Source organism: Streptomyces sp. DvalAA-43 (assembly GCF_900091725.1).
In the GTDB taxonomy this organism is placed as follows: Bacteria; Actinomycetota; Actinomycetes; order Streptomycetales; family Streptomycetaceae; genus Streptomyces; species Streptomyces pulveraceus.
Window position 1 is genome coordinate 57,672 of sequence record NZ_FMBW01000006.1, and the last position, 54,955, is coordinate 112,626.

Genomic DNA, 54,955 nt, shown 5'->3' on the forward strand with positions numbered 1-54,955 from the left:
AAGCCCGTCCGCATCCGCCGCCCCGACACCCCGATCACTCGGAGGGGATCGACCTCGGCGAACGCCTCCAGGCCCATGTTCTCCCAGGCCAAGAGGGCGACTGGCCGGCAAGGCCGACCCGGCCGAGTGCCGCCGCACCGATGCTCCCCCAAGGCCGGTCACAGGTCCCCGTGTCGCTTCTCTGTACTGGGCGCTGGCCGAAGCCAAGGAAACCGCGGGGATTTCCCGGCCGACCTCCCCGTCGCCGAGCCGCCCGGCCGGAGAAGATAGCGCGGTGAGTACTGCGCTGGCGGAGGCCCTCTCCGCCGTTCTTCTTGCGGTCGTGCTGGCATGCGCGGTCGTCCGCCCGTTCGGCTGGCCGGAGGCCGCCGTCGCAGTTCCGGCCGCCGGTGTCGTCATTGCCACCGGGGCGATCTCGCTGGCCCACGCGGCCGACGAGGCCGCCCGGCTGGGGCCGGTGATCGGGTTCCTGGCCGCCGTGCTGGTCCTGGCACAGCTGTGCGACGACGAGGGCCTGTTCCACGCATGCGGGGCGTGGATGGCCCGCACTGCGGCAGGCCGGCCGCGCCGCCTGCTGGTACAGGTCTTTGCCCTCGCCTCGGTGATCACCGCGGTGCTCAGCCTGGACGCCACCATCGTGCTGCTGACCCCGGTGGTGTTCGCCACCGCCGCCCGGCTCGGGGCTCGGTCCAGGCCGCACGTGTACGCGTGCACCCATCTGTCGAACACCGCGTCGTTGCTGCTGCCGGTCTCCAACCTGACCAACCTGCTGGCGTTCGCCGCCAGCGGGCTGAGCTTCACCCGGTTCGCCGCCCTGATGACCCTGCCCTGGCTGGTGGCCATCGCCGTCGAGTACGTCGTCTTCCGCCGGTTCTTCGCCACCGACCTGGACGCCGGCGCCACGGCCCCGGCCACCGCGGAACCGCGCGAGGTGCCGGTATTCGCGCTGGCCACCGTGGCATGCACGCTGGCCGGGTTCGTGGTGACGTCCGCAGTCGGGACCAACCCCGCCTGGGCGGCGTTCGCGGGCGCCGCCGTCCTCGCGGTCCGTGCCCTGGCCCAGCGCCGCACCACGCCTGTCGCCATCCTGCGCGCGAGCGCGGTGCCGTTCCTCGTCTTCGTCCTGGCCCTGGGCATCGTGGTCCGCGCCGTCGTCGACAACGGCCTCGACACTGCCCTCGGGTACCTGATCCCGGACGGCACCGGCCTGGCCGCCCTGCTGGGCCTCGCGGTGCTTGCCACCGTCCTGGCCAACGTGATCAACAACCTGCCCGCGGTGCTGGTGCTGCTGCCGCTGACCGCCCCGTCCGGGCCCGGCGCCATTCTCGCTGTGCTGCTCGGGGTGAACATCGGGCCGAACCTCACCTATGCCGGCTCGCTGGCCACCCTGTTGTGGCGGCGCATCGTCCATGCCCACGACGCCGAGGTGGAGCTGAAGGAGTTCACCCGGCTCGGCCTGTATGCCGTACCGGCGAGTCTGGGCGCCGCGGTGCTGGCACTGTGGGTCTCACTGACCGCGATCCAAGGGGGCTGACCCCATGGCCGTGGTGGTCAGGTTCGTCGAGGGCACCCGGCCCGGCTGCGTGGACGCTGCCCGCACCCACGCCCCGAAGGCGCGGACATGGTCCTGCTTCATGCCACCCGGGTACGGCCCACGGCGCGTTTCACCGGTCTGCTCACCCGCGACGGCGACCGCCCCACCTCGGCACCACGGCCTCGGCGCTGTCGGCTACGGTGCTGACCGTCTGGCACGTGGACACCCGGAACCATCGATGAATGGATCAGCGGGATGCAGCCCGGGATGCGGCATTCGACAAGCCGGGCCCTCTGGCTGTCCGAACGAGGCCTGTGGATTCACTCATTCCTTCGCGGCGTACAGGCCCCCAGCCCGCCGCAAGTACGGCTACTACGTCTGCCCGCACCTCGTTGACGGCCACCTGACCGCCCGCGCCGACCTCGCCCGCCGCGAAGCGGCGACGGTGCGGGCAGCGGCTGCGACGATGGCGAGGAACTCGCGGGCGTAGCGCTCCCATTCGCCCCGGAGGGTGGTCGTGTCGGGCCGACGGGGGCGAGCGTCGCTGAGCAGGGCGAGGGCGTGCTGAGCGAATGCTTCGGTGTCGTCGACGGCACGAAGGCGGCCGGAGAGGTGTCGGCGCCGTCGAGGTGGCCGGGGATGTCGGTGAGCACCATCGGGAGGCCGTGTTGACGGCCCTCCAGAATGGAGATCGGTACAAGCGGCTCAACCGACACGAAGGCACGTGCGCCGGCCAGCACGCTGTCCACGAGATCCTTCTGCCATACGGCGCCGAGTCGGATGACGTGCTCGGTGATGCCGAGGCGGTCGGCGAGCAGGCGCAGGGGTCCTGCGTCCCTGCTCGCTCTTGGGCGCGCGGATCATCCTCACCCAGCGTTCTCCCGCACGGCGGCTGAGGGTACGCCCCCTGCCACCCCACATCTCGGGCCCGTGGGCCGCAACGTGGGGTGGCCGCGACGGTATGAGCCCGGCATATCGGTTTCTGCTCGGCCGGATCCCGGGGCGGAGCGAACACCGCCCGGAGCTGCTGCCGGACCGTGTGACCTGTTATGACGGGGAACTCAGGAGAGCGGCTGCGCCCGCGTCGAGGAGCTGCCGGCCCGCGCGCCGTCCGGTGTGGGTCGCGTGGGTGGCGGGGCCCGAGGCGGTCGTGCGGATCCGGGTGCCGCCGGCCGGATCGAGGACGACGGCGTGCACGGTCACGTTCCCGGCTGTCGGGTCGTGGACGGCATGGACGGACGCGGCGGTCAGGCAACTACCGCACAGGGTGGCGAGCGCGGCGCGTTCGGCGTCCAACATGACGCGGGTAGGACCGTGGGTGAGCGGGGCCAGTAGATTCCCGGTGACGGGATCGTCGCTACGGTGCTCGATCGCGACGATCCCCGCTCCCGACGCGGGCAGCCACTGGGCCGGATCGAGGATCTGTGAGGCCCGCTCGGCGAGGTCCAGGCGGCGCAGCCCGGCCAGCGCGGCGATCATGACGTCCACACCGAGGGCCCCTGTGTCGAGGCCGGCCAGCCGGGAGTCGGCGTTGCCCCTGATAGGCACCGCTACCAGCCTGGGGTACAGGGCGCGCAGGAGTGCTGCCCGTCGGGGTGCGCTTGTGCCGACCCGGGTGCCGGGCGGGAGTTCGGCGAGCGTGGTCGGCGGGTGCCCGGCGGGGAGGACGAGGACGTCGCGGGCGTCCTCGCGGGGCAGGACGGCGCCGACGGTGATGCCCGGGGCCCGGTCGTGTGGGCCGGGCAGGTCCTTGGCGCAGGCGATGGCTGCTTCGATCCGGCCGTCGAGAAGGAGGGCGTCGGCGGACCGGGTGAAGGCGCCCTTCCCGCCGATCTGGGAGAGCGGGCCGCGGTGCCGGTCGCCCTCGGACGTGATCGTGACGATGTCCAGACCGGTCTCGGGGTAGCGGTCGCGGAAGAGCTCGGCGAAACGCCCGGTCTGCTCCAGGGCCATGGGGCTGGGCCGGGTGCCCAGTCGAACGGGCCGGGTGGTGACGGTGCTGCTCATGGTGATGGTCGGCTTTCAGAGGTCGGGGTGGTGGGTCAGCTGGTGGTGTACAGGAGGGCGAGGGCCGCCCGCAGGGTCTGGTCGGGGGCGTACCCTGGTGGTGCTGATCACGCGCCCGTCCGCATACAGCCAGACAGCCGCCACCCTGGCGCAGCGGGGTGGACGCCTCAGCCGCGTATGCGGGTTTGAAGACGGTCATCGGCACGATGACGGGGCCGCCGGCATACCGGGCCAGATCGCTGACCAGTTCGGTGGTCAGGGTCCGCCGGAGAGGCTGCTCCTGGCCGCCTCCCGGGCAGCGTGCGTGACCGGCGAGCGCGGTCCGGCAGAACACCACCGACGGCCTCCGGGCCGGCGATGAAGTGCCGGTTGTCGCCCCGCGCGAATTGATGGCGAGGGTGCTCTTGCCGCCGCCGAACAGACCGTTGAGCCAGATGATCACATGCCCTCCACGGCCGCGGTGAGCGTTCCGCCGTGCTCAACGGGGGCGTGGAGGGCCACGTCACGGCCCGGCCACCCGAACACCATGCGTGACAACGGTCTGTCCACCACATCTCCCACGGGCAGCAGACGGTCGGGCGTTCCGGCCGGATAGACACTCAGCGCCGGGTCGCCGCCGCCGTCGCGCACGTCACGGTTCCAGGCCCGTACCGTGGCCGCCAACTGCTCGGCGAGCTGCGGACCTTGCCCTCCGAACGCATGGACAACCCACTCCCATTCCTTGCCGGCCGGACTGTCGCCGTGCCGGGTCCGGACATGGACGAGGTAGGCCAGTGAGGCATCGCCGAGGATCGCCGGGGCGTCGCCGTCCTTCGCGATCAGGGTGACGCCGGTTCCTGTGTTCCGGTGGGCGGACAGACGGCAGAAGTCGGGCAAGGCCGTGGCCATGTAGAGCTGGATCGAGCCGAAATGGAAACCGCTGCTCATCTTCACCCCGGTGGCGACCGCGTGACGCCTCCTCCGGCCCCTGAGTGGGGGCGGGGTCGCTGTCCTCGAACCGGAGCAGCTCACCGCAGAGAAGGCCGACGACCGGGACGGCACGTGCGTGCTCACCCTGGGCGCGGACGAACCCGCAGTGCGTGAACCTCTCCGCATGCAGGACATCCCCGGTACGCCGGAACGTGATGGCCCGGGTATGGCCGCCGATCTCCAGCGGCAGGACGAGGCGCCGCCCTCGGTGAGCTGCCCGCGCCACGCCGGGGCGATGTCCCATACGCTGTAGGTGATCACGCTCCCGTCGAATCCGCCCTGGGGAACGAGGCCGGCCCTTGGCCACCACGGCATCAGCCATCCGGGCGCGCAGCCGCGTGGCCTCGGCCGGCTCGCCGGGCACGGGCAGGGACGGCAATGGCGCACGGGTACGAATGGATGGGCGGCAGCCCTGGCAGCGTCCCTGGCCACACCGCGTTCAGCGCCTGGGCGGAAGGCATGAAGATCCTCCCCAGCGTTGCCAGGGTGTGCGGCGGGTGCCACTCCCAGCGCGAGAACCTCTCCGGCTCCCGTAGTACCGGCTCGCCTTCCCAGTCGGTGACACGGATGACCGGAGAGATGCGGCGCATGTCCAGCCGGTCGTCGTGCAGGATCGTGATGACGTGGGCGTCCTCCTCGTACGCGGTCAGACCAGTCTCCTCCGCCAACTCCCGTACGGCGGCCGCCTGTGCGGACTCGCCCGCCTCGACACGGCCGCCGGGCAGTTCCCACATGCCCCGGATGGAACGGCCCAGAAGGACGTCTCCGGAGGCGTTGGTGACCACGGCCGCAGCGCCCATGACCGCTTGCGGGGCAGGCCGGCCCTTCTCCACCGCGGTGAACGACCCGCCCGCCCCTCGCAGCACCAGCACCGCCAGGCCCTGCGCATCGAACCTCGCGGCCTCCTCGAAACCGTCCGTGATCTGGCTGAGTTCGTCCTCGTCCAGGGCAATATGTCGACGCCCCTGCGGGGTGTGTTCCACGACCGGCGTGATGACGACGACCGCGCCGCCGTCACGCAACTGCGTGCCCAGAGCGCGCAGGACGCGCGAGCGAGCTTGGATGAATGCAGCACTCAGCCGCAGGGTGACGAGGTCGTAGCCGCCCTTTTCCCCCTCGGGCGGGCTGGGCAGCGGGTCATGTTCGATGTCCAGGCACAGCCAGCGCACTCCCTGCGCCTCGGGGTGCTCCGCACGGGCCCGGACGAGGGCGCCTCGGGTGAAGTCGATCGCGTCGACGTGATATCCCATGCGGGCCAGCTCGACGGCGAGTTCACCGGTTCCGGATCCGACGTCGAGGGCCCGTCCGCCCTCGGGTGCCGGAACGTGCTCGGCCAGTAGTGCCCGTTCGGCGTCGCTCAGTGGACGAAACCCCTGCCCCGCGTCGTAGTGCTTCTGCCAGGTGCCCTTCCGGACATGCTTCAACGCTCCGCGCTCCTCTTCGTCTTGCGGTCTTTGACGTCTGATCGGTCCGGACGGCCCCGGCGCCCCGCGGGCGTGCCCGACCGGGAGGACTTGGTCAGATCAACGGCGGCGCCGGCACTGTGCGGGGCGGTCTCCGGGGGAGACGCATAGCGGCTGGCCGCGGTCCGCACCTCCTGCGGCGTCCGGTCCGGATGCAGTGCACGAAGGCTCTGTGCGTACCGCTCGAAGAACTCCTGCTGCAGGGCAGGGGGGGCCGGTATCCCTCGACGACCAGCACACGTTGCCCTTCGGGCAGATGGCGCTGGGCACCCAGCAACCGGTCACGGACGCGTTGACGCAGGTGTGCGAAGGCCCCGTCGGGGTCGCCCCTGCGCCCGTCGACCAGCAGGGCCTCCGGACCCGACCGGAGATCGACGAGCGGCTCGCCGCAGTCGCGGACCGGCGCCGCGGCCACCCGCGGTTCGGCCATCAGGATGATGCTCAAGTGTTCCCCCAGCCCCAGGAATCGATGTACGCGGCCACACCGGTCCGGCGCGCCTCCTCCACGGCGGTCAGGCGGGCGAAGTCGCCAGGCGGCATCAGCTCTTTCCACCCGGCCATCGGCAGGACGCGGACCTCGTCGTGTTCCTCCGCGTTCAAGGAGATCCCACGGATCTGCTCTGCGGTGAGCCGGCCGCCTTCGAAGACGCAGCCGATCGTGCTGCAGGGCCATCCGCCGCCGGGCGGGCTGTACACCGTGGCCAGGAGCCGGGGCGGCCCGGTCGGCGTGATCCCGATCTCTTCCCCGCACTCCCGCACGGCCGTCTGCCAGGGGTGCTCACCAGGGTCCGTCGTGCCGCCCACCAGCTGCCACGGATACGCGGGGGAGTAGACGGAGTGGACCTGGAGCGGCCGGTCGTCCTCGTCAGTGAAGTAGAGACATCCCCACATAGTGGCCTTGGGCACTGTTTCGGCATAGTGCTCCAGCGCCGTCGAGGGACTGACGGCCTCGCTGCTCGGCCGCATGCCCGGAACGGTCAACTGTGCAGCGGCCGCCGTCATCCGCAGCAGCGCCGGGCTGCCCACGAAGCCCGGCTCGCGGTGGAGCGGCGCTGCCGCCTCGCTCGTGTGGGGCTCGAACAGCGCACGGTTGTCCGGCCCGCCCGTCCCCACTGCCGGGAAGGGGCGGCACCGGTCGAGGGCCGGGGTGTAGGCGATCGGGTCCCCGGGCTCCTGGAAGTGCACAGCCATCAGCCGGCCGGACCGGTAGGCGTCCAGCCCGGCCCGGCAGTACGCGACCATAGTCTCCGGCAGGGCGTTGAGCGGGAACCAGCCCATCGCGTCACACACAGCCGGCTCACGGACACCGGGTGTGCCCTGCCAGGTGCGGACCTCGAAGAACATCCCCGTCCTGGACCCGCCTGCAGGACTACGGTGGTGCACGGCGACCGCGAAGCGGACGTCCGCCGGGTCGATGGACACGTCGGCCTCTTCCGCCGCCTCGCGGATCAGAGCGCCGACCACGTCCTCTTCGGGGCCGTTGAGATGTCCGGAAACGAAGTGCCACAGGCCAGCGGCATAGACGGAACCGGCTCGGCGGGACAACAGTACCTCCGGCCCGTCCTGGCCGTCACGGCGCAGGATCAGGTGGACATCCACCGGCTCGGTGTGCCGCCCCGCGTTCACACCGCACCACCGCGGCGGGCGAGCAGCACGGTGAACACGGCGTCCTCGACGAGCCCTTCGCCGTGCGCGTACTCCTCCAGGAGCACGCGCGCTTCCCGTTCGAACCGGGCATGCCGACGGCCGGCCTGTCCGGGCGGAGTGCCGGGTTCATGGAACAGGGCGGGGCGGGCGAAGCTCGTGCTGCGCAGGTAGCCGACGACCTGATCGGGTGTCCATGCGCGGCGGACAGGGAAGCGGTGCTCGGTGACCTTGCCGAAAGCGGACTCGGCGAGGTCGTCCTCGTAGCGGCTGCTGGGTTCGGCGTACGCCCCGCTCGTACCGGCCCGCCGCCCGTCACCGAGGCAGGACTGGAGCAAGGCCTTCAGGGCTTCGGTCCAGCGCGCCTCGTGCGTCCAGAGGCTTCCGTCGCCCATGACCGCCACCGTGGCTGTGGGGCTGGTGACCCGGTCGGCCATTCCCAGAGTGGCGGGGCGGTCCAACCAGTGGAAGGACCGGGCGCAGGTGACGAGATCGGCTCTGTACCCGTCGACCGGTGCGGAGAACGTCTCCGCGGGGACAGCGTGGAAGACCACTGCGGTCTGTCCGCGCGCTGACCGGAGTCGCCCGGCGGCAACGCGGAGCATGCCGCTGTCCTGGTCGACGAGGTCGACGCGGGCGATCCTGGGAACGGCGGGAAGCAGGGCGGCCGGGACCTGGCCGGTGCCCGAACCCAGGTCCAGCAGGGTCGGCCGGTCGCAGCCGTCCAGGGTTTCGCCAAGGAGCCGGACGGCTTCGTCGGGAATCCCCGGGCGGTAGCGGGCGTAGTCGGCCGCCACTGAGGCGAACAGGGTCACAGATCCTCTTTCCGTGGGGGAAGTGCGGGGCGGACGGGCTGTCATGGCGTGGCGGGGAGTGCGGGCAGTTCCCATCCGAGGGCAGTGGTGCCCGTCCCGGAGGTGACGTGCTGCGGGGCGCCGTCGTCCGGAATGTCGACGTGGAAGGACGTAGGGGACCCGGCCCGCACCCAGAGGCCGTGGACGTGTTCGAACTCGGCCCACACATCACGCCGACCATGGACACGGACGGTGCCGTCACCGGGACCGGCCACGGCCCAGGAGTCCTCCTCGGGGGCCACCAACGTGAGTGTGCCGGCCTGGAAGTGCCGCACCACCCCGGGAACGAGGTACGCGGCCGCCACCCAGAGCCCGTAGGCCTCGTCCGCGGGCGGGGCGGAGGCAGTGGTGCGGGGGAGACCGGGGCTGTCCGCGATCCGGGGCAGGTGGTGCTCGGCGGTGAGCCAGGCGTACCCGTGCAGGGGCCGGTGGCCGCGAGGACCGCCCTCCAGGACAGCTTCTCCACGCCCTCCCCTCGTGCGCGTCACCAGGCAGTGTCCGGGCCAGCTCGGCGTCCGCGTCACCAACGTGGTCACCAGCCGTCCGCCGGGAGCGAGCTGGTCCACCCACGCCGACGGCAGGCACGGCACGCCGATTCCGGAATGGATCCGGTCGTACGGCGCCCGCGCAGCGTGCCCGTCGACCACGTCACCGGCCACCACCCTCGCGCCGGCGCCGACCCGGTCGAGCGTCTTCTGCGCGAACGCGGCCATGTGCTCGTCCCGTTCGACACCGACCGCCCGGCCGGGCGCGGTGAGCGCAGCGGCGAGCGCGAGCGAGACGCCCGGCCCGGTTCCGAGGTCCAGGTACTGGTGTCCGGCAGCGATCCGCATCCTCTGGAGGACATCCACGTACGGGGTGAACGTCGACATCGCCGTCATCCGGCCCCCGCTCACCACGCCACGGACCTGACTCTCCAGCCGTTCGCCGTCACGCTGGACCCGGACCGACTCGCCCGAGTACACGAGCTCCAGCCACTCGGCCCGGTCCTTGGGATGTGCTCCGTCCAGCAGCTCCCACACCACCGGCTCGCTGCTCTGTTCACTACGCCGCACGTACGCCCGTGGTATCAGCACGCCGCGGTCCAGGCGCGACAGCACATCCCGCAGGCGCGGATCGGTCGGAACCCCGTCGGCTTGCAGGCGTTCGACCAGCGCCAGGCGCGCCGACGCCATGTCGGCGCGCCGGCCCCCCGCTGCCGAGTCGGCCGCGCCGGATTCGGTAGGCACCACAGTTCACCTGCCACCGGTGTCAGGCACTGCTCGTGCCCAGCCGAGCTCGGTGTACGCGGTGCCGGTGAGGATGCCGTCGATCGCGGCACGGGTGTAGCTGACCATCGGGTCCGGCAGACCGCCCAGCGGCCACCACTGCCAGGCCGTGCACTTGTCGGGCTCGCGGACCTCCGGCTCTCCAGCCCACCGGCTCGCCCGGAAGAACAGCTGAATCCGAGGTTCGGCGTTCTCGTGATCGTCGAGCAGGTGCACGGTGTGCACCAGGGCGAGGTCTGCGGGCTCGATGACGAGCCCGGCCTCCTCATACGCCTCCCTGACCAGGCACGCACGAACGCTCTCCCTTTCCACATGACCGGCCAGGGCATGCCACTCGCCGCCCGCGAACGCCGCACCCGGGTGACGCAGGCCAAGGAGCGTACGGCCGTCGCGTTCCAGGAACAGATGCGCGCCGATCACGTTCTTCACCGCTCCTGCCTCGCCCTGACCGGCATCGCCCCGTGGCCCGGACAGCGGCGGTGCGGGGTGCTCGGTGTGGTGGGCCTTGATCACCTCATGAGCCCACCGGCACATCGACAGCTGCTCCATGGTGGCGACGTCGAACCAGGCGAACATGATCCCTTCGGTGACGGGCAGGTCATGAGCGGCGCCCTCCCAACGGGCCGCGTAGACCCGGATGTTCCCCTCGGAGACGTTCGGGCCGTGGGCCTGTACGGTCGTGTAAGGGGCGACGTCGGAGAGGACAAGCCCCGTCTCTTCGAGGATCTCGCGGGCGATCGCCTCATCCAGGGACTCGCCTGGCTCGGGCCCGCCGCCGACCAGGGACCAGGTACCGGGGTCGCAGATCGGCTTGTGCGCATCCCTCAGATGCAGGAGATACTCGCCGCGGCCGTTGCTGATCAGCACAGCGGTGCTTGTGTACCGAGCGGAAGTGGACGTGTTCAAGGAAACCTCCTGGGCCGGGGGAGTTCTTTGTACGTGTCAGGCTGGCTGCACGACTCTCGCGTTGCGAGTGAGCGATGCAAGGCCCCCGAAGAGTTCGAGGACGTAGATGCGGTCGACGTTCGCCGTCGCGGCCAGTCGGCGCGTGACCAGCACAATGGTGTGATCGTCTTCGGCCAGTGACCACAGACGCTGAAACGCGGCGGTCTCCGCATGGGGATCGAAAGCCGAGGCGGGCTCGTCAACGAGGAGGAACGGCGCGGTCCGGTACCAGACCCGAGCCGTACCCGGTTTCTCCTACTGCCCGCCGGAAAGCTGAACTCTTCGCCCGTACCCTCTGAAGACGATCGCGTCTCAGCCGTGCGGGAGACTCTCGACGAGGTCCAGCACGTCTGCGGTACTCGCGGACTCCTTGCCCCGGTCCATGTCCCGTGGCTGGTCGCCGACACCGATGACCACGTTCGTCGCGGCAGCGGTGTGCCAGTGGACCGGATGACGTGCCTTCCTGCCACCTCGGTGGCGTCCTCGGCGTCGGAGAGGAACAGTATTTCCTCATAGAGCCGGTTGACCTGCTGCACCAGCGACTTCAGCCGCGCGATACACGTACAGATGGCGATGACCGCGGTCCCGCCGACCGCCAGCGGCAGATCACCACTGCTCAACAGCCACCACAACAATCCATGGCCGGCAAGGGAGGCCAGACCGGAGAACCCCCGGGCTACCAGGACGTTGCTCATACCCACGGTCAGCCGCAGCATCGAGCGGGCCGACACCGCCTGCTCCACCTGCGGCTCCAACCGCCCGGACGTTGCAGCCGACCACGCCGACAGCAGGGCCACCACTGCCAGAACCACCAGGAACGGTAGGGACTCGCGAAGCTTGTCCGCGGTTGGGCCGTCGGTGAACAACCGCGTCAGGACACCGTTGACCGCCACCAGACCCCATGCGGCGGTGGACTGTGCTGCCACGACCTCCGTCAGTGTCCGCCGGTCGACCTCCCACCCCGTACGCAGCACCATCGCGGCCATGCGGGGCAAGGCCGCCATCTGACCGAACCCCAGTCGGGTCAGCGCCCCTTCGCAGCGCATGAAGTCCTGCCCCCGCTTTGCCCACGTCCTCACAGCCGACACTCTCGCCCGGGGGACGCCCGGCGGTCCGCCGACAAGCCTTCGGTCGCACGGGCCCGGTGCGGGGCGGACATGCTGCGCGTGGCACCGGCGGACGGAGCCACCAACTTCCTGCACATCAGTGGCGGGAGGAGCCGGGGCAGGCCGAAATCGTTCGAATCCGAGGCATTCACAGACACGGGCGGGGAGAAGGGGCATCGTGTCCTCCATCAGGTCATCGAATGGCACGGGTGCTCTAAGAACGGGCTCCGCCGCTCGCCGTAACGGGTGACGGCGAGGGGAATGGTGGGCATCAGTGCGAATATTGCGGCGTGCGCCAGAGGTGCAGCGTGGCGCATTCGAAACGCCTTCGTTCGATAGCTGGTCGCTCGTTCGCCCGTGCCCCGAGAGTTTCTGGCCAACCTGAGAACCAGGCCGATCCGTCGCGGGAGGCATGGGAGGCCGTGATCCGCGATCGCCGTCGTGTACGGGCCCACGCCGTGGATCTGCTGGAAGGTGAGGACGAGATCGTCCGCAGCTTGGAGGTCTTGTGCGGCGTGGTCGCGGAAGAAGGAGGCGAAGTGGGAGGAGGGCTGTGCCGGGAGTTCGCGCGGCCAGCCTTGCAGGTACTGCTGATAGCGGACCCCGCCGCTAAGGGCTGTCCCGTAATCCCTGGTGGGCGTGCGACGACGGCCACGGCACCTCGCCGCGTTGTCGGAACGCTCGAATACATCCAGTATTCGGGCGTCCCTCCGCCTTGCGATGCACCGCGTCCGACGCCGCACGCTGATCCACCAGGGATTACGGGACAGCCCTTAGTTCAAGTCCGTATAGGATTTCCCGGGCAGCGTTCAGGAGAAAGTTCAGAGATTGACAAGCCGGAGAACATGCGGCCTGAACCGCAGAGAAAGATCCCCGTCGAGGTAATAATCGGCGGGGCTCGCCGCGTAGTTCGTCGGTTGCGGAAGATCGGAGAATGATCTGAAGCGAGATCCGTCGGACGCGGGCCAGCCTTCCAGGTACCAAGGCTGTCGGAATCCACGCTCGTTTGGTGTGAAGGAGGATCTGCCCGAGGCAACTCGGCCGCGCAGTCGACCAAACCGCCGCCCACCTGTGCCGCATTATCCGGACCGGCCTCACCGCGAGCGCCTTGGCCGAGATTCTCAGCGACACGTGTGCGCCGGGCGACGCACGTCGGGCGGGCGTCAGACCGGGGTGGAGACCTTGGGTTGCAGTACCTCGACGATGTTCTCCGCGCGCCAATGGCGCAGGAGGTCGTGGAAGGCGACGGCGCCGTGCGGGTATGCGAGGGGGCCGTTGGGGCGGCCGCGGCCCTCCCGGTTGTAGTAGCCGGGGGTGCACTCGGCGTGGAACCATTCGTGGTCGGGGGCTCCCTGGGCGCAGACGTCGGTCCAGGCGTCCTCGGCCTCACGGGTGGGCTCCACGACGGCGCCGTGTTCTTCCGCGGCGGCGACCAGGGCGGCGGCGTGCACCGCCTGCTCGTCCAGGATGTGCGTGAAGTTCACGCTGCTGGCGTTCTGCAGCGAGCCCATCTGGATCAGGTTCGGGAACCCGTTGCTGGTGAAACCGTGCAGGGTGCGTGGGCCGCGCTGCGTCCGTACGTCGAGGAGCCGGATCCCGTCGCGGCCGGTCACGGGCAGTTTCCCGGAGGTGATGCCGGAGACGCCGACGGAGAATCCGGTGGCGAACACCAGGCAGTCGAGTTCGTACTCCACACCGCCCACGACGACGCCACGTGGGGTCATGCGCTCGATGCCGTGGCTGTCGGCGGTGTCCACGAGCGTGACGTCGTTCCGGTTGAACGTGGGAAGGTACCGGTCGGAGAACGTGGGGCGCTTGCACGCGTACCGGTACCAGGGCTGGAGGGCCGCGGCGGTGGAGGAATCGGTGACCTCGGCGTCCACGCGGTCCCGGATGGCGTTCATCGTGGTGTGGTCGGCTGCCTCGTAGGCGACCTCGAAGTCCGGCTCCCCGTCACGGCGGAAGCTCGGGAGGAGCTTCTCGAGCAGGGCTGACGACTCCGTCCAGCGGTCGGCGACCAGGTCATGCTCGGTGTGCTCCCCGGACACGATCCGTAGGAAGTTCTCCCGGCGCTCGGCCGCCCAGCCCCTGCGGGCCGCCCCGACCTCCTGTGGCGTCATGTGCCGCTGTCCGCGCACGTCCACGGCGGAAGGGGTGCGCTGGAAGACGTACAGATGTCCGGCATCCTCGGCCAGCAAGGGGATGACCTGCACGCCGGTGGCGCCGGTGCCGACGACGCCGACCCGCTTGCCGGCCAGGCCCGTCATCCCGCCCTCGGGGCTGCCGCCGGTGTAGCCGTAGTCCCAGCGGGAGGTGTGGAAGGTGTGGCCTTGGTAGTCCTCGATGCCGGGGATTCCCGGCAGCTTGGGCTCAGTAAGGGTGCCGGTGGCGGTGATGACGTAGGTGGCGCGGAACTCGTCGCCGCGGTCGGTGGCAACCATCCACTGGTGTGCGGTCTCGTCCCAGGTCAGGGAGGAGGCGGAGGTGGAGAAGAGAGCGTCCTCGTACAGGTCGAACTGCTCGGCGATGCGCACCGCATGCCTGCGGATCTCCTCGCCCGGGGCGTACTTCCACCCGGGTATGTGGCCGGTTTCGTCGAGCATCGGCAGGTAGACGTGCGACTCGACGTCGCAGTGGATTCCCGGGTAGCGGTTCCAGTACCAGGTGCCACCGAAGTCACCGCCCTTCTCGATGACGCGCACCCTTGCCACACCCTGTCGGCGTAGGCGCGCGCCTGCCAGGATCCCGCCGAATCCGCCGCCGATGACCGCGACGTCCACGGCGTCGTGCAGAGTCTCGCGCTCCGGCACCACGCCGACGTACGGGTCGGCGGCGAAGTAGCCGAACTCCGCGGATGCCGACCGGTATTGGCTCGGTCCCTCGGGGCGGACGCGGCGCTCCCGCTCGATGCGGTAGCGCTCGCGGAGGTCTGCGGTCTGCTGCGGGGTGGGCGGAGTGTCGCGCTGCGGCAGGGTCATGGGGGGATTCCTCTCTCGGGGGAGGTGCGCCGGCCGGGTCGCGTGAGGTGGGGCAGTGTCCCCGCGGCACCCCGCGCGGTCACAGGTACCGTAACCCAAGTACCGGACAACACTGTCCGGTTGGGGTGGGTCCCGGCGCACACGGCCCTGCCCGAGCGCCACGACACGAAGGGCCCACGATGTCGAACCTCACCCCCGCCTCCCCGCTGCGCGACTGGCTGGCGGATTCTGTCGCCGGGCAGACCCTGCGCGGTCTGCTGGCTTCGGAAGGACAGAGCGAACAGGCCCTTGCCCCGGCTCTCGGTCTGCCGTTGGAGCAGCTGGCGAAGATGTCGGGCGGAAAGTTCCCGCCAAGGCTCGTGGACACACTCGTCAACGCCGTTGAGACCGGCCGGGTCCCGGAGTGGTTGCCCACCGCTCCTCCGGCAGCCACCGTGTCGGCCATTGAGCCCGGCCTCGGCGTCGGGAAAGGCGCCTCCGAGACGTGGACCGAGCAGGTCACGGCCGGTCGCTTCGGTGGCCAGACCGTTGTCGTCACCGGCGCGGCCGCCGGTATCGGCAGGGCCGTGGCCTCGCGCATCGTGCGCGAGGGGGGCTGCGTCGTCGCGGTCGACGTGTCCACCGACGGACTCGAGGCACTGGCCGCCGACCTGGGCGAGGCGGTCGTGCCCGTCACCGCCGACATCACCGCGCCCACGTCCGCAGCCGCCGTCCTGGCCGCTGCGGGCGGCCGTGTGGACGCCCTGGCGAACGTCGCGGGCGTGATGGATGACGACGCCGCCGTGCACGAGGTCGACGACACGATCTGGGAGCGCGTCCTGCGGATCAATGTCGACGGCCCCATGCGTCTGATGCGCGCGGTCGTGCCCGGCATGCTCGCCGCGGGCGGCGGCCGGATCGTCAACGTCGTCTCCGAGGCCGCCCTGCGCGGCTCGGCGGCCGGCGCCGCCTACACGACCTCCAAGCACGCCCTGGTGGGCCTGACCAGATCGTCGGCCTACCAGTACGCGGGCACGGGCGTTCAGGTGAACGCCGTCGCCCCGGGCGCCGTGGCCACCGGCATCCACGTGCCGGCCGGCGCCCCGTACGGCTCGGTCCGCACCGCGAAGATGCGGGTGGCGATCCCCGGCCTGGCCATGGCCGAGGAGCTGGCCGCCTCGATCACGTTCCTGCTCAGCAAGGACGCGGTGAACATCAACGGCGCGATCCTGCCCTCCGACGGCGGCTGGTCGGCCGCCTGATCGCTGCCGGTCGAGCCCCTCCCGCAGCTCGCCCCCTCAGTGAAGGGGCCCCCTACAACCCCGGCACCACAGCCGGGGCACTTCTCCTGCACGACACGGCGTCCGGACGTCCCGGACGCGACAGGAAGGAGCCACACCACCCCATGACCACGTACCGCACACCCCGCGCCCTGGCGGGTCTGGCAGCCATCGGACTCCTGGCAATGACCGGATGCGGCACGGAGACCGGCGCCGCCCAGGCATCGAACTCCGCGCCGTCCGGAGAGGGCAGAGGCATCCGGGCCACCCAGGTCGCGCACGTGACCGACGTGCACGAGGCCACCGGCATGACACTGCTGGAGGGCCCGGTCCTGATGGAGAGCGGCGACCTGTACGTCGTGGATGTCACCGCGCCCCCGGGCGAGTCCAAGGTCATCTCCGTCGACGTGGTCACCGGTGAGCACCAGGGCGTCTACACAGACAGGACGGGTGCCTACACTTCCGCTCAGGTCAGCCCGTACGACGGGCGCCTGTACCTCACCGACTTCGCCACCGGTTCCGTCGTCAGCATCGAGCAGGACGGCGCGGACCCGCGCACGTTCTTCTCCGGCGAGGTCGACGGCTCGCGGATGACCCCGGACGACATCGCCTTCGACGACGAGGGCAACCTGTACGTGAGCGACTCGCACGGCACCAAGCCCGGCGACACCGGGGGGCGCATCGTGCGCATCGAGCGCGAAGGCACGGGGACGATCGTCCTGACCGACGGGCTCGCCCACCCCAACGGGGTCATGTTCGACCCCGAGGTACGCGGCCTGTGGATCAGCGAACTCACCGAGGACACCGTCTCCTACCTGTCGCTCGACGCCGACAGGACCGCTGTGACCTCGCAGCACAAGGCCATTCGTGTCGACGGCGGCCTGGCCCAGACCGACTCCATCGCCGTGGATGCCGCCGGCAACCTCTACCAGGCACTGCACGGCCGACCGGCCATGGCCGTCTACAGCAAGTACGGGGAGCGCCTCGCCACTGTCGAGGTCCCCGCCAAGGACGCCGAAGGTCTGCGGTCGGCGACCAACGTCGCCATCGTCCCGGGAGGCCGGGCGGCCTACATGACCGTCAGCGGCCCCGGCGGCGGGTACATCTACCGGTTCACCGCGCTCGCCGAGGGGATCCGCCAGTCCAACGGCGGCTGACGGTCAGTCGTCGACGGCTGTCTCGAAGGGCCGCAAGGGCCCCACCTCGACGCCGAGCAGCCGCCAGGCCCGCAGGGCCAGGCACTCTCGATCCGCCGGGGTGGGACCGGCGACAGCTCCTGAGACCATGGCGACTGCAAGCATGACGTCATCGGGCGACAGGCGATGACCAGCGGGCAGGCACCCGTTCAGGGCGGTGCGAACGCGCTCGGACAGGGCGCGGGCCTGCTCGCCATGGACCCGCAGGAGGTCGACGAACGCCGTCGAGCGGCTCAGGTGCCAGGTGATCACGCCCAGGACGCTCTCCAGGCTCGCGCCGGGTTCGGCGGCGGCCCGTTCTATCTGTCGGACGTTCTCGTCGAGGACGGCGGAGGCCAGAGCGACCCGGTCGGTGAAGTGCCGGTACAGACTGCCCTGCCCCACCCCGGCACGGCGGGCGACGGCGGACAGAGGTGCGTTCAGGCCCTGCTCGGCGAAGACCTCGCGGGCGGCGGTGATGAGAGCGGTCCGGTTCCGGGCCGCGACCCGGCGCCCCTGGTTGGCCGGGCGGCCCCGGTCGGGCGGCCCTCCATGCGCGGCCGAGCTCCGGGCGGCGGGCGGCGGGTCCTGGGACTCGGCGGGTATCGTCACTTGGGAAGCCTATAAGGGCTGTCCTTCAACCTCGGCCGCTGTCCCGTAACCTCGACCGCCGCCGCCCTGCCCGTCGACGGGGACCGGTCGTCTGGCGGCTTGACGTCGCGGAGGGTCGCTATTGGTCTGTGGACTCGCCATGCGTCGACGCGAGCCCGATGCCACGAATTCCGCCGAGCCGGTCGACGAACAACCGGAGCGCGATCTCGCACCCGGCGCACCACGTCCACCGACAGCACCGCGATATCCGCGATCGACGGGAACAGCAGCTCCTCCAACCGTCACTCACGGTGCACGTTTCGCGGAAAGTGGCTCTGTCGCCAACCTCTACTGCTCGATGAAGTCACACGCGGAGAGTCCGCATGCCCATGGTGGTGGCCGTACTCCAGGGGTACATGCGTCATCGCCACTCGCTGCACCTCGTCGTCTGGGGCCACGGCTGTGCCTCGGGAGACGCATGGATCTGTCCCTGTCTGCCTTGATCCGATGGAATGGGCAGACCGACGCACGTGTTGGAGCAGGCATGACGACTGATCAGCGCGCGATCACCAACCCGGCCGCCCTCCATGACCCGACACCGTTCGGCTACAGCCACGCTGTCTCGGCATCCGGCGAAACCGTCTTCATCGCCGGTCAGTACGCCTCCGACACCACCGGTGCTCCTGTGCCCGGCGATTTCGCGGCCCAGGTGAACCTGGCGTTTGACCGGCTGCGCTCCGCGCTGGAGGGGGTCGGCCTCGGGTACGAGCACGTGGTCCGCCTCGGTACGTTCATCGTCGACCACGACCTCGACAAGCTGGAGATCCTCGGCAAGGTGCTGCACGCCCGCTTTGGCGACAGGCTGCCGGCCCAGACGCTGAGCGGCGTGGCCTCGCTCGCACTGCCGGGGATGCTGTTCGAGGTTGACGCGGTGGCGATACGGCCGTAGCGGATCATCCGCGAGCATCATCGGCCCGATCCCGCGATGGCTGGCCCGGCCGCAGCGACTTGCGGTAGTGGGAGGCACCTTCGACGACGACCGGCCCGGCCTGGCGCGGGCCGGTCGTCGCGCGGGTGGGAGGGCCTGCGAACTGTCTTCTGCGGATGTGGGCAACCCTCGGATCACCGGCGTCCAGCGAACCCGAACCCGGTTGGCTTGGCGAGGAAGCTGAGCGCTGCTCTCGCCGGGTGACCGGTGAGTCATGGGCACTCCCGGAGGAAGACTGAAGGTCTGCCGTCGTGAGGCCATTGTCATGTGCGAGAACAAGATTGTGCCGCTCCTCTGCGTGGCCGTCTTCGACCGCCTCACCTTCGGCGGAAACACCATCGAGACCGGCGTCGGCGCCTGCCGACTCGCCACCACCCGCGCGGACCAGTAACTGTCCCCGTCCTCCGCTCACTGGCCCACGCTCCGGCACCAGGCATGATGCAGGCATGATCACTGTTCATCTGAAGTACGAGATCGACGCCGACAAGCTCGAGGATTTCGAAGAGTACGGCCGCCGCTGGGTCCGGCTCGTCAACCGTTTCGGCGGGACGCACCACGGCTACTTTCTGCCGAGCGAGGGCGACAGCGATATCGCCTACGCACTCTTCTCCTTTCCCAGCTTGGCCGCTTACGAGCAGTACCGCACGGACAGCATGTCCGACGCGGAGTGCCAGGAAGCGTTCCAGCTGGCTCGTGACACCCGCTGCATCAAGCGGTACGAGCGCCGATTCCTCCGGCCGCTCGACGCCCTGTCCTGAGCCGGCGGGAGCGGCGTGGTGCGACCCTGCTGCGCGGCTGTGTGCAGGCGATGACCGTCCGGGAACCGTCCCGAGCTCGTGAGGCTGCCAGCCCTGCCGGGTGGTCAGCGGCCAGGACGGCTCGGCCGAGGCACTGTCGCCGGTGCCGACTGGTGTGCTGCTGAGGTTCGGCGTCGCGGGGTGTGGAGCGTTCACCACTTGTCGGCTTCCTGGTGGGCGTCGTAGAGCCCGAATCTGGCGGCCGAGGCGGGGCTGAAGTCGTCGTCGGGCAGGTCGTCTAGGTCGTCGATGCTGTCGTCTTCGCTGTACTGCGCCGGGTGGCCGGTGTTGTGTTGCGGGTGTCGGGCGGTGGGGATCGGGCGGCGGTGGTGCGAGCAAGAGCGCCTGCGCCAGCGTATGGACGAGACCCGCCAGCAGGCCCAGAAGAGTTTCGACGGCATCCAGGACGACCGCCGTTGAAAGCCCGGTCTCGCGCGTCGGCCGGGACGCGCGCGCCGGTGCCTCGGCGCTCACCGCGACGCGGCGCACGGAGCGTCATAGCCGGCTCAGCACCCCAGGAACGGACGGGCGAGGAGACGCGAGAGGGGTCTGGATTCCCATCGGTCCGGGCCCCTCCCATGTCCTGCGCCCGGCCGTCCACCAGCGCATGCCGAATTGATGGAGGTCGGCACGGCGTTGTTCGGGGAGTTTCGTTGCGCGTTCGCGGATGGGCATCCAGCACCACGCAGTGATCGTGTTCCGGCAAGCCGCGGGCGAGCTCCGCACTGCCCTCCCTCACGAGGAGGCCGCCGAACGCTGCCTTCTCCATCACCTGGCAGGCCAACTGGCGGTCACCATGACGCCCGGTGAGGTCGCAGCCAGGGTCTGGCAGGGCCAGGCAGCAGCGCAAACCGGGCCCGAACGCGTCCTTCTTCAGGCTGTGGGCGACGAGTACCACGTCGACTTCATCTCGGGCGAGCGGCCTGACGCCTTCCACGTCGTCGCGGACGCGGCGCGCCGGCAGAGGATCTGCTCAATGGCAACACTCACCTGACCGCACGCGGCCTCTGCGGACGCAAGGCGCTCCAGCCTGATCCGCCTCGGGCGGGGGAGGGACGAGCCTGCTGATGGTCAAGGCCAAGTCGCAGCACAAGAAGCCGGAGAGCGTCCGACGCTGTTCCCACCCTTCCGCAGAGGCGATCGCCGCGGTCACGAGTTTGCTCGCGCCGAGTGACGGCAGGCGTTGAGTTCGGCGGCACCTGGGCTGTCGGCGCTGTCGCGAGGGCGAGCGGGGCACATCCCTCGGCGCGCGGGGCCGGCAGTGCGCTGGTACCCCGTCAGGAAGCTGCCGACCGGCGGCTCACAGGTGGCGCGAACGCTCATCCCTGGCCGTGGCTCAGCCAATGGGCGATGTGGGCGATGACGCGGGGTCGACATGCTGCGGAGTTCCGTATTCGGCTGGGGTGGATGGTCCTGCGCCGGGGAAGAACAGGTGGTTGTCGGCTTCGTAGACGCGGATATCGGCTTCCGGGGGGCCGGCCAGGCCCGTTCGCCATCGCACCAGGTCGTCGGCGACGGTGACCTGGTAGTCACCTCCTCCTTGGAGGATGAGCATCGGTTTGCCGAGTCCGGCCGCGATCGCGACCGGGTCGTAGTCACGCAGTTCGAGCCAGTACGGCGCGGACAGGCCGAACGGCAGATCCGCTGCGGGGGTCGAGGGCGTCAGCTCCGCGCTGTCGACCAGGGCGGCCTGCCGCTGGAAGGTCTCGATGATCGCTGGTGGGACCTGGTCGGGAAGCACAGTAGCGAGGCTGGTGTGTGGCGCCCGGTGGACGGCGGCGTCGAGGCCACGGCCTTCCACTCCCTGTCACCCGCTGCCTGGGAAGGACTTGCCGCGGAGGCCCAGTCCCTGAGGGCGCTCCTCAGCGACCGCGAGGTGGAGGTCTACGGCCGCTACCACCACTGGTGGGCGAAGCTCCCCGAGACCGAGGTGCGGATGCTGTGACCGGCTGATTCCTCGCGCGGACTCAGCGGTGCCCGCTCAGGATTCGGCGCCACACGACACCCGTCCGCAGTGGGAATCCTCACTTCCTTGTCCGGGGGTGGTTCTCGGTTCGGTGTCCGGCCCTGGGGGCTGCGCGCCGGGCCGATTCGGCGTGTGTGATGGGGTGTTGTGCGTTGATCGACGGGTGCTGGTGTCGGACAAGCCGTGGGGAACAGCTGGTCATTGGGTGAGGGTCGCCTGGTCAGGGCATGACGGCTCCCACTGGTGACCGTACGGCGATGCCTCGGCGGTCCGTGAGGCCGATATGCCCGTGGCAGAACGAAGATGTCGCGGAGGACCGCCTGTCACTCGGTGCGGGATACAAATATCGGCGCCCGGTCGAGCCGACGGCGAACGCCATGTCGCCGCACCACATGGTGTTGAGCATGTCCGCCGTGAAGTCACGCATCACCAGGTCCGGCACAGGCGAGGCCGTCCTGTCCTGAAGGGTCGGCCCCCGGTCACCGCTCACCGTGGACGTCTGTGGGGGCCCGGTTGCCCTGGAGACAACTGTGGTCCGCAACCTTGGTGACGACTACCTCCAGGAGGCAATCGCCCGCCCGGTCGACGGGCATCCGGTCGGCGCGGAGAATGTGTAGGAGCGGAACGGCCACCGGACGACCCGCAGCCAGAGCGTCGGAAAGGCAGTGGCGACCCTGCCGACAAGGTGGCGATGATGCCGACGTGGCGATTGCGGGACTTCCATGACGACGATCTGGACCGTGTGATCCAGATATGGGATCAGGACCGGCAGGCCGACGACATGCCTCCCGTGTTCCCCGTCTCTGAGGCCATGGCCGCAGACCGGACCGGCGGGACCGCAGTGGTTGCGGTGGTCGGCGAGGACCTGGTGGGCATGGCCATGGCACAGGCCCAGGGTGAGCGGGCCTGGATCAAGCTGGTGGCGCTCGCGAGGATGTGGCGCAACCGCGGAATCGGGAGCGCCCTGATCGCGGAAATCGAGAGGCGTCTACGCATACAGGGGGTACGGCGGATCGGTGCGCTGCTCGCCCCAGGGACCACCGGAACCACGGCGCTGGAGAACTCCGGCTACCGCACTCGCGACGGGTTGATCTTCTACGAGAAGGTCGAGCATCTCGGCGCGAGCGATGCGGGCCTGCTCGCCGAGCTCGGCGGGAGGGTGCTGCCACAGGGGCTCTGGGGTGCCCTCGCGGGCATGGAACGAGAGAAAGAAGCCATTGAGCGGCGGATCGTGCTGCCGCTGGCGGAGCCCGTTCTGGCCGACCGGTATGGAGTGACGCCACCGAAAGCCGTCATCCTCTTCGGCCCGCCGGGTACCGGAAAGACCAGTTTCGCCAAGGCCGTCGCTTCCCGGCTGGCCTGGCCGTTCGTGGAACTCTTTCCCTCCCGGCTCACGGAGGGTGCCGCCGGCGGCCTGGCCGCCTCTCTGAGGGACACGTTCGCCGATCTGGCGGTGCCTGAATCCGTTCTGCTGTTCATCGACGAGGTCGAGGAGATCGCCGGCGTCCGGTCCGGTCAGGCCATCGATCCCGGCCACGGAGTCACCAACGAACTGCTCAAGCTGATCCCCGGTTTCCGCGACCAGGGCGACCGCCTGCTGATCTGCGCCACCAACTCCGTCCGTTCCCTCGATCCGGCGTTTCTGCGCCCTGGCCGATTCGACTACGTCATTCCGGTCGGTCCTCCTGATCCGAAAGCCCGGGCGGCAATCTGGCAGCGCTGCCTCGGCCCCGCCGCCGACGACATCAAACTGCATCGACTGGTGCTGGCCAGTGAGCCTTTTCCAATCTCACGTTGATGCGTGATGGAGGACAAGTACGGCTTGGACGATCGCGGTGATGCGGTTGGTGCTGCAGCGGAGTTTCCGTAGGAGGCGCCAGCCCTTGAGGGTAGCCATGGCCTGTTCGTCGAGGCAGCGGATCTTGGCGTGCGTGCTGTTGTGTCGACGCTGCCATCGCTTGAGTCGGCGGCCTCGGAACGGGACGCGTACGGGGTGGCCGGCTCCCTGGTACGCCTTGTCCGCCCAGCACTTCAGTTCGGCTGCGGCGAGCGCGTCGATGATCCCATGGGTCCGTGCGGCGGTCGGGTCGTGGACGGACCCCGGCAGGGCGGGGGACGCCCACAACAGCCGCCCGAACGGATCGGTGAGAACCTGGACGTTCATGCCGTGGCGCTTGTGTTTCCCGGAGTAGTACGGGGTGTCGGTGGCGATCCGGTCGATCGGCAGGAGGGTACCGTCCAGGATCACGAACGCCTTGGTCCGGATGGTCTTCATCGCCTCGGTCAGGGTTGGGGTGAGGGCGGCCAGAATGTCGATAGCCTCGCGTATGCAGCGGTAGACGGTTGCGATGCCGATGCGGAACCCGGCGGCGAGCTGGGCATAGGTATCGCCGCACGGCAGGTGCGCCAAGGCCAACAGGGCCTGTCGGCCTACGGGCAGACGCCGCCAGCGCGTCCCGATCTCCCGCCGCCGGGCATGCAGCCGAGCGCTCAGACAGCGCAGGGTGCGGCTGGACAGGTCAATCGACGACGGGTAGACAAGCACGCGAAGCTCCTGGTGGGGCACGGTGGATCTTGGTCGTGACACCCTCCTACCAGGAGCTTCATCGCGTTGCAGAGCCGCCCAGCTGACGGACGAGGCCAGCAGGTTGGAATCGGCTCACTGGAGCAGTGGCTGGAGTGGCAGCTGCGTCAGGTCCGGGGCCGGATCCGGGAGCTTGAGATCTCGGAAGAACAGGAGCGGCGGCGCCGGGAGCGGGCGTACGCCGCGATGCGATGGAAGATCCAGCCTCAGCGGTCATCGTCGGTGGCCCTGCTGCATCGCGGGGATTGCTCTCTGTACGAAACGGCGATGGGCTTCCTCGATCGTGAGGACGCGTTGATCGCGCTGGCGGAGCCTTCTCTGAACTAACGTGCGTCCGTGCTCCGGGCGGCGATGTCGCTGAAGCTCGGCAGTCCGAGGGGAACCACTGCCGAGGAGCGCGTCTGCTCAGCTTCGAGTTGCGTAAGCTTGCCTTCGGCGGCGGCGAGGCTGACGCTGAGCCCGTCGACTTCACCGAGCCAGCCCTCTCGTTCGGCTTCGGCAATCCGGTCGATCAGGTTGTCCCTGATTTCCTCCAGACGGGGCCGCTCGCGCGGGTCGACCCGAAGCATCGAACACCGGACGCACGCGTGCTCGTGAATGCAATCCGTCCCAAATGCTCGGCCACAAATTCCAAGTGATAGCTTGCGCCGCTCGAAGTGGCCAAGGAACGAATCCCATTCTTCTGAAGGTGGCACCCGGTATTCTTCGCTCGGCCGGAGACCGCGACGTCGTGCCATGAACGCCCGATGGCCTTCGATCACCTTCTCCGGATAGACCGTGTAGTACCCCATTGTGGTGGCGATACTACGGTGACCTGCGATGACCTGGGCGATGTGCGGTGGCAGGCCGTTCAGGATGGCGTCGGTGATAAAGATTCTGCGGAAGTCGTGCGGCTGGATCTTCAGTGGTTGCCCGGTGTTGTCAGTCAAGTCGGACCCTTCCAGGGTCTGGTTGAGTGCCGCGCGAACCAAGGCGGGCGACAGAGATCGGTTCTCCCCGTTCGAACTCCACTGAAAGAGAAGCGGCATCGGCGGATTCCAGATCTTCTCCATCGGGTCGTAACTCGCGACGAGCGGGATCGCACCGCCGTTGCCCCGGACACGGGAGACGATTGCGCTGAGAACGTCAGCCAGTTCGGGAGTCACCAGAAGCATCCGCTCCTCGTCGGTCTTCGACGGGGCGATCTGGAGAAGGGGAACGATCTCTCCGGTCGTCGGCAACTTGTACTGAACGATGCTGTGATGGCTCAGTTCCAATAGCTCCTCGATCCTGATCCCGGTATGGCGGAGGACTTCGATTGCGGCCCAGGCCCAGAACGCCCGATTCTCCGACATCCGCAGGTCAATTCGCTTTCCCTGCTCGGGATAGACAGTGGTCGTGCGGTTTGGGTCGGCCCACGTTGACGACCGCGCCTTGGTGTAGGTCTGTCCGAGGACGGTGAAGCGGGAACCGGCCGGAACGGATGTGACGGCCTTGAGGCGGACTGTGGCCTCCTTCAGCCGTCGGTCCGCAGCCGCGACCAAGGCTGGTAGCACTGGTAGCCGCTCTCGCGTGCGCTGGTCCATCCGGGCTTTTTGTTGCTTTTCCAGCTTCGTGGTGGAAATCTCGGCCGCCGTGATCGGACATCGGACGGCCCATGGCCCCCAACGTTCTGGTTCGTCGACCGCCCACTGCGCGAGGTCGAGGTAGAACGCGCGGACACACATCAGCACGTAAGTGGCGCTCATGCGCTGGCTGGTCACCTCGACGACGGTCCCGTCAGGTTGCCGCGTGCGCCGAGTCTTGGTGGAAAGGCGGGCTTTCCAGGCTGCCACGACCTCCGGAGCCAGTGCCAGGGAGTCGATTCCAGGGTGATGGCGCTCAAGGTCGGCCCAGAATTGGGAAGCGAGCATCCGTGAGAGCCCCTCCAACGAACCTTAATCGAGGGTCGGTTGTCGCTCGCGGCTATGTAGTCCACGATCACGTCGCGGACGGGGCGCCATTTCAACTGGTAGCGGTCGACCAGCCGCTCGACGCTGACCTGCCCGGATCGGATTTCCACGTCCCGTAGCGTCGCCGGCGCTTCGAACGGCACCACGCCAGCCGCTCTCAACCAGGAGTAGGCCAGATTGAGCGACCGCCTCCCGGCGGCCCAGGTGTACTGCCGCATGGCCAGCAGGTCGCCGAAGGTGAGGTCCTGAACGCCACCACCCTTCGCTGCGAGGAGAACAGCGATCATGCCCTGGGCGCCGCGTCCGCCCTTGGACGCCCACAAGTCGGCCGGGACGCCGGCTTCCAGACGGGCGAATCCCTCACAGTCCCGGACCGCCATCATGCTCGTCCGCAGGCTATGGACTCGCCGGGCGAGCAACCATTGAGGAGTCGGACGTATCACGTCTGCGCAGGCCAGGGCGATTACGCCAGCGTGCACCTGGTGGTCTGTTACTCTGCGCCGTCCGGTCTGAGAAGACCAGGCGTGGATGGTGCCGAGCATGTCGTAGGGGCCAGCGAGGGCGGTACCGGCAGCCCATCGCTGCTGCCAACTGTCACCGGCGAAGGTCTCCAGCCACTCTAAGACCCGTCGTGCCCCACGGGCTCGGGTCCATGCGACATCGTCGCTTACGGGGCGAAAAGGAGGGCCTCCGAGGCGAGCCAAGACCTGATCCGGAGTGTCGCGGCTGGCCGCCCACGTGTCGGGCACCAAGCGCTCAGGGTACTTCTCACGGAGAGATTCCGCCGCCGAACCGTAGAGGCCCAGGGTCCCTTTCGACGCGGTCGAGGAGCCGGTGGCCGGCGTCTTGGTAGGTGTGGTCATGAGACGGGCCGTCCGAACAGGTTGGTGAGCGAGGCCGGGTCGTAGCCGGGTGCGACCGGTTGTGGTTGCGGGTTTTCCCGTTTGCGTGCCTGCCGGGCGTGGTGAGCGAGGACGCTGGTGATTACCTCGTCCTCACTGGACGGCAGATAAATCTGTGTGGTCGTGATGAGCCGATGGCCGAGGACCCATTGGACGTCGGTCAGGGGGAGTTCGGGGTCGCGGGCCATGCAGTAGGACGCGGTGTGCCGCAGGTCATGGAGCGACCAGTTGGCCCCCCAAAGGCCATTGGCGCGGTTGAGCATCGCTCTGGCCGCGTGATAATTCAACGGTCGCCAGGGGCGCCGCAGCGTCCACCAGAGCGGCAGATGACGCCCACGAGGTATCCCGTCGCGTCTGGCCTCCTCCTGATAGAGCCGCAGCCAGCCGAAGGCGTCTGGCGAGGCGGGCAGCCGCTGGATCTCTCGGCTTCCCTTGCGGACCACGGCGGCGAGTTGCTCGCCGGGGTTGGCATCCGCCTGTCGGGCCGTGAGGAGTTCCTCGGCGCGGGCGCCGGTGGACACCCAAAACGCCAGCAGCGCACGGTCCCGGTTGTATTTCAGCGCGGCGAAGAGCTCGTTGAACTTTCCTTCCGGGATCCGCCGCAGTATTCGCTTCGGGACGGTGGGCCGGTAGCGGCCCTTCCGCTCTTTCGCGAAGATGTCCAGCGGATTGTGGTGGGCGTTGGCCCTGCCCGCCCGGCGGGAGCGGTCGAGTGGGAACGGGTTGATGATCGGCCCGGTGCCCTGGTCGAGGTGGAAGTCGTAGAACATCCGCAGCACCGTCTCGCTGTGCGCGCGGGTGGAGGCTGCGTACTTCTTCCCAGGCGTCCGTTTACCCGTCACCGGATTCGGCGTCCCCGGCTCTGGTCTGGCCAGCTTCGCGGCCGGGACGACTCCGGCCGTCTCCTTACCGCGTAGGCGCCAGTGGACCCGGGTCGGCTTGTCCGCAATCTGCATCCACCGCATGAAATCCCGTGCCTCTGCCCGGGTCGCACGATTCCACTCCACTTCCAGGACCCAAAGGAATCTGTACCAGCGCAACAGATCCATGCCGAACGACCGGATTGTCGTTGCTGGCGTGCCTGCCGCCTGGAGATCCGCGAAGTACACCGCCACCGGCCGCACCAGCTCGTAAGACGGATCGAGCAACCGGTACGGCTCCCACGGATCGTCTGTCTCAGCCAACCGACCGGCTTCGGGCAGGACAAGATTCTCCAGATCCCTTCCGGGATCCTGTAGATCAACCATGCAAGGAAGCTAACAGGAACATACTCTGACCTGCGAAAACTACCTTGTTAGTTCAGTCAACGTGCCGGATATCGAGCCGTGCCAGATCTGCAGGCCCGAGACGGGGCTGGTCAGCGGGTAGGGCTGTTCGGACCGCCCGGCGCGCTCCAGGGACGCAGGGCTCGCAGGATCGGTCCTGTGGAGTTCCCGATCAAGGTGGCACTGGCCCATGCCAGCCCGGTCCTGCCCAAGGGGCCCGGCTGGTGGTACGAGCCCAAGTTATGGACAGGGTTTGTCGCGGTCCGCTGTCCGCGAGCGCCGGACGCGTCACCGGCGGCCTCGATTGGGAGCGACACCGCCCTCCTACGCCATCTCGATCGGGTGAACCTCGTGGTTCATGAGCCGTGATGATGTGCCGCCGGACGGCCCGTATATTCGGGAGAATGACCCGAGGGGTGCCCTCTACTGCCGGTCGGGGGGCATGCCAGCCACTTCTAGGGTGCCGAGCATGAGCATTCCTACCGAGCCGATCGGCAGCCTTCCCCGTCCGGGCGCACTGGTGCAGGCGTACGACCACCACGCCCAAGGACGAGTGAGCGAGCAGGAGTTGGCGCGCCTCCAAGACGACGCGGTCGCGGACACCCTGTCCCGGCTGGCGGAGCTGGGCAGCCCGGTTCTGGTCGACGGCGACCAGCGCAAGCCGAGTTCGCTCACCTACCCCCTCACCGGCCTGGCGGGCCTGGGGACCGACGGCGTCTTCATTCCGTTTGCCGATGGGCACACCCGGCAGCTGCCGGTTCTGACCGGTGGACCGTTCCGCTACCAGGTGCGGGCCGACACCTACCTCCGTGCCGCCCGCACCCGCACCACCCTCCCGGTCAAGCAGGCCGTGGTCGCACCCTCCGCGCTCAGCCTGCTCTACCCGGCCGGCGGCATCGCCGGATACTCCCGCGAGGCGTTCCTCGCCGACCTCGCCGACGAGGCCGAGGCCGAGATCCGCGGATGCCTCGACGCGGGCGCGCACTGCGTGCAGCTGGACTTCACCGAGGGCCGGCTGTCGTTGAAGCTCGACCCCTCCGGCACTCTCCTCGACGACTTCGTCGCCCTCAACAACAACGTCCTGGGCCGGTTCACCGCCGATGAGCGGGCCCGCATCGGCGTGCACACCGACCCCGGAGCCGACCAGGACTCCACCCACAGCCTCGACGTCGACTACGCCGAACTGCTGCCCAGGCTGTTCCAGCTCACGGTCGGCAACTTCTACCTCGCCCTGTCCGGCGAGCCCGACCGCGAGCGCGTCCTGAAGACCGCCGCCGACCAACTGCCCTCTGGGGCCCGGATGTTCGTCGGCGTCACCGACCCGATCGACCCCCGCATCGAGACCCCCGAGGAGGTACGCGACCGCGTCCTGGAGGCCGCCCGCCACATCCCGCTCGACCAGCTGGGCACCTGCGACGACACCGGCTTCGCCCCCTTCGCCGACGACACCTCCACCTCACGGGACACAGCCTTCGCCAAGATCGAAGCCCGCCTGCGCGGCACCGAACTCGCCGCCCAGGACCTCGGCCTCTAAGCCGCCCCGGAACCTGTGTGAGTCACCCGGCGGCCCGCCGGGTGACACACGCGGTCGCGGTCGGGGGTGCTGTCACGTTGTTGGGTCGCAGTGCTTGACGGTGCGTCGTGGCCTGGTGGGGCCCGCGGTACGGGCCTGTGGTCAGGCGGTGGTGGGCCGGCCGGTAGCGCCGGTGATCTGTTCCCGGATCGCGAAGCGGACGGTCATCTCGGCTCGGTGGTCGAAGGCGGTCATCAGGTGGCGGTGAGGGCGGAAGTGGGGTGAGATGCCGCTGAATGCGGACAGGAACCGCTGGGCCCCGCCGACGGAACGGAATCCCTTCATGGTGCGTTCGCGCTGCCGGGTGGGCTGATGACTGTTCTCGGCCCGGTTGTTCAGGCCCTTGTGGGAACGGTGTTCCACCGAGGGCATGACCTCGCGGTGCGCCGCGCCTCAGGAACGGAGCTTGTCGGTGACGACCACCCGCGGCACTGTACGGGTCTTCTTCATCAGGCAGCGGAAGAAGCGCCTGGCCGCAGCCTTGTCCCGGCGGCTCTGCAGGAGGATGTCGAGCACGCTGCCGTCCTGGTCGACGGCCCGCCACAGGTACTTCCGCTCGCCGTTGATCTTCACGAAGACCTCGTCCAGGTGCCACTTGTCCCCGGGGGCGTGGCCGACGGCGGCGCAGTCCGTCCGCGTAGGCCTGACCGAACTTGGCGGACCAGCGACGGATGGTCTCGTAGGAGACGATGACGCCGCGCTCGAGCATCAGCTCCTGGATCTCGCGGAAGGACAGCGGGAAGCGGAAGTACAGCGATACCGCGTGCGCGATCACCTCCACCGGATACCGGTGGCCCTTGTACGACGGCGACGCGGACGACACGAACGAATCCCTCCCCGGCACGACCAACCAGAAGATCATCCCACCCGGCCAGTCAACGTGACAGTGCCCATCACAAAGCTGTGCGAGGGCAAGGTATGTCACTTCGCGCACAAGGCTGATCCCGACGCCTTGGACTCTCCTTGCCGAAGGAAGAACTCCAAGACTGCTGGTACAGGCAGCGCCGACCACCTCTACATCAAGGCGGCCGTGGCCGATTGGATGGCCGGCCGCAACATTACCGGCGGCGTCCTCATTCCGCAGGATCCAAGCGGAAGGATCCGGCTGGGAGCCCAGGTCACAGCCGAGCCCGCCGGCCACCCGCCGGTCCGGTTCATCCTCGACGAGATCGCACTATCCCCCTCCGACCAGAGCACCACGGGTGTGGTCTACGGGATGAACGTCGAGCCCGATCCCCGGAGCCTGCGCGAGCACGGGTTCGTACACCGGGTCCGCTGTGTCTCCGACGGCGCCTACCGGCGGACGCAGATCGGCACGCAAGGCATCGACGGCACCACGGACTGGTGTGATCTCACGGCTGACCACGTGGAGTTGACGGCGCACGGCCTGAGCACCGAAGCCCCCTCGGAGATCCGCCGTCGGCTCACACAAACGGTACCGATCGGCGCCCGGTCCCGCAGGCAGGCCGCGCAGGACACCACGGCACCACGTCCTGCCGCTACCGAACCGGCGCAGGAGGCCAACCGCGACAACTCGTCGCCGATCTGCGCACCGCTCTCGCAGAGAAAGCCGGCGTCACACTGCTTCAGCGGCACCTGGACCGGCTGGAGAGCGCCGCCCACAGCAGCGCCACTTTCGAGGAAACCGAACTGATGCGGCGCGCACATGAAGTGCTGATACTCCTGCGCCGCGGTGTCGGAGCGGCCCCGCCTGCCCTGCACTCGCGGCGCCGGCGTGTCAGCATCCGCCAGTACGCCGCCGCTCTTGCCGCGCCCTACGTGCTGCCAGGGGATAACGGTTGACCTTCGGGCCGACCGAGGACGGCAAGCACCGTGCGTCAGGACGACCCGGTCAAACGAACGCCCGTCTGGTGAAAGTCGTGTGACGGCCCGCCGCTTCAGGTTTACTCGCGTCATGAACGATCGGACACCCCCAGCGCACAACACCGGCCTGCTGACCGACAGGACCGTGATGATCACCGGAGCGTCGAGCGGCATAGGCGAGGCCGCAGCACGGCTCTTCGCCTCCGAAGGCGCGGCCGTCGTCCTCATGGCCCGCCGCGAAGACCGGCTCAAGGACCTCACCCACGAGATCGAGACATCTGGCGGACAAGCAGCCTGCAGCGTCGGCGACGTGACGCGGGCCGACGACGTCGAGCGCGCCGTCGCGACGGCCATCGAACGCTTCGGCCGCCTCGACTGCGCCTTCAACAACGCTGGCTACGCCGGCTCCACCTTCGGCCGATCGCACGAACTGCCGGAAGAGGATTTCGACCGCATTATGGATGTCAACGTACGCGGGACATGGAACTGCCTGCGCCGTCAGATCCCCGTCATGCTGGACGCCGGCCACGGGACGATCGTCAACACCGCCAGTTCGGCGGGCCTCATCGCCACCGGCGCACCATCCCCCTACGTCGCGGCGAAGCACGCTGTCCTGGGCCTGACGAAGGCCACGGCTGCCGAATACGGGGCGTACGGCATCCGGGTCAACTCCCTGATCGTGGGCACCACCCGGACGGAAATGATCAACGCGGCGGTGACGGCCAACCCGGCTTTGGAGGAGGCATTCGTCGCACGCCAGATCCAAAAGCGGATGGCCGAGCCGCAAGAGGTGGCGGAAGCGGCCCTGTGGCTGCTGAGCGACCGCTCCTCATTCGCCACTGGCAGCCATGTGGCGGTGGACGGCGGCATTCTGGCCATCTGAGCGGCAAGGGGCCCGGGGCAGTCGACGCCGTCGGGCGGACCGTGAGGTCGATACGCCTGTGACGGAACGAAGACGTCGCGGAGGACTGCCTATGACTCGGTGCGGGATACAAATACTTCCGACCGCATACACCTGTGCTTCCTGCTGCGCTCGTCGGCCGACCCCGGCAGCTTCTCGCCGCCCGTGTCCTCGACCAGGCCCGAAGCCGTCCGCGCCCCCTGGCCACGGGGCCGCGGCGCAGCGAGTCCGAGGGGCGCTCGATCGTCAGTATCGCGCCTTCCCGGCCACGGACGGCGAGCACTGTGCGTCCGGACGACCCGGTCAAACGTGCGCTGATGCATCTCGACCGCGCCATGCGTGACCGGCCGGACCGTTTGTTCAGTGCGGTGAGAACCATCCAGTAGCTCCTGGAAGAAGAGAAGGTCCCGGAGATCTTGCGGCCGTGTGGCGGTCGCTCTCCGGGGCGGCCGAGGATCGCGTCGGTTCCACGGCCTCGCGCTGCTTCTTCGGCAGCCGGTGTGGCGGTCGGCCTTCGGGCCAGCCGAGGGTCGCAACCGGAAGAACTGGCCTTTCAGGAACCGCGCGGCGGATCTGGGCGCTGCCCCCGCAGTGATGGGTCACCGACCTCGGGTACACCATGCAGGCCGCGTACATCACCGTCGGCGGCCTCGCCCTGCTGTTCCCCGGGCCCCGGCTGACCGGCGCTCTGGTGCGGCTGGAGACCCGGGCGGCCGAGGTCCTGCTCGGCCCCAGCCGCACGGAGAAGCTCGCCCGCCGGGTCGCCGACCTCGCCGAGAGCCGGGCCGACGTGCTCGACGCCGCCGACGCCGAGCGGCGGCGGATCGAGCGCGACCTGCACGACGGCGCACAGCAGCGCCTCGGTCTCACTCGCCGTCAACCTGGGCCTGGCCAGGTCGACCCTCGGCGACCTGCCGGAGGACGCCCGCAAGGTGATCGACGAGGCGCACCGCGAGGCGAAGGAGGCGATCGCCGAGCTGAACAACCTGGTGCGCGGCCTGCATCCGGCCGTCCTTGAGGACCGCGGCCTCGACGCCGCGCTGTCCGGGGTCGCCGCCCGCCTCCCGATCGCGGTGCGCGTGGCGGTGGACCTGCCGCAGCGCCCCTCACCCACGGTCGAGGCCGTTGCGTACTTCGTGGTCTCCGAAGCCCTGACGAACATGGTCAAACACGCCCAGGCGACCCGGGCGGACGTGACCGTGGAGCGGATCGGGGAGACACTGCTGGTGGTCGTCGCGGACGACGGAGCGGGCGGCGCGGATCTCGCGGCGGCCGGCGGCACCGGGCTCGCCGGGCTCGCCAAGCGCGTCGCGTCCGTCGAGGCACGTTTTCCTGCCGCAGCCCCGCCGGGGCCCGACCGTCATCACCGTGGAGCTGCCGTGCGCGCCGTGATCGCCGAGGATTCCCTCTTGCTGCGCATCGGCGTGGTCAAGGTGCTGGAGGCGGCCGGCTTCGAGATGTGCGCGCAAGTCGCCGACGCAGAAGGGCTGCTGGCGGCCATTGAGGAGCACCGGCCCGACATCGCCGTGGTCGACGTGCGCATGCCGCCCGGCTTCACCGATGAGGGAGTGCGCGCCGCGCTGGTGATCCGCCGCCAGTACCCGCGTACCGCCGTGCTCCTGCTGTCGCAGTACGTGGAGGAGCGATACGCGGCCGATCTGCTCGCCGCCAACACTTCGGGCGTCGGCTATCTGCTCAAGCAACGCGTCGCCGACGTCGAGGAGTTCGCAGAGGCGGTACGCCGGGTGGCGGCCGGCGGCACCGCGCTCGACCCGCAGGCCATCGCGCAGCTGCTGGTGCGCCGGCACAGCGATCCGCTCGACCGGCTGACGCCGCGCGAGCGGGAGGTGCTGGAGCTGATGGCGGGCGGCCGGTCCAACTCCGGCATCGCCGCCGAGCTGGTGGTGAGCGAGAGCGCGGTCGCCAAGCACATCAACAGCATCTTCACCAAGCTCGACCTGCCCAAGGCCGACGCCGACCAGCGCCGCGTCCTGGCGGTGCTGCGCTTCCCGGGCGTTGTGACCGCATAGTGCGCGATCACGCCCGCATGCCCAGTCGACAACGGTGCTGATCGCCCCTTGCGTTCATGACCGACCCCAGTCCAGCCCCCGGAGATCCGTGCAACTCCAAGGCTTAGAGGGCATCTGAGAGGGCGGTTGCGGCCGGTGCCGGGGCGCGTAGCCACGCCCCGGCAGCTTCCTGTCGGGATCAGGTCGTCGTCGACGGCTCCTCGCGGAGGGTGTCGACCACCGCGCGCTCCAAGACCGCCGACACGTGGATCAGGGTGCCCTTCTTGCCCATGGAGGTGTCCCTGATGAGGTAGCTCCGTTCGCCCAGGTACTCCAGGGTGGTCGAGTCGAAGATCCAGGCGGTGCGTTCACCGGTCCGGGTGTTGTCGCGGGCCACGCCGATCCCGTGCCGGCCGGCCGCGTCCGCCGCGTCGGAGTCCACGGTCACGCCGGGGATCTTCGCTGCGGCCTTGTAGAGGGCGGCCGCGGTCCTCGGTGGCATCACCGTCTCCCGCAAGAGTTCACCGATGGTGTCGAAGGTGTCCTGGGCCTGGTCCCGGTCCTTGGCCGGGGTGTCACGCGAGTCCTGGTCCCGGGTGATCTCTGTGGCGAGCCGCCGGAGCAAGGCGTCGGGGTCGGTGGGCAGCGAGGCCAGCCACGTGTATGTCGGCCGGTTGAGGCCCGCCGGGTAGCCGACGGCGGGCTGGCCGTCCGGGACCCCGACCTTGATCGGGAAGTACGAGCCGTCCTCGTGGATCAGGCCGACATCGATTACCGGTCCCGCCTTCTGTGACATCCAGACCTCACGCTCGCGGGGTTTGGTCAGTTTCGCCGGGCCACCGAAATGGCCGTCGTTCTCAGTCTGCAGTGTCTTGACGTAAACGAACTGGTGTCCGGTGACCGTCTGTTCACCGCTCTTCTCGGCGACCGCGGCGATCCGGTCGAGCAGCACGGCCGCGCCACGAGGGGCCGTGGCGTGGGAACCCGTGCCTGCGGCGGACGGTGCCGGAGCGCGGTCCTGGCCGGTCACTGCGAGCGTGGTCAGCAGCATTCCTCCCAAGGCCAGCCCGGCGGCGGGCAGCAGGACGGCAGGGCGCAGGAGGCGGGGGCGGGGGCGGGGGTCGGCGGTGACGCGGTCGCCGTCCTGGTCGATCAGACGCATCAGGGTGTCCTTGTGGTGGAGATGACGGCCAGGGGGCAGGTCCCGTTCGGCCGGGGCCGGTAGCAGCCGGGCCAGTTCCTCGCGTTCGGCCCGCTCGGAGCCGGAGGTACGGTCATTCATCGGGCTTCCTCCTGGATGGGCAGGGCCACGAACGCGGCCCTGCTCTCTACCTCTCCGCGGTCGGGGCGGGGTTCCCGGCCGGATCGGACCGCTTCTCCGAGTCGTGCTTCCCGCGCGGACCCGTCCGGTGTGCGGTCGAGTTCCCCATCGGTGAGCCGGCGCAGCCGGGTACGGGCACGGGACAGCCGCGACCGCACGGTGCCCACCGGGATGCCCAGGGCCTCGGCGGCCTCGGCGTAGTCCAGCCCGGACCAGACGCAGAGGACCAGCACCTCGCGTTCCTGGCGGCGGAGTCCGCCCAGTGCCCGCCGGACCGCGGCGAGCCGCCGTGTGTCGTCGACGCGTCCGACCGTGGCATCCGCGATGTCCGCCACTGGTTCCGGGGCGGGGTGGCGGGCCAGGAAGGCCAGGCGCCGCCCTGTACCGCGGTTGGCGTTGCGTGCTTTGTTAGTTGCGATCCCGAGCAGCCACGGACGCAGTGAGTCGCCTTCCGGCTCGACGGCGTGACGAGTACGCCAGGCCGCCAGGAAGGTCTCGGACAACACCTCCTCGGCCGTCGACCAGTCGCCCGACAGCCGGTAGGCGTGGTTGTAGACCGCCCGCGCGTATTCCTCGTAGAGCGCGGCGAACGCCTCGCGGTCGCCCGCCCTGATCCGTGCGCGCATGCGCTCCCGATCTCCCTGTTCATCACATCTCACATCACCTACCTCTCCGGCCGGGCCGAAGGGTTCCGGTGACCCGCGCCACACCGCGGAGCCAACCGCGGGGCCGCGTATGCCGGACAGCCTGCCCCGGCAACGGCCGGTGCTTTCACCAGGCCCGATCAGGCCTGGCCTGCCTGCGCGACATCCTGGCCGAGCAGGGTGCTCCCCGCCGCCGCCCGCCACCGGGGGCTACGGGCGGAGACGGCCGCGCTTCCCGGGAAGCGGCTGCCCGGTGTGACCGGGCCATGTCGTGCCCGGCTTCCCGGCGCGACCGGCGCCAGGCCGTGGCAGTGCCGCCGGGGCCGGTCACTGGCCTGCGGCTGCGGCGCCCCACGCCGTGGCAGTGTCGCCGGGGCCGGTCACTGGCCTGCGGCTGCGGCGCCCCACGCCGTGGCCAGCCAGGAGCGGTAGCGGCGCAGGGCCCGCCGCTCCTTCCGCTGCTCGGAGACCAGGGTGAAGGCCGGATGGATGCCTGGCCTGGGGCCTGCGCCCCTGGCGAGGCGGCGCATCTGGTAGCGGACCCGCGCCATGCCGGCCGCCGAGGCGAGTGTCTTGTCGGACCAGGTCACCGGTTCCATCCGCCGGTCGGCCTCGCGGTGGTCCCGCCACCGGTCGGGCAGGTCCGGGGTGACGGCGAGTGCGGTGCCGATGCCGACGACCGCCACGCCGCTGTCGAGGACGCGTTCCGCCGTGGCACGCCGGGTGATGCCGCCGGTGAGCATCAGCGGCAGTGGGCTCGTGCCGACCAGTTCCTGGGCCAGGTCGAGGAAATAGGCTTCCCTGGCCCGGGTCCGGGTGTCTGCGGAGCCGCCGGTCATCGCCGGGCTCTCGTAGCTGCCGCCCGACAGTTCGACCAGGTCGACGCCGAGTGGCGCGAGCATCCCGATGACCTGCCGGGCGTCGTCGGCGTCGAAGCCGCCGCGCTGGAAGTCGGCGGAGTTCAGCTTGACCGCGACGGCGAAGGGCGGGGAGACGGCGGCGCGTACGGCCCGGACGACGTCCAGCAGCATCCGGGCCCGGTTCTCCAGCGACCCGCCCCACCGGTCGGTACGCGTGTTGACCAGCGGGGAAAGGAACTGCGAGAGCAGGTACCCGTGGGCGGCGTGGATCTCCACCCCGTCGAAGCCCGCCTCCTCGGCGCGGCGGGCCGTGACGGCGAACCGGCCCACGGTCTCGTCGATCTGCCGCGCGGTCATGGCGGTGGGCCGCCCGAACCTACTGCTGTGCCTGCCCAGGGAGACACCGGCATCGGACGGTCCCCACACCACACCGGGCATGCCGGATGCCACCTGGCGACCGGGGTGGTTGATCTGCATCCAGATCGTGCCGCCGCCCGACTTGCCGGCCGCGGCCCAGTCGGCGAACGGTCCGATCGGAGCGTGCTCGTCGAGTACGACGCCGCCGGGCCCGGTCAACGCCTCGGCGTGGACCATGACGTTGCCGGTGATCAGGAGCCCGGCACCGCCCGCGGCCCAGCGCCGGTAGAGCGTCAGCAGCCGCTGGTCGGGAAGCTGCCCCTCCCCGGCCATGTTCTCCTCCATGGCCGCTTTCGCGATTCGGTTTCCCATTACCTGCCCGGAGCGCAGGTGCAGTGGCGAGAACATCTCGCTGGTCATCCCGTTGTCTCTCTTCCGTGTCGGCCACCTACAATGTGTGCACTACTTACATTAGGGCGCGATGTAAGCGCCGTAAACATTGGAGGGTGTGAGCTGTGCCGCAGAACAACGGGTACCACCACGGCGATCTGCGCGCGGCCTGCCTGCGTGCCGCGCGGGAACTGCTGGAGGAGGACGGCAGCGCCGGGCTGTCGCTGCGCGCCGTCGCCCGCCGCGCCGGCGTGTCGGCCACGGCTCCCTACCGCCACTTCGCCGACCGCGACGCGCTCGTCTCCGGGGTCGCCGCGCAGGGATACCGTGAACTCGCCGGGGAGCTGGCCGAGGCCCACCCGCCCCCCTCGACGCCGGACGGCTTGGCCGCGCTCGCCCTCGTCTACGTGCGGTTCGCGCTCGAACACCCCGCGCTGTTCCGGGTGATGTTCGCCGAGCCCTGCGACCTCACCAGTGAGGAACGGGTCGCCGCGACCGCCGTCCTCTCGGAGTACCTCCAGGGCGTCGTCCGCACCGCGTTCCCCGGATCCGACGACCCGGAGGCGCTGGCGACCACCGTCTGGGCCCTCGTCCACGGTCTGGCGTTCCTGCACCTCGACGGCAAGCTCGACACCTCCACCCCTCAGGCGGTCGCAGACCGGGTCGGCGCCGCCGTGCACGCGCTGTTCGCCCTGCCTCCGGCGGCGCGGCGGACCGCGACGGCACAGACCCGGACGGCGACCACCTGAGGGCTGCACCACCCCGCACGCACGGACCGGGGCACTCCGCCGGGCAGACCCGCACCGGACCGACGCCCCGGGGCCGTCCGCGCAACCCGTACGCAGGGCCAGAACCCTCCATGGCGGAATGATGACCGAGCGCGGCATGGTCGCCGGCCGTCGGCGGAAATGTCTTCGCCGCCTTCGACGCCATCCTCACCGCGGCCGTACCTGACCTCGCCGACCGCGTCCAGGCCATGGGCTTCGACGCGGATACCGGCCGCCTGGACGTCGTCCCCGACGCCCCGGCCTGCGGGACGAAGCTGCGCTGGAGCGCGCCGCAGCTGCCAGAAGGACCGGCGGGGCTGCGAAGAGCAGGCTGGGACGCCTACGCGGGTTGGTCGATCGTCATGGTGAAGTTGAGGACCATGATCTGCTCGTACCTCGGGGGGAACCGCTGGGTCAGCTTGAGGAGGGACTTGGCGTCGACGTCCACGTCGTTCTGCTCGATGGTGATCGTGCCGCCTCTGCCGTCCTTGTGGCCATCGCCGACCTTGACGATTGCCTCCTTCTCCGGGCTGGAGACGGTCAGAGAGGACGTGATGTTGTTGAAGTCGTCGCCGACGTCGCCCGTCTCGGTGAGGGTCTTGCTTCGGCCGGCGAACTTGGAGTCCTCATACAGCGTCACCGTCCACCCCTTCGGGATGGTCACCGAGCTGATGAAGTCGTTGTCATCCAGCGCGCTCGTGTCGTAGGCGCCGGGCTTCAAGGTCTGCGCCTTGCCCTTGCAGCCGCGCTCTCCGTGAACGATGACGTGATCGTTAGCCATGATCCCCTCGATTGCCTTCAGTTGGAACAAGACGAGGGTGACGCTAGGGGCAAGGATCCCACCGACGGCGAACACTCCTGATCATTCACTCATTCGGGTGGCGGGCGAGGAGCCGCACGGGGGCAGAGAGCCGCCCCGGTCATAGCACCACGACGGGCTCCGAGTTGCTCGGTTCGCCTCGAAGGCTGATCGTTCCGGAAGACCAGCTCTCGGCGTGGTCCGCAAGGCAGCCCGGCACGTCTGCACCTGCCAGCCTGCGGAGATGCCGATCAAGTTCGAGCCCCGTTCGATGCCGGACCATAAATGACTTCCCAATGAGGATGTCAAGCCGCGAGTGTGACTGATGGTGCTGGTTGATGGAACGCTCCGTCACGGATCATTGCCCAGAGGACGTTGGCCCCGGCGGCGTGAGAGGGCGAGCACAGCTTGCTTGTGGCTCTTCCCCTCGTCGCGCTTGCGCTGGTAATAGGCCCTCGACGCAGGACACGATCTGATGCTGGCCATGGAGGAGAGGTGGAAGGCCCGGAGGAGGCCACGGTGGTAGCGGCGTGGACGGCGCATGTTGCCGCTGACCCGTCCGGAGTCCCGTGGGACCGGGGCCAGGCCGGCGAACCCGGCGAGGCGGTCCGGAGTGCCGAACGCTGTCGATGTCGGTGTGCAGGCTGCGTTTGAGGTCGGCGTTGACGAGCTCGTCGGGGTTCAGTTCGGGTGAGTACGAAGGCAGGAAGTGCAGCTCGATCTGGTCCTTGTGGCCGGCGAGCCAGGCCCGGACGGTCTTCGAGCGGTGGGCCGAATGCCGGTCGACGATCAGGTGGACCTTCCGGTCGAAGTGCCCGACGAGCCGGGCGAGGAAGCGGCACATGACCTTCGCGTCGAACGACTCGGTGAAGACCAATCCGGCCGCGGGTGCTGATCGCGGACATTGCGTTCAGGGAGAACCGGTTCCCAGTCCGGCGGACGATGGGAGTCCTGCTCTTGGCGCCTCAGGTGCGGCCGGTGACCTCGTCCGAGCGGATCGCGACCTGGTCGCCGAAGAGAACCCGACGAGCTGACGTCGACCGAGCGTGTCGGGGTGCCCGACTGGGCTGGGCGCTCATGGGCTTCTCCGGAGGCCGTCGTCATCGCGACGTCGCGGGGCGTGTTACGAAACCTTTCTCTGGGTACCGCAGGTCAAATGGCCTGGAGGTTCAAGAGATTTGACACCGGAAGCCACATGCCCGAGAGTGCTCCCACTGCGGCACGAGTCTGCCCGCAGACAACGAAGCTCTCGACTTCCCTCAGGGAAGCGGGGGCTTTTCTTGTGCCCGCACCCATGAGTGAGCCCCGGTCCCCGCCGGGGCTTCTTTCGTTTCCGGAGGTTCTTCGTGTTCGACCCGTGGTGGTTTGTGAGCGCAGCCTGTGTCGTCATTACGGTGCTCGCGATCCTGGTGATAGCGGTCCTGGCGATCGCGCGACGCGTGGTCGACAAGTCGCGTCCAGAAGACCTTCCCGCCGTTCTGGCTGGGCTCGGCGATGTGGTCGCCAGCCTGGCCTGCTTCTTTCCCTGGGGGAAGACGCGGGAGAATCCGCCGTCCGAGCCGGCGCTCCCGCAAGGTAGCGAGGTACTGCCCCCGCCGGTCACCATCGTGGCCGGCCGGCTGGCAGCCACCCATGCACTCAACCCGCCCGCAGCCCCCGGGGAGGTGAACCGATGAGGCGTCAGCGTCCGTACCGTGACACCACAGCGGAGCGGGCGGACATCAGCAGCATCGGGCTTGCGCTGAACTCGATCCAGAACCGGCGTGAGATCGGCATCGTGATCCTGCTCGTGATCTGGGGACTCTCGATGCAGGAGGCAGCCCGGCGCCTGGGCATTACTGAGAAGCAGGCCGAGGAGTTGCTGAATAAGGCCCTGAGCCGACTGCGGCATCCCAGCAGATCGACGAGCCTCCGCGATGAGATCGATGGCGATTTCGTAGCGCGGTCGCGGGAACTGCGCAGATGGGCCGATGCAGCGGCGCAGGCCATCGCTGTGACCTGCGCCTGCGGCCGTAAGTTCCTGCCGGAAAACATCTTCCTGATCACGGGCGGTCGTCCCAAACGCTACTGCTCCAATGCCTGCAAGCAGGCTGTTTACCGCGCTCGCAAGAAACAAACGCGATCCCGTGAGTCATGACAGTGCAGTGCAGCCGGATCGGGGCTGAGCGGTCACGGCCGGGCGACGGCGGCCTTGGACATGCTCTTCCGACCGTCTCTGACGGACACCGAGCCGCCCACGACTGCCGCCGCCGCTACGGCTGTACCCCGGGCCAGAGCACTGATCCGGGGTACAGAGGGCTGGGTTGAAAAGCTGATCACCGATGGTGATGCAGGCCCAGCCGGTGGACACCGTACCGGGCGGCCGCGGTCAGCCGGCGTCGGGGAGGGCCCAGCCGGCGGGAAGGTTGAACAGGCGCTGCCCCCGGCGTTCGTTCTCCTGCCGGAGCGCGGTGGTCCAAGGCCAGGGGTCATCGCGCGGGAGGTAGGGGCAGACCATGCGGTGCGCGATGCGGCACCGGGTTTCGGGGAGCGGTTCGGCGTCCCACAGGGTCATCGCGGCCCCGTCGGAGGTGAAGACCCACCGTCGGTGCGGAGGAACAGTGTGCGCGGGGACGAGGATCCTCGGTTCGAGGAGTACCCAGTGACCGTCGTAGAGGGTGCGGTAGCGCTCTTGCGGGAGGCCGCAGTGCGGACAACTGGGCGGCGCGGGTGGTGGCGGGGCGGTTGCGCCTTCGAGGGCGGCCTGCACCAGGCGCGCGAGGCCGCCAAGGCCCGCGGCGAGGGCGGCACCCGCAAGGCGAAGCGCCGGACCGGAACGACAGTGCGGCGTGACGGCCGGGAGCCGACTGGGTTCGCCGCGGTGCTCCAGGGCTCCTGATGGCCGACCGGGCCTGGGACGTCCCGGCCGCTGGCGGAAGCATCCTGGACCAGTGGCCGGACGTTTGCGGCCGCGCTCTCGCCGAAGCTGGCCGCGCACGTTGTGGCGGTCACCTTCCACGCGGAGACCGGACAGCTGGACCTGCGCCCGGACTCGCCCGCGTACGCCAAGCAGCTGCGCCTGATCAGCTCCCGGATCGTCGCCGCGGCAAGCGACGCGGTCGGCACCCAGGCGGTCCGCACCGTCCGCGTCCTGGCCGTGGGCGCCAGACTGTTTCATGAGGGTGTTGCAGATGTCCAGTCATTTGCAACAACTCATGAAACATGATTGCCGCAGGTGGACCGCCGGGCGGCCGGGTGTTTCATGAGCGACCACCTATGAAACAGGCACAATAGGAAGTCAGCGTTCCCGTGCCGCTGCGGCCGCCCGGCGAGCTGGGCCGAACAGCGTTCAGGAAGGGTGTGCGTGGTCAGCCGCCGCCGTATCGTCGGGTAAACCCCAGCTCTCACCCTCATTCAGGGCAGTCTTTAGCGTGGCGCTTCTTCTCAGCCGTGCAGTGGAGACGGGTTGAGCTGTCGCTCTTGCATCGGCCCCTTCGCCGCGGCTGATGCAGGTGAACACCGACTGAGTTCCGCATCACGTTCTTCACGCCCTGGCTGGCATCTTGGAACCGCCGGAGGGGCTGCCGCGCGGAGCGGGCCCCTCCGGCTCGCTGCTGGATGCCAGCGCTCAGGTTCAGGCGGTCGGGATGATGCCGAGCTGCTGGAGGACCTTCACGCCGTCGTCGAGTCCGAGCTCCTCGACGATGAGACCGCCCTCGACCTTGAGCACCGTCGTGCCGGTGAAGCGGAGCGTCTTGCCGGATGCCGCCGGGACGGAGCCGATGGGAAGGTCGTCGAAGACGATCGGCCCCGTGTGCGTGCCGCCGCCCTCCCACTGCCCGACGACGTAGTCGCCCTCGGCGATGAGGTCCGCGGTGCCCCAGAAATTGAGGTCCGGGAACGCGGTGCGGAAGTTGGTCGCGAACGCGCGCACCTCGTCTCGGCCACGCATGGGCTTGTGCAGCGAGTACTCGAACCGGATGTCGGGAGCGGCGAGCTCATCGATGATGTCGGGGTTGAAGGGGTTGCCCCAGAACTCGGTGAACCACCGGCCGACGATGGCCTTGTTCTTTTCGAGCGACATGGGTTTGTCCTTTCTGTTGTTGTCACCGATCCGCCAGTGGGCGTGGTGACATTCCGAAGACGTTGACAGGATTAGATATGTGAGATCGGCGGTGAGTATTTATGGAATCGAACTGAAGAACGTGCGGTACTGGTGGGTGGTGCCGTTCAGGGAGTTCAGCGAGAATTGGCGTCGGCTCTGCGGATGCCATGAAATGAATCGGTCCTCAGGGCGGTCGCGAGGTAGCCGTGCGGCTCTCACGGCCGGCTGCGGCAAGGCCGGGTGGCGAGAGGGGTACGGGAAAAGGCTGTGCAGCGTGCGCCTTCGGTCAGGCGGCTGCTTCGATGGGGTGCAAGCCGAGGGCCTCGTAGATGGCTGCTGTTGCTGTGCCGCCTTGGACGATCACGTGGTCGATGCCGGCCGCACGGGCGTTGCGCAGGAGTTCAATCTTGAGCGCGTGTGCCACCCATGTTTCCTGAGTGGGCTCCATCCACGTCACGACATCGCGAGCTGTGTCGCCGGTGGGGTCGATGACCGAGATGCCGACCGTTTCGTTGCCCTGGCACGCTACAACGACGAGGCTTTCGCCGCGGATTGTGAAGGGCATCACGTCGATTCTACCGAACAGCATGGCGGACTGGAGAAGATCTCCGACTGCACTGCCGAGCTGGGTCGCCCGGGGCCCTTTCTCTGAGAGGTTCGGGAAGGAGTACGTAGCAGCGGTTGCGCGCTGTCTCTCCGTCCAGTAGTTGGCGGCGTTGAAATCGGTCAGGTCGTACTTCATGCCTTGCCGACCGGCCATTCTTTTCCTCCTGCACGCCTCATATAACGGCGATGCCCGTGGCCGTCGGGCGCGTGACGGCCACGGGCACGCTGAGCTGACCGGGGTCAGCGGCGCCGGGCGATTGCCGCCCGGCACGGAGAAGACGTCGGCTCGCGCAGAAGTGTGAGATCCGGATCTGCCTTCAGGCGCGCGTCCGTCCCTGCTCGGGCGCTGCGTAGGCGGCGTCCGCCCATAGGTGCATGAGCGCGTAGGAGCGCCATGGCGCCCATCTCTCGGCGATGGTCCGGGCCTGGTCGGCACTGACGGATCCGAGTGCCCTGCGGGCGACGAGGTCGCCGGGGGCGAAGGTGTCGGGGTGCTGCAGTGCGCGCACGGTGAGGTAGTCCGCGGTCCAGGGGCCGATGCCGGGGAGCGCGAGCAGAGCTCGGCGGGCCTCGGCGGCGGTGAGGTGTGCGAGCGTGAATCCGTCCGCCCATTCCTGGGCGACGGCCCGGAGGGTGCGGGTCCGCGCGCCGGTGAGGCCGACGGCCGCCTGGAGTTCCGCGTCGGGGATCGCGGCGAGTTCCCGTGGGGCGGGAAGAGTCCTCAGCCCGGCCGCCGGTGTCCCGTAGGCGGCGGCGAGCCTGCCCATGAAGGTGCGGGCGGCGGCGAGCGAGACCTGCTGGCCGACGACCGTGGCGGTCACCGCTTCGAACTCGTCGGGGTAGCCGATGAGCCGGAGGCCGGGCCGGCGCTGGACCAGGGGGCGGATCAGCGGGTCCGCGGCGAGGGCGCCGGCGATACGCGTGGTGCCGGAGTCGAGGTCCAGCCAGCGGCGGATCGGCGCCGCCAGGCCGCCGGGGTCGGGGATCTCGTCGGGCACGTCGGCGATGACCTCGTCCTCGGTGAAGGTCACCGTCACCCGCACGTGCGTTTCCCCATGGGACAGGAGCCGGGTGTGGGTGCGGCCCGGGATGTCCGTCTGTTCGGCTCCCGGGACCGCGTGGGCGGCCAGCATCCGCAGCGCGATCCCGGGGTCGGTGGGGCCTTGGGGGAAGAGGCGGAGCAGGGTCACGGTGCCCAGATTCCGGAGCTGCCGCGCCGGTGCGAGTCCAGCAGGTGGGTGTCGATGATGCCGATCGCCTCCATGAGCGCGTACATGGTGGTCGGGCCGACGAAGGCGAAGCCGCGCCGTCGCAGTTCCTTCGACAGCGCGGTGGACTCGGCGGACTTCGTGGGGATCTCCGCGAAGGTCCGGGGGCGGGGGGTGGTCTCGGGCTGGAAGGACCAGACCAGATCGGCCAGGCCCATGTCCTCGCGCAGTCTGACGGTGGCGCGGGCGTTGGTGACGGCCGCCTCGATCTTCTGCCGGTTGCGCACGATGCCGGCGTCGGCCATCAGCCGTTCGATGTCGGTCTCGGTGTACGCGCCGACCGAGTCCGGATCGAAGTCGTCGAACGCCTGGCGGAACGCGGGTCGTTTGCGCAGGATCGTCGCCCAGGACAGGCCCGCCTGGAAGCCTTCGAGGCTGACGCGTTCGTAGACGCCGTGTTCGTCGGTGACCGGCATGCCCCATTCGGAGTCGTAGTAGTCGCGCAGCAGGGGATCGACGGCCGCCCACGCGGGGCGGGCGAGTCCGTCGTCTCCGACGACGACGCCGGGGTCGGCGGTGGTAGTGGCTTGCTGTGTCACGCGATCACCCGTCGAGCCCTGTCACACGCATCGTGATGTTGATCCGGCCGCCGCTGATGCCGCATCCCGCGGGGGCGGTGTCCTGGTGCACTTTGGTGACACCGTGGTAGGCGAGGCGGGCGGGCCCGCCGAAGACGAAGAGGTCGCCGGAGGCCAGCAGCAGGTCCGTGTACGGTTTTCCGCGGCTTTCGGTGTTGCCGAAGCGGAAGGTGCAGGTGTCGCCGATGGACAGCGACACGACCGGGGCTCGGGACTCCTCGTCCTTGTCCTGGTGCATTCCCAGGCGGGCCTGGGCGTCGTAATGGTTCACCAGCGCGGTGTCGGGCGTGTACGAGGCGGTCGTGGCCGTGTCGTACCCGGCGGCCCGAAGGGCGCTGCGTCCCAGACGGACCATCCAGTCGGGGAACGCAAGGACACGGGCGCCGTTCACGTCGGTGGCCCGCCGCGTGTACCGGTACGGCTGCCAGTGCCAGCCCAGGCATACGGTGCGCACGGACATCTGGTGGCCGCTGACCGTCGCGGCGCGCGGGGGGACTGGGCCTCGCACCCACTCGTGGAACCGGTCCGTGATCCACTTCTGCTGTCCCACGGGCAGCCAGTCGGGGATGTGGGTGGCGCCCGGGGAGATGTCTCCCGCGTCGCGGTCGGGCAGCTGTGGGGTGAACAGCGCGGTCATGGCCTGTCCTGTGTGAGGGTGGGGTGCTGGAGGGAGTCGTCCTCGACGAGCCAGGTGGTGCCGTGGGCGGTCGCGCCGACCAGGCCGTTGAGGTTGATCAGGCCGACGAGTGCGAGCGTGCGCGGATCGCCGACCGCAGCGGTCGCCAGGGTGCGTTCGGGGCGCCACGGGGTCGACCACAGCAGGCGCCGGGTCATCTGCGCCCAGCCGGTCGCCGGGCCGGCCATCACCCACAGGTCAGGATCGGCGGCGGCGAACCGTGACGCGTGGCGCAGCCAGGAGGCGCCGGTCTCGGGCCAGGTGATCGTGCCGAGGGCCACGCCTCCCGCGCGGTCCCAGGCCGATTCGACCAGGCGGGCGGTCTCACGTGCGCGGGGGGTGCGGCCGGATCCGATCATGATGGTGTGGGCCTGGCGGCCGTGCGCCAGCCGCACGAGGGCTGCGACCTCGGCGTCCGTCGCCGTCAGGTCCGCTTCGTAGCTCGTCGGCCTCTTCAGCAGGGGGCTGGTCAGGGGGTCCATGGTCGGCCGTTCTCTCGGGTGGTCTTCCACCGCTGATAGCGGTCCTTGCAGCATGTTCCGCAGGGGCGGAACCCGGCGGCGACGGCCGTGGCCTCGTCGGCGAAGAAGACCCGGTGCCTCACGTAGCCGCCGCGAGCGATGGCCCGCAGCGCGGCAGGGCAGTCGAGCCGTCCGTAGATCTTCGAGCCACGGTGGCCGGCCCATTCTCCTTTCACTGGCGACCGGTAGGGCCGGCCGTCGGCCCCGAGAAGGGTGTAGGTGTTCATCGCGTCGCTCACGCGGCGTCATGGAAGACGAGGGCAAGGGTGTGGCGCTCGCCGGACCGGATGGCGGACACACCGTGGCGAACGGGCGCGGCGGACCATCCGCGGGCGGACCTGACCGGCCGGTCACGGGTGGTGAACAGGTACCCGTGACCGTGCGGCAGCAGCGTGGAGGTGCCCCGGGACTGGGCGCGGGGGCGCTGTTCGAGGAGCAGGAACTCGCCGCCCGTGTGATCCACACCGGGCTCGTTGAGGTTGATCACGACCTGCAGCGGGAACACGAGGTCGCCGTACAGGTCGCGGTGCAGAGCGTTCCAGTCCTTCTCCCGGTAGCGGAGCAGGATCGCCGTGGACTTCGTCTGCCCGGCGTCGTGGCACATCTGCAGCCACTCGTCGAGCGAGTCCGGCCACGGCGCGGGCCGGCCGAGTTTGGCCCACCAGTCCCGGGCGATGGGCAGCAGCCTGGGGTACAACGCCTGCTTGAGCCGCTTGACCGGTTCGGGGTAGGGGGTGTCGAGATACCGGTACTGGCCCTCGCCGAAACGGTGCCGGCCCATGTCGACGGTGCTGCGGAACAGGCCGTCCTGCCCGTACAGCTCCCTGATCTCCGCGCTCTCCTCGGGAGTCAGCAGCTGCGGCAGCAGCGCGCCCCCGTACTCGTCGATCTCCGCGGTGATCGCCTGCCAGTCGCCGGACTCGACACGACGGCCCCATCGGTCCGTCCTCTCGGCGGTCGCCTCGGTGATGCTCATGCCGCGGCCTCCAGGTCCAGCAGCGCGGTCTTCGCCTCAAGTCCGCCGATGTAGCCGCCGAGGGTGCCGTCGGTGCGCAGCACACGGTGGCAGGGGACGACGATCGGCAGCGGGTTGGTCGCACAGGCCGTGCCCACCGCCCGGACGGCCTTGGGGTTGCCGACGAGTTCAGCCATGTCGCGGTAACTGCGGGTCTGCCCGTATCCGATCTCGGGCAGATGCGTCTGCACCAGGCGCCGGAATCCGCGCGACAGGGACAGGTCCAGCGGCACGTCGAAGACCCGGCGGCGCCTGGCGAAGTACTCGTCGATCTCGCGAGCCGCCTCCTCCAGCCGCCTGGGCGCGCGCAGGATCCGCGGGCTGATCTTGTGGCCGAGGGCTTCCAGAACCTGGTCGTGGTCCTCGCCGTCGAACGCCACGCGGACCAGCCCCTTCGGGGTGGCGGCGAGCAGCAGCTTGCCGACGGGCGAGTCGATGGTCGTGTAGGCGACATCGATCAGGTCGGCTTGCTCGGCGGCCTGCTCCAGACGGCGGTGGAGGCGGCGGAGAGCGCCGGCGTCCACGGGTGTCGTCAGCAGGACGGCCATGTCGTCATCGTTGCGCATGTCGCTCACGACGATGCTCCTTTCGTGATCGCGCCCGGATAGTGTTTCCTGAGATTCTTCAGCCCGTCCGAGGCGGCCCTGCGGGCCGCCTCGACGGTGCCGCCGAGGATCTCCGCGATCTCGGCGTACGCCAGCCCCGCCACATACCGGTAGGCGATGGCCTGACGCTGCTTGCTGGGCAGTTCCCTCACCGCGGCCCACAGGCCGACGTCCTCGGCATCCGGGACGCCCTGTCCTCCCGGCGCTTCCGGTACCTCGTCGACCGGCAGGGGGTTCCGCTTCGCGGCGCGCAGCACGTCGATCGCCTTGCGGTGCGCGATCGTCACGAGCCACGCCTCCACGTTCGCCGTCTCCGGCAGATCGGGATAGGCACGCATGGCGGCCAGGAAGGTCTCCGACCATGCGTCGTCCGCATCGTGCGGGCCGAGGACGACCCGGCAGACGCGCAGCACGGTCGCACCATGCTGCACAACCACGCTCTCGAACGGTTGTTTCATGTCCATCCCAGTGAAGACGTACGTGCGGTGATAAACGTGAGATTCCGCATCAGAACAATCGTCCGGCGTCGCTCGCGGGCGGCTCCTCGAGCTCCAGCAGCGCCTGCTTGCGCTTCAGCCCGCCGGCGTACCCGGTCAGAGCCCCGGTGGAGCCGACGACGCGGTGGCACGGGACGAAGATGCACAGCGGGTTCGCGCCCACGGCCTGTCCGACCTGCTGCGCGAGACCACGGCCCCCGACCTGCTCGGCGATACGACCGTAGGTGGTCGTGTCGCCGCACTGAATGCTCTTCACGATGTCCCAGACGGCGTGCTGGAACGAGTCGCCCTCGGCCGCGAGCGGAAGGTCGAACTGCCTGCGGCGCCCCGCCAGGTAGTCGCACAGCTGACGGACCGCTTCGTTCAGCAACGGGTCCGTCGCGTCACCGACCTCGGGGCCGAACGCCTCCTGCGGGGGCCGGCGCATGTGCTGTCCGAAATACAGGCCGGTGACCGCCTCGTCCCTGGCGACGATCGTGATCGGCCCAAGGTACGTCTCGATCTCGACATGCCGAGTGTTCATCTGCCTCTCCCCTCTCCTGACCAGTAGACGCACGGCACCCGCAGAACGTGAGATTGCATTTGGAGCCGTCGCCGATCACCATGCCAGGGCGTCTCGCCGGGGACCTGGCCGTCGGCTTCGGCGCGACGATTCCGCTGAACACCGAGACCGAGTGGGACGAGGTGAAGCACACCTGGGCCGTCGACAGGCACGGCCGCCCGGCGAAGGACCGGTACGGCGTGGGTGCCGACCACGTCAACGACAACAACGAGGACCAGCTCCGGATCATCCGGACCCTGCTGCTGATCCGCCAGCCCGCCGACGCGCGCCGCGCACTGTGGCAGGCCGAACAGGTACGGCCCGACGCCGCTGCCCGCAAACGCCTGCGCCGGCCGGTGCCGAGCACCCCGATGCCCCGGTCCGCTACATCACGCTCCGCCAGCCCATCCACCCCGCACCCGACGACGACCGCGGTGCCCGCGACACCGCCGGCCGCATCTACCGCCACCAGTGGTTCGTACGGCCGCACTTACCCCGACCATGACGACCCGACGGGCTACTCCCGCAAGTGGGTCGGCCCTTGCCTCGTCACTCCCGAAGGATGCGAGGACGCCCCGATCCTTGGCAGGGAGCGCGTAGTGAGCGTCCTACGCCGCTGAAGGCGCTTCGCCAGATTCAGCACCTGCTGATTCAGGCGGCCTGGCCGAGGCCAGCGGCGGTCAGGTCCTGCTCTCCAGCGGGGTGAAGTCGACGTCGAGCTTCGGGTCGTATGCGTCGGGCTGGATGCCGAGCTCGTGGGCGGAGTACGCGCCGAACCGGTCGATGTGCTCGGTCAGGTAGGGCGAGATGTGGGCCAGGTCCTCGGGCGATCTCCCAGCCCTCTTCCAGCAGTTGCCGCACGGTCTCGGCGATGTCCAGGGCGTTGTGGAAGATCACCGCGTTCGTGAGCAGCGCGTTGAACTTCATCGAGTTCCTTCATGCCGCGCGACCGTCGTCGTCGGCGATGTGGGCGCCGGGACCCCGGAGACACGGGGCCGCGACCTCACGGCTGCGCTTGCTTCGGCAAGGTGAGGATTTCGGCTCCGTCGTTGGTGATAGCGATCGTGTGCTCGCTGTGTGCTGTCCGGCAGCCTGTCGCACTTCGGAGCGTCCACCCGTCGGTGTCAGTGACGAGTTGAGCGGTGTCTGCCATGACCCATGGCTCCAGTGCCAGCAGTAGCCCGGGGCGCAGTTTGTATCCACGGCCAGGCCGTCCGGTGTTCGCAACGTGCGGGTCCTGGTGCATCGTTGATCCGATGCTATGACCTCCGAACTCGGTGTTGATCGGGTACCCCGCCTCGCTGAGGACCGTGCCGATGGCATGGGAGATGTCGCCGATACGAGCCCCGGGCCCGGCAGCGGCGATCCCTGCGGCCAGCGCGCGTTCGGTCGCGCTGATCATCGCGACGCTCTCCGAGGGCTTTGTGTTGCCCACGATGAAGCTGATGGCAGCGTCTGCAGCGACTCCGCCTTTGGAGACGGCGAGGTCGAGGGTCAGTAGATCGCCGTCGGTGAGCGTGTAGTCGTACGGCCGCCCGTGGAGCACGGCGTCGTTGACGGCCGTGCAGATGTAGTGGCCGAACGGGCCGCGTCCGAAGGACGGCGCGTAGTCGACGTAACAGGACGACGCTCTCGCCTCGGCGATCATTCTCTCGGCCCACCGGTCGATGTCCAGAAGGTTCGTGCCGATCGTGCTACGGCTCTTCAGCCTCTGCAGGATGTCACCGACCAGGGCGCCGGTGGTTCTTGCCCGGGCCAGCAGAGTGGGGTTGAGGATCTCGATCATGCGGCGCCCTTCTCACGCAACCAATAACTATACCGTCATTACTATACCGGTACTTGAATTGCGGCCATGGGCGGGGTGTCGCATACTCCCGCAGAGGTCGGACGCGGAAAGCGTTGGTGCCCTCCTGTCTCGGGCCAGGGAAAAGCGCTCGATGCTCGAAACTGTTCTCGGCGCACGTGTCCCACCGGAGACCCTCCGGAAGATCGAGTCGGGCCGCGTGGCGCCCCTGCCCTCCTGGTCATCGCGGCGATCGCCGATGTCCTCGGCTCTCAAGGATGACGCCCTGGTGAGTGTCGGTGTTCTCGACTTCCTCGACCCAGTTGGTGGTGGCCGGTGGCGGCCGTCGCCGCGGGTGAGGACGACGTCGCCCACAGGGGCACGCCCGGGACTTCCGCGCCAACCTCGACGCGAACCTGGTGAGTGCCGCACTGCCCCCGGGCACTGGACGACCGGCTCGCCCCCGGCGGCACGGTCGTCCACATCGGCTCGATCGCCGCCGACCAGGGCGCTGGCTCCTACGGGGCCGCCAAGGCGGGACTCGCCACCTTGGAACCTGGACCTGGCCCGCGAGCTCGGCCCACGCGGCATCACCGCGAACGTCGTCTCGCCCGGCTACATCGCCGACACGGAGTTCTTCCGCGACTGCCTCCCGGAAGCCCGCCGCACCACCCTCGTCGCCGCCACGGCGACAGGCCGCGCCGGTACCCCCGCAGACCTCGCCACCACGGTCGCCTTCCTTACCTCCCCCGGGGCCCGTCGGCATGGTCTCCCTCCCGTACTCCGCTCGACGGACATCCGCACCGGCCGGCGTCAACGCGCGGACCGCCGTGAGCCGTGAGCCGGAGGGATAGGCTCGTTCACGACCGCTGTTGGCGGCGCGCTCCGGCCGACGCCTGCCCGAGTCGGAGACAACTGCCGCCTTCTGGTATGGAGAGCCGGCAGAACTTCGGGGTGGCCGGTGGGCCGCAAAATGATCCTCTGTCGGGGCCGTGACCGGCGTGGACTGCTCGACGAAATCACTGGCACGGGCCGCGTGGAGGTCACCGTGAAGTCCGTCGCGCACCGCGTCCGACGGGCGGCCGGCGAGGCCGTTCAGTCCGTTGAACGGGGACGCGCCGGGAAGGAGATTCCGGGGGCGTCGAGGACGGCCAGCGGGTCGAGGTAGTCCCGCCAGTGCGTGATCTTGCGGTCCCGGATGGTGATCACGGAGACGAAGTGGTTCTCGTACGCCCGTCCCGTGCCGACCGCGCGACCGTGCACCACGTACTCGAGGACGATGACCGAGGTCTCACGGTCATGGTGGACGGCAAGGCCGTCGGCGCTCTCCGCGACCATCGTGTCCCCGTACCCGCGGTACAGCTCGGCCAGTGCGTCCCGGCCCTCGATCCTTCTCGGGTAGTCGGGCACGGTGACCACGTACTCGGTGACGGCGTCCTCGGTGAACCAGTCGAAGAAATGGTCCCCATCGATCAGACCGTCGAGCCCCTCCCCGACGATGCGGAAGAACGGCTCCAGCGCTGTGAAGTCGTCCAGGTCCTGCACGGTCATGACGTTCCTCGATTCCTGAGGGGTGGGTGGGGGCACGTGAAAGCCCGAACCGAATCCGGACCCGGTGTCTCCCTCGTGGATCTGACGCTACGACGGGACCAGGACAGCTTCGGTCCTGGTCGTGCCCTACGCTCCGGCATGTGATCAGCACTTCCGCACGGCTGCTGCGGCTGGTCTCGCTGCTCTCCACCCGCTCGTCGTGGACCAACAGCGAACTCGCCGAACGGCTGTACGTCACCGAACGCACTGTCCGGCGGGACATCGCCAACCTGCGCGAACTCGGCTACGCCATTGACTCCGACCCCGGCCCCTGGGGCGGGTACCGGCTCAGCGGCGGCAGCAGCAGGTTGCCACCGCTGAGCCTGGACGACGAGGAAGCGCTCGCCGTGGCCGTGGCCCTGCGCGAGGCGGCGCTCAGCGGTGTCCTCGGTACCGACCAGGCAGCGCTCTCGGCCCTCCTGAAACTCCAGAGTCTGCTGCCCGCGCACATCGCGGACCGGTTGCCCGAACTGGACGCCGCGTTCGTTCACACCCCCCGGTCCGATGAACGCCTGGTCTCCCCGGGTGTGCTGCTGGAACTGGCCACCGCCTGCCGGCAGGGTGAGCATGTCCGGCTCTCCTACCGCGATCGGCAGGACCGGGCCACGGTCCGGGACATCGACCCCCACCGCCTGGTACGCACGGGCCACCGCTGGTACCTGGTCGCCCTGGACGTCGCGCGGGGCCAGTGGCATACCTTTCGCGCCGACCGCGTCACCGACGCCCAGCCGACCGGCCAGTCGGCCGACCTCGTCGACCCGCCGGACGCCGTGCTCCTGGTCTCCCACATGCTCACCAGCGGCTACCCGCTTTACGCCACGGTTCGTGTCCCCGTCCCCCTGAACCAGGCCCTGCTCCTCATCCCCCGTAACCTCGGTACCCACGCCACCCTCGTCACCGTCGGCGGCTCCACCCCCGACGAACTGGCCACGTACCTACTCGGCCTGGCGACCCCGCTCCACGTCCTGACCCCTGTCTCGGTCCGGACTGCCCTGCACACCCGGATCCAGACCCTGCTCAACGCCAACGATCCCGATGCCCCGGGGAACTGAAGCCGGACCGGCTGCCAGGGCACCTGCCGGGCGACTGTCCTCAGCTCGGCAGCGAAAGGCCGTTCAGCAGTACTTTGGCCACGTTCTCGGCGCAGAGCCTCACGCGTGCCTCGTCCTGGGACGCGATCTCCGGGCTCATGAGAGAGGCGAGTCCGGTCTGGCCGTAAGGCGCGGTCAACCTGAGCCCGACTCTGTCGGGGATCGGCAGTCTCCCGCGTCCCCGTCGGCTACGCGACCGTCCACGCCGACCCGGCATGGGACGCCACCGCGATCCTCACGGCAGAGACCGGAGTCCTCGTCCTGCTGACCATGATGCTCTCCGTGCTCCTGGCACACCCCGCCGGCCGCAGACTGCTCCCCTGCGAGGTGGGGCTTGCCACCGCGGTCATCATCGCGACGTTCGGACCCCTCAGCGGCGGATCGGCCAACCCGGCACGACAGTTCGGTCCGGCGCTCCTGGCCCAGGAC

The 54,955-nt window shown here is 69.2% G+C and carries 57 protein-coding genes and 7 pseudogenes (1 of these 64 running past the window's edge); 25 read left to right on the top strand and 39 right to left on the bottom strand.

The window, feature by feature from the left end; all coding sequences use genetic code 11:
* Positions 1 to 274 precede the first annotated feature (274 nt).
* Positions 275 to 1,534 (top strand): SLC13 family permease, encoded by a 1,260-nt coding sequence (locus tag GA0115234_RS01555; protein ID WP_093538994.1) that lies wholly within the window; start codon positions 275 to 277, stop codon positions 1,532 to 1,534.
* A gap of 1,047 nt (positions 1,535 to 2,581) precedes the next feature.
* On the opposite strand, the gene hemC is transcribed toward GA0115234_RS01555, so the two are convergent.
* From hemC to GA0115234_RS01605, 9 genes and pseudogenes are all read right to left on the bottom strand, one after another.
* Positions 2,582 to 3,541, bottom strand: coding sequence for a hydroxymethylbilane synthase (gene hemC / locus GA0115234_RS01560; RefSeq protein WP_093538995.1), 960 nt, complete (start codon positions 3,539 to 3,541; stop codon positions 2,582 to 2,584).
* Positions 3,542 to 3,979: 438 nt separating this feature from the next.
* Positions 3,980 to 4,468, bottom strand: a complete 489-nt coding sequence (locus GA0115234_RS44220; protein WP_141718363.1) for a hypothetical protein — start codon at positions 4,466 to 4,468, stop codon at positions 3,980 to 3,982.
* 356 nt (positions 4,469 to 4,824) lie between these two features.
* A complete protein-coding gene (locus GA0115234_RS44225) occupies positions 4,825 to 5,934 on the bottom strand; it encodes a bifunctional class I SAM-dependent methyltransferase/NUDIX hydrolase (protein ID WP_093538997.1) in 1,110 nt (369 codons plus the stop codon).
* Between the two features lie 74 nt (positions 5,935 to 6,008).
* Positions 6,009 to 6,403: pseudogene (locus tag GA0115234_RS43065) on the bottom strand (D-alanyl-D-alanine carboxypeptidase family protein); the annotation flags it as partial.
* An 11-nt stretch (positions 6,404 to 6,414) separates the two neighbouring features.
* Complete coding sequence (locus GA0115234_RS43070; protein ID WP_256088533.1) at positions 6,415 to 7,572, bottom strand: NUDIX domain-containing protein; 1,158 nt, start codon at positions 7,570 to 7,572, stop codon at positions 6,415 to 6,417.
* 23 nt (positions 7,573 to 7,595) lie between these two features.
* Positions 7,596 to 8,432, bottom strand: a complete 837-nt coding sequence (locus tag GA0115234_RS01585) for a class I SAM-dependent methyltransferase (protein ID WP_093538998.1) — start codon at positions 8,430 to 8,432, stop codon at positions 7,596 to 7,598.
* Between the two features lie 41 nt (positions 8,433 to 8,473).
* Positions 8,474 to 9,700: a methyltransferase gene (locus GA0115234_RS01590; RefSeq protein WP_256088535.1), complete on the bottom strand. Its 1,227-nt coding sequence runs from the start codon at positions 9,698 to 9,700 to the stop codon at positions 8,474 to 8,476.
* Positions 9,701 to 9,706: 6 nt separating this feature from the next.
* Positions 9,707 to 10,645 (bottom strand): NUDIX hydrolase, encoded by a 939-nt coding sequence (locus tag GA0115234_RS01595; RefSeq protein ID WP_093538999.1) that lies wholly within the window; start codon positions 10,643 to 10,645, stop codon positions 9,707 to 9,709.
* 2,308 nt (positions 10,646 to 12,953) lie between these two features.
* Positions 12,954 to 14,768 (bottom strand): flavin-containing monooxygenase, encoded by a 1,815-nt coding sequence (locus tag GA0115234_RS01605; protein ID WP_093539000.1) that lies wholly within the window; start codon positions 14,766 to 14,768, stop codon positions 12,954 to 12,956.
* A gap of 179 nt (positions 14,769 to 14,947) precedes the next feature.
* Here GA0115234_RS01605 and GA0115234_RS01610 point away from each other — a divergent pair, with 179 nt between their 5' ends.
* Entirely contained in the window at positions 14,948 to 16,009 is a 1,062-nt protein-coding gene (locus GA0115234_RS01610; RefSeq protein WP_093539001.1) for an SDR family NAD(P)-dependent oxidoreductase, read from the top strand.
* A gap of 143 nt (positions 16,010 to 16,152) precedes the next feature.
* The gene (locus GA0115234_RS01615; protein WP_093539002.1) at positions 16,153 to 17,184 is read left to right on the top strand and encodes an SMP-30/gluconolactonase/LRE family protein; all 1,032 of its coding nucleotides are present in this window, start codon (positions 16,153 to 16,155) and stop codon (positions 17,182 to 17,184) included.
* Positions 17,185 to 17,187: 3 nt separating this feature from the next.
* On the opposite strand, the gene GA0115234_RS01620 is transcribed toward GA0115234_RS01615, so the two are convergent.
* The gene (locus tag GA0115234_RS01620) at positions 17,188 to 17,808 is read right to left on the bottom strand and encodes a TetR/AcrR family transcriptional regulator (protein ID WP_093539044.1); all 621 of its coding nucleotides are present in this window, start codon (positions 17,806 to 17,808) and stop codon (positions 17,188 to 17,190) included.
* A gap of 529 nt (positions 17,809 to 18,337) precedes the next feature.
* Between GA0115234_RS01620 and GA0115234_RS01625 the strand changes: the two genes are divergently transcribed.
* The 3 genes from GA0115234_RS01625 to GA0115234_RS01630 all read left to right on the top strand — a co-directional run bounded on the left by GA0115234_RS01625 (position 18,338) and on the right by GA0115234_RS01630 (position 19,539).
* Complete coding sequence (locus GA0115234_RS01625) at positions 18,338 to 18,742, top strand: RidA family protein (protein WP_093539003.1); 405 nt, start codon at positions 18,338 to 18,340, stop codon at positions 18,740 to 18,742.
* Between the two features lie 304 nt (positions 18,743 to 19,046).
* Positions 19,047 to 19,172, top strand: a complete 126-nt coding sequence (locus GA0115234_RS43075) for a hypothetical protein (protein ID WP_343335921.1) — start codon at positions 19,047 to 19,049, stop codon at positions 19,170 to 19,172.
* A 55-nt stretch (positions 19,173 to 19,227) separates the two neighbouring features.
* The gene (locus tag GA0115234_RS01630; RefSeq protein WP_093539004.1) at positions 19,228 to 19,539 is read left to right on the top strand and encodes an NIPSNAP family protein; all 312 of its coding nucleotides are present in this window, start codon (positions 19,228 to 19,230) and stop codon (positions 19,537 to 19,539) included.
* 191 nt (positions 19,540 to 19,730) lie between these two features.
* Here GA0115234_RS01630 and GA0115234_RS01635 read toward each other — a convergent pair whose 3' ends face one another.
* Positions 19,731 to 19,979, bottom strand: coding sequence for a hypothetical protein (locus GA0115234_RS01635; RefSeq protein WP_093539005.1), 249 nt, complete (start codon positions 19,977 to 19,979; stop codon positions 19,731 to 19,733).
* A 266-nt stretch (positions 19,980 to 20,245) separates the two neighbouring features.
* Here GA0115234_RS01635 and GA0115234_RS01640 point away from each other — a divergent pair, with 266 nt between their 5' ends.
* Positions 20,246 to 20,572 carry a hypothetical protein gene (locus GA0115234_RS01640; protein WP_093539006.1) on the top strand — a complete coding sequence of 109 codons (327 nt, stop codon included), beginning with the start codon at positions 20,246 to 20,248 and terminating at the stop codon, positions 20,570 to 20,572.
* Positions 20,573 to 20,914: 342 nt separating this feature from the next.
* On the opposite strand, the gene GA0115234_RS01645 is transcribed toward GA0115234_RS01640, so the two are convergent.
* Positions 20,915 to 21,319 carry a hypothetical protein gene (locus tag GA0115234_RS01645; RefSeq protein ID WP_176729040.1) on the bottom strand — a complete coding sequence of 135 codons (405 nt, stop codon included), beginning with the start codon at positions 21,317 to 21,319 and terminating at the stop codon, positions 20,915 to 20,917.
* Between the two features lie 9 nt (positions 21,320 to 21,328).
* Here GA0115234_RS01645 and GA0115234_RS01650 point away from each other — a divergent pair.
* Positions 21,329 to 21,523 (top strand): annotated as a pseudogene (locus GA0115234_RS01650) (winged helix DNA-binding domain-containing protein); the annotation flags it as partial.
* A gap of 712 nt (positions 21,524 to 22,235) precedes the next feature.
* Positions 22,236 to 23,342, top strand: coding sequence for an ATP-binding protein (locus tag GA0115234_RS01660; protein ID WP_202553255.1), 1,107 nt, complete (start codon positions 22,236 to 22,238; stop codon positions 23,340 to 23,342).
* Here the strand turns inward: GA0115234_RS01660 and GA0115234_RS01665 are convergent.
* A complete protein-coding gene (locus tag GA0115234_RS01665; protein ID WP_093539008.1) occupies positions 23,334 to 24,089 on the bottom strand; it encodes a transposase family protein in 756 nt (251 codons plus the stop codon). The two genes, GA0115234_RS01660 and GA0115234_RS01665, sit on opposite strands and share 9 nt — an antisense overlap.
* Positions 24,090 to 24,155: 66 nt before the next feature.
* Between GA0115234_RS01665 and GA0115234_RS01670 the strand changes: the two genes are divergently transcribed.
* The gene (locus GA0115234_RS01670; protein WP_237541005.1) at positions 24,156 to 24,455 is read left to right on the top strand and encodes a DUF6233 domain-containing protein; all 300 of its coding nucleotides are present in this window, start codon (positions 24,156 to 24,158) and stop codon (positions 24,453 to 24,455) included.
* Here GA0115234_RS01670 and GA0115234_RS43085 read toward each other — a convergent pair.
* The 3 genes from GA0115234_RS43085 to GA0115234_RS01680 form a co-directional block, all read right to left on the bottom strand.
* Positions 24,452 to 25,870: a site-specific integrase gene (locus GA0115234_RS43085; protein WP_256088538.1), complete on the bottom strand. Its 1,419-nt coding sequence runs from the start codon at positions 25,868 to 25,870 to the stop codon at positions 24,452 to 24,454. The genes GA0115234_RS01670 and GA0115234_RS43085 overlap by 4 nt on opposite strands.
* Positions 25,867 to 26,442, bottom strand: a complete 576-nt coding sequence (locus GA0115234_RS43090; protein ID WP_237541006.1) for a hypothetical protein — start codon at positions 26,440 to 26,442, stop codon at positions 25,867 to 25,869. Before GA0115234_RS43090 ends, GA0115234_RS43085 begins: the two co-directional genes overlap by 4 nt.
* A gap of 476 nt (positions 26,443 to 26,918) precedes the next feature.
* On the bottom strand, positions 26,919 to 28,208 hold the full coding sequence (locus GA0115234_RS01680) for a tyrosine-type recombinase/integrase (protein WP_093539009.1): 1,290 nt from the start codon (positions 28,206 to 28,208) through the stop codon (positions 26,919 to 26,921).
* Positions 28,209 to 28,695: 487 nt separating this feature from the next.
* Between GA0115234_RS01680 and GA0115234_RS01685 the strand changes: the two genes are divergently transcribed.
* On the top strand, positions 28,696 to 29,760 hold the full coding sequence (locus GA0115234_RS01685) for a cobalamin-independent methionine synthase II family protein (protein ID WP_093539010.1): 1,065 nt from the start codon (positions 28,696 to 28,698) through the stop codon (positions 29,758 to 29,760).
* 141 nt (positions 29,761 to 29,901) lie between these two features.
* Here the strand turns inward: GA0115234_RS01685 and GA0115234_RS01690 are convergent.
* Positions 29,902 to 30,580 (bottom strand): annotated as a pseudogene (locus GA0115234_RS01690) (IS6 family transposase).
* Between GA0115234_RS01690 and GA0115234_RS43095 the strand changes: the two are divergent.
* From GA0115234_RS43095 to GA0115234_RS01700, 3 genes are all read left to right on the top strand, one after another.
* Positions 30,489 to 30,683 carry a hypothetical protein gene (locus GA0115234_RS43095; RefSeq protein ID WP_237541018.1) on the top strand — a complete coding sequence of 65 codons (195 nt, stop codon included), beginning with the start codon at positions 30,489 to 30,491 and terminating at the stop codon, positions 30,681 to 30,683. The pseudogene GA0115234_RS01690 and the gene GA0115234_RS43095 overlap by 92 nt on opposite strands.
* On the top strand, positions 30,680 to 31,453 hold the full coding sequence (locus GA0115234_RS01695) for a hypothetical protein (RefSeq protein ID WP_141718364.1): 774 nt from the start codon (positions 30,680 to 30,682) through the stop codon (positions 31,451 to 31,453). The genes GA0115234_RS43095 and GA0115234_RS01695 overlap by 4 nt, the downstream gene beginning before the upstream one ends.
* Before the next feature lie 261 nt (positions 31,454 to 31,714).
* The gene (locus tag GA0115234_RS01700) at positions 31,715 to 32,506 is read left to right on the top strand and encodes an SDR family NAD(P)-dependent oxidoreductase (protein ID WP_093539012.1); all 792 of its coding nucleotides are present in this window, start codon (positions 31,715 to 31,717) and stop codon (positions 32,504 to 32,506) included.
* 571 nt (positions 32,507 to 33,077) lie between these two features.
* On the opposite strand, the gene GA0115234_RS44230 is transcribed toward GA0115234_RS01700, so the two are convergent.
* A complete protein-coding gene (locus GA0115234_RS44230; protein WP_343335922.1) occupies positions 33,078 to 33,404 on the bottom strand; it encodes a hypothetical protein in 327 nt (108 codons plus the stop codon).
* A 31-nt stretch (positions 33,405 to 33,435) separates the two neighbouring features.
* Here GA0115234_RS44230 and GA0115234_RS44235 point away from each other — a divergent pair.
* Positions 33,436 to 33,480 (top strand): annotated as a pseudogene (locus GA0115234_RS44235) (hypothetical protein); the annotation flags it as partial.
* Positions 33,481 to 33,903: 423 nt separating this feature from the next.
* Positions 33,904 to 34,554, top strand: a complete 651-nt coding sequence (locus GA0115234_RS01710; protein ID WP_093539013.1) for a response regulator transcription factor — start codon at positions 33,904 to 33,906, stop codon at positions 34,552 to 34,554.
* Between the two features lie 178 nt (positions 34,555 to 34,732).
* On the opposite strand, the gene GA0115234_RS01715 is transcribed toward GA0115234_RS01710, so the two are convergent.
* The 3 genes from GA0115234_RS01715 to GA0115234_RS01725 form a co-directional block, all read right to left on the bottom strand.
* Positions 34,733 to 35,815, bottom strand: a complete 1,083-nt coding sequence (locus GA0115234_RS01715) for a CU044_5270 family protein (protein WP_093539014.1) — start codon at positions 35,813 to 35,815, stop codon at positions 34,733 to 34,735.
* Positions 35,812 to 36,480: an RNA polymerase sigma factor gene (locus GA0115234_RS01720; protein WP_093539015.1), complete on the bottom strand. Its 669-nt coding sequence runs from the start codon at positions 36,478 to 36,480 to the stop codon at positions 35,812 to 35,814. The genes GA0115234_RS01715 and GA0115234_RS01720 overlap by 4 nt, the downstream gene beginning before the upstream one ends.
* A 398-nt stretch (positions 36,481 to 36,878) precedes the next feature.
* Entirely contained in the window at positions 36,879 to 38,135 is a 1,257-nt protein-coding gene (locus GA0115234_RS01725) for an NADH:flavin oxidoreductase/NADH oxidase family protein (RefSeq protein WP_093539016.1), read from the bottom strand.
* 95 nt (positions 38,136 to 38,230) lie between these two features.
* Between GA0115234_RS01725 and GA0115234_RS01730 the strand changes: the two genes are divergently transcribed.
* On the top strand, positions 38,231 to 38,854 hold the full coding sequence (locus GA0115234_RS01730) for a TetR/AcrR family transcriptional regulator (protein WP_093539017.1): 624 nt from the start codon (positions 38,231 to 38,233) through the stop codon (positions 38,852 to 38,854).
* Positions 38,855 to 39,212: 358 nt separating this feature from the next.
* On the opposite strand, the gene GA0115234_RS41280 is transcribed toward GA0115234_RS01730, so the two are convergent.
* From GA0115234_RS41280 to GA0115234_RS01745, 3 genes and pseudogenes are all read right to left on the bottom strand, one after another.
* Positions 39,213 to 39,653 (bottom strand): hypothetical protein, encoded by a 441-nt coding sequence (locus GA0115234_RS41280; protein ID WP_141718365.1) that lies wholly within the window; start codon positions 39,651 to 39,653, stop codon positions 39,213 to 39,215.
* A 323-nt stretch (positions 39,654 to 39,976) separates the two neighbouring features.
* Positions 39,977 to 40,295 (bottom strand): annotated as a pseudogene (locus tag GA0115234_RS01740) (transposase); the annotation flags it as partial.
* A pseudogene (locus GA0115234_RS01745) lies at positions 40,271 to 40,693 on the bottom strand (IS630 family transposase); the annotation flags it as partial. The pseudogenes GA0115234_RS01740 and GA0115234_RS01745, both read right to left, overlap by 25 nt.
* Positions 40,694 to 41,017: 324 nt before the next feature.
* Here GA0115234_RS01745 and GA0115234_RS01750 point away from each other — a divergent pair.
* Together GA0115234_RS01750 and GA0115234_RS01755 are read left to right on the top strand one after the other, a co-directional pair.
* Positions 41,018 to 41,347 (top strand): hypothetical protein, encoded by a 330-nt coding sequence (locus tag GA0115234_RS01750; RefSeq protein WP_141718366.1) that lies wholly within the window; start codon positions 41,018 to 41,020, stop codon positions 41,345 to 41,347.
* Positions 41,344 to 41,808, top strand: a complete 465-nt coding sequence (locus GA0115234_RS01755; RefSeq protein ID WP_093539019.1) for a hypothetical protein — start codon at positions 41,344 to 41,346, stop codon at positions 41,806 to 41,808. Before GA0115234_RS01750 ends, GA0115234_RS01755 begins: the two co-directional genes overlap by 4 nt.
* A 231-nt stretch (positions 41,809 to 42,039) precedes the next feature.
* Here the strand turns inward: GA0115234_RS01755 and GA0115234_RS01760 are convergent, their stop codons facing one another.
* Positions 42,040 to 42,420, bottom strand: a complete 381-nt coding sequence (locus GA0115234_RS01760) for a DUF6083 domain-containing protein (RefSeq protein ID WP_256088542.1) — start codon at positions 42,418 to 42,420, stop codon at positions 42,040 to 42,042.
* On the opposite strand from GA0115234_RS01760, the gene GA0115234_RS43100 reads away from it, so the two are divergent.
* Complete coding sequence (locus GA0115234_RS43100) at positions 42,313 to 42,549, top strand: hypothetical protein (protein ID WP_256088550.1); 237 nt, start codon at positions 42,313 to 42,315, stop codon at positions 42,547 to 42,549. The genes GA0115234_RS01760 and GA0115234_RS43100 overlap by 108 nt on opposite strands.
* A 30-nt stretch (positions 42,550 to 42,579) precedes the next feature.
* A complete protein-coding gene (locus tag GA0115234_RS43105) occupies positions 42,580 to 42,876 on the top strand; it encodes a DciA family protein (RefSeq protein WP_256088547.1) in 297 nt (98 codons plus the stop codon).
* A gap of 408 nt (positions 42,877 to 43,284) precedes the next feature.
* On the opposite strand, the gene GA0115234_RS01770 is transcribed toward GA0115234_RS43105, so the two are convergent.
* From GA0115234_RS01770 to GA0115234_RS01820, 11 genes are all read right to left on the bottom strand, one after another.
* Complete coding sequence (locus GA0115234_RS01770; RefSeq protein WP_093539020.1) at positions 43,285 to 43,734, bottom strand: ester cyclase; 450 nt, start codon at positions 43,732 to 43,734, stop codon at positions 43,285 to 43,287.
* 307 nt (positions 43,735 to 44,041) lie between these two features.
* Positions 44,042 to 44,515 (bottom strand): hypothetical protein, encoded by a 474-nt coding sequence (locus GA0115234_RS01775; protein WP_093539021.1) that lies wholly within the window; start codon positions 44,513 to 44,515, stop codon positions 44,042 to 44,044.
* A gap of 163 nt (positions 44,516 to 44,678) precedes the next feature.
* Positions 44,679 to 45,551: a DNA-3-methyladenine glycosylase family protein gene (locus GA0115234_RS01780; protein ID WP_202553256.1), complete on the bottom strand. Its 873-nt coding sequence runs from the start codon at positions 45,549 to 45,551 to the stop codon at positions 44,679 to 44,681.
* Complete coding sequence (locus GA0115234_RS01785; RefSeq protein WP_093539022.1) at positions 45,548 to 46,168, bottom strand: DNA-3-methyladenine glycosylase I; 621 nt, start codon at positions 46,166 to 46,168, stop codon at positions 45,548 to 45,550. The genes GA0115234_RS01780 and GA0115234_RS01785 overlap by 4 nt, the downstream gene beginning before the upstream one ends.
* Positions 46,169 to 46,172: 4 nt before the next feature.
* Positions 46,173 to 46,844, bottom strand: coding sequence for an alpha-ketoglutarate-dependent dioxygenase AlkB family protein (locus tag GA0115234_RS01790; RefSeq protein WP_093539023.1), 672 nt, complete (start codon positions 46,842 to 46,844; stop codon positions 46,173 to 46,175).
* Positions 46,841 to 47,365 carry a hypothetical protein gene (locus GA0115234_RS01795; protein ID WP_202553257.1) on the bottom strand — a complete coding sequence of 175 codons (525 nt, stop codon included), beginning with the start codon at positions 47,363 to 47,365 and terminating at the stop codon, positions 46,841 to 46,843. The genes GA0115234_RS01790 and GA0115234_RS01795 overlap by 4 nt, the downstream gene beginning before the upstream one ends.
* Positions 47,353 to 47,643: an Ada metal-binding domain-containing protein gene (locus tag GA0115234_RS01800; protein WP_256088543.1), complete on the bottom strand. Its 291-nt coding sequence runs from the start codon at positions 47,641 to 47,643 to the stop codon at positions 47,353 to 47,355. The genes GA0115234_RS01795 and GA0115234_RS01800 overlap by 13 nt, the downstream gene beginning before the upstream one ends.
* Positions 47,640 to 48,380, bottom strand: coding sequence for a 2OG-Fe(II) oxygenase (locus GA0115234_RS01805; RefSeq protein WP_093539024.1), 741 nt, complete (start codon positions 48,378 to 48,380; stop codon positions 47,640 to 47,642). The genes GA0115234_RS01800 and GA0115234_RS01805 overlap by 4 nt, the downstream gene beginning before the upstream one ends.
* On the bottom strand, positions 48,377 to 48,985 hold the full coding sequence (locus GA0115234_RS01810; protein WP_093539051.1) for a methylated-DNA--[protein]-cysteine S-methyltransferase: 609 nt from the start codon (positions 48,983 to 48,985) through the stop codon (positions 48,377 to 48,379). Before GA0115234_RS01810 ends, GA0115234_RS01805 begins: the two co-directional genes overlap by 4 nt.
* Before the next feature lie 5 nt (positions 48,986 to 48,990).
* Positions 48,991 to 49,461, bottom strand: coding sequence for an RNA polymerase sigma factor (locus GA0115234_RS01815; protein ID WP_256088544.1), 471 nt, complete (start codon positions 49,459 to 49,461; stop codon positions 48,991 to 48,993).
* A gap of 70 nt (positions 49,462 to 49,531) precedes the next feature.
* On the bottom strand, positions 49,532 to 50,044 hold the full coding sequence (locus tag GA0115234_RS01820) for a methylated-DNA--[protein]-cysteine S-methyltransferase (RefSeq protein WP_093539025.1): 513 nt from the start codon (positions 50,042 to 50,044) through the stop codon (positions 49,532 to 49,534).
* 80 nt (positions 50,045 to 50,124) lie between these two features.
* Between GA0115234_RS01820 and GA0115234_RS01825 the strand changes: the two genes are divergently transcribed.
* The gene (locus tag GA0115234_RS01825) at positions 50,125 to 50,682 is read left to right on the top strand and encodes a hypothetical protein (RefSeq protein ID WP_141718367.1); all 558 of its coding nucleotides are present in this window, start codon (positions 50,125 to 50,127) and stop codon (positions 50,680 to 50,682) included.
* 383 nt (positions 50,683 to 51,065) lie between these two features.
* On the opposite strand, the gene map is transcribed toward GA0115234_RS01825, so the two are convergent.
* A complete protein-coding gene (gene map / locus GA0115234_RS01830) occupies positions 51,066 to 51,848 on the bottom strand; it encodes a type I methionyl aminopeptidase (RefSeq protein WP_093539027.1) in 783 nt (260 codons plus the stop codon).
* A gap of 377 nt (positions 51,849 to 52,225) precedes the next feature.
* On the opposite strand from map, the pseudogene GA0115234_RS01835 reads away from it, so the two are divergent.
* Positions 52,226 to 52,686, top strand: a pseudogene (locus tag GA0115234_RS01835) (SDR family NAD(P)-dependent oxidoreductase); the annotation flags it as partial.
* A 254-nt stretch (positions 52,687 to 52,940) separates the two neighbouring features.
* On the opposite strand, the gene GA0115234_RS01840 reads toward GA0115234_RS01835, so the two are convergent.
* Entirely contained in the window at positions 52,941 to 53,396 is a 456-nt protein-coding gene (locus GA0115234_RS01840) for a nuclear transport factor 2 family protein (protein WP_093539028.1), read from the bottom strand.
* A 140-nt stretch (positions 53,397 to 53,536) separates the two neighbouring features.
* On the opposite strand from GA0115234_RS01840, the gene GA0115234_RS01845 reads away from it, so the two are divergent.
* Positions 53,537 to 54,487 (top strand): helix-turn-helix transcriptional regulator, encoded by a 951-nt coding sequence (locus GA0115234_RS01845; RefSeq protein WP_093539029.1) that lies wholly within the window; start codon positions 53,537 to 53,539, stop codon positions 54,485 to 54,487.
* A gap of 40 nt (positions 54,488 to 54,527) precedes the next feature.
* Here GA0115234_RS01845 and GA0115234_RS42130 read toward each other — a convergent pair whose 3' ends face one another.
* Positions 54,528 to 54,665 (bottom strand): hypothetical protein, encoded by a 138-nt coding sequence (locus GA0115234_RS42130; protein ID WP_176729042.1) that lies wholly within the window; start codon positions 54,663 to 54,665, stop codon positions 54,528 to 54,530.
* Between the two features lie 125 nt (positions 54,666 to 54,790).
* Between GA0115234_RS42130 and GA0115234_RS01850 the strand changes: the two genes are divergently transcribed.
* A protein-coding gene (locus GA0115234_RS01850) for an aquaporin (protein ID WP_256088549.1) crosses the window boundary here: on the top strand, positions 54,791 to 54,955 show its 5' portion. The gene runs 108 nt beyond the window's last position; 165 of the gene's 273 nt are visible here — the first part of the coding sequence; its start codon is at positions 54,791 to 54,793; its stop codon lies off the right edge, out of view.

Bases quoted from the DNA above. Each gene is read 5' to 3' on its own strand.
- GA0115234_RS43090 (WP_237541006.1), bottom strand. From the start codon at position 26,442: ATGATGGCGGTCCGGGACTGTGAGGGATTCGCCCGTCTGGAAGCCGGC.
- GA0115234_RS43075 (WP_343335921.1), top strand. From the start codon at position 19,047: ATGTGCGAGAACAAGATTGTGCCGCTCCTCTGCGTGGCCGTCTTCGAC.
- GA0115234_RS44220 (WP_141718363.1), bottom strand. From the start codon at position 4,468: ATGAGCAGCGGTTTCCATTTCGGCTCGATCCAGCTCTACATGGCCACG.
- GA0115234_RS01770 (WP_093539020.1), bottom strand. From the start codon at position 43,734: ATGTCGCTCGAAAAGAACAAGGCCATCGTCGGCCGGTGGTTCACCGAG.
- GA0115234_RS01805 (WP_093539024.1), bottom strand. From the start codon at position 48,380: ATGAGCATCACCGAGGCGACCGCCGAGAGGACGGACCGATGGGGCCGT.
- GA0115234_RS01755 (WP_093539019.1), top strand. From the start codon at position 41,344: ATGAGGCGTCAGCGTCCGTACCGTGACACCACAGCGGAGCGGGCGGAC.
- GA0115234_RS01790 (WP_093539023.1), bottom strand. From the start codon at position 46,844: ATGACCGCGCTGTTCACCCCACAGCTGCCCGACCGCGACGCGGGAGAC.
- hemC (WP_093538995.1), bottom strand. From the start codon at position 3,541: ATGAGCAGCACCGTCACCACCCGGCCCGTTCGACTGGGCACCCGGCCC.
- GA0115234_RS01635 (WP_093539005.1), bottom strand. From the start codon at position 19,979: ATGCCGTCGAAACTCTTCTGGGCCTGCTGGCGGGTCTCGTCCATACGC.
- GA0115234_RS01640 (WP_093539006.1), top strand. From the start codon at position 20,246: ATGGGCATCCAGCACCACGCAGTGATCGTGTTCCGGCAAGCCGCGGGC.
- GA0115234_RS01715 (WP_093539014.1), bottom strand. From the start codon at position 35,815: ATGAATGACCGTACCTCCGGCTCCGAGCGGGCCGAACGCGAGGAACTG.
- GA0115234_RS01685 (WP_093539010.1), top strand. From the start codon at position 28,696: ATGAGCATTCCTACCGAGCCGATCGGCAGCCTTCCCCGTCCGGGCGCA.
- GA0115234_RS01630 (WP_093539004.1), top strand. From the start codon at position 19,228: ATGATCACTGTTCATCTGAAGTACGAGATCGACGCCGACAAGCTCGAG.
- GA0115234_RS01775 (WP_093539021.1), bottom strand. From the start codon at position 44,515: ATGGCCGGTCGGCAAGGCATGAAGTACGACCTGACCGATTTCAACGCC.
- GA0115234_RS01795 (WP_202553257.1), bottom strand. From the start codon at position 47,365: ATGGACCCCCTGACCAGCCCCCTGCTGAAGAGGCCGACGAGCTACGAA.
- GA0115234_RS01820 (WP_093539025.1), bottom strand. From the start codon at position 50,044: ATGAACACTCGGCATGTCGAGATCGAGACGTACCTTGGGCCGATCACG.
- GA0115234_RS01840 (WP_093539028.1), bottom strand. From the start codon at position 53,396: ATGACCGTGCAGGACCTGGACGACTTCACAGCGCTGGAGCCGTTCTTC.
- GA0115234_RS01810 (WP_093539051.1), bottom strand. From the start codon at position 48,985: ATGCGCAACGATGACGACATGGCCGTCCTGCTGACGACACCCGTGGAC.
- GA0115234_RS01615 (WP_093539002.1), top strand. From the start codon at position 16,153: ATGACCACGTACCGCACACCCCGCGCCCTGGCGGGTCTGGCAGCCATC.
- GA0115234_RS01720 (WP_093539015.1), bottom strand. From the start codon at position 36,480: ATGCGCGCACGGATCAGGGCGGGCGACCGCGAGGCGTTCGCCGCGCTC.
- GA0115234_RS01825 (WP_141718367.1), top strand. From the start codon at position 50,125: ATGCCAGGGCGTCTCGCCGGGGACCTGGCCGTCGGCTTCGGCGCGACG.
- GA0115234_RS01725 (WP_093539016.1), bottom strand. From the start codon at position 38,135: ATGACCAGCGAGATGTTCTCGCCACTGCACCTGCGCTCCGGGCAGGTA.
- GA0115234_RS01680 (WP_093539009.1), bottom strand. From the start codon at position 28,208: ATGGTTGATCTACAGGATCCCGGAAGGGATCTGGAGAATCTTGTCCTG.
- GA0115234_RS43095 (WP_237541018.1), top strand. From the start codon at position 30,489: ATGACGCCGCGCTCGAGCATCAGCTCCTGGATCTCGCGGAAGGACAGC.
- GA0115234_RS01625 (WP_093539003.1), top strand. From the start codon at position 18,338: ATGACGACTGATCAGCGCGCGATCACCAACCCGGCCGCCCTCCATGAC.
- GA0115234_RS01660 (WP_202553255.1), top strand. From the start codon at position 22,236: ATGATGCCGACGTGGCGATTGCGGGACTTCCATGACGACGATCTGGAC.
- GA0115234_RS01610 (WP_093539001.1), top strand. From the start codon at position 14,948: ATGTCGAACCTCACCCCCGCCTCCCCGCTGCGCGACTGGCTGGCGGAT.
- GA0115234_RS41280 (WP_141718365.1), bottom strand. From the start codon at position 39,653: ATGGCTAACGATCACGTCATCGTTCACGGAGAGCGCGGCTGCAAGGGC.
- GA0115234_RS01700 (WP_093539012.1), top strand. From the start codon at position 31,715: ATGAACGATCGGACACCCCCAGCGCACAACACCGGCCTGCTGACCGAC.
- GA0115234_RS01605 (WP_093539000.1), bottom strand. From the start codon at position 14,768: ATGACCCTGCCGCAGCGCGACACTCCGCCCACCCCGCAGCAGACCGCA.
- map (WP_093539027.1), bottom strand. From the start codon at position 51,848: ATGATCGAGATCCTCAACCCCACTCTGCTGGCCCGGGCAAGAACCACC.